The organism is Priestia sp. FSL P4-0332, from assembly GCF_038005845.1.
GTDB lineage: Bacteria > Bacillota > Bacilli > Bacillales > Bacillaceae_H > Priestia.
In genome coordinates, this window is the sequence record NZ_JBBOUA010000001.1 from 2094459 (window position 1) to 2151637 (window position 57179).

At 38.1% G+C, this 57179-nt stretch carries 61 protein-coding genes (2 of these 61 cut by a window edge); 40 read left to right on the forward strand and 21 right to left on the reverse strand.

The features are described 5' to 3' along the window. Positions 1-457: the end of a peptide MFS transporter gene (locus MKY06_RS10550; protein WP_013056759.1), read on the forward strand. Its footprint begins 1034 nt before the window's first position; only the last 457 of its 1491 coding nucleotides appear in the window; its start codon lies off the left edge, out of view; its stop codon occupies positions 455-457. Positions 458-484: 27 nt separating this feature from the next. Here MKY06_RS10550 and MKY06_RS10555 read toward each other — a convergent pair whose 3' ends face one another. Continuing rightward, positions 485-889: a hypothetical protein gene (locus tag MKY06_RS10555; RefSeq protein ID WP_013056760.1), complete on the reverse strand. Its 405-nt coding sequence runs from the start codon at positions 887-889 to the stop codon at positions 485-487. A 498-nt stretch (positions 890-1387) separates the two neighbouring features. Here MKY06_RS10555 and MKY06_RS10560 point away from each other — a divergent pair, with 498 nt between their 5' ends. Together MKY06_RS10560 and MKY06_RS10565 are read left to right on the forward strand one after the other, a co-directional pair. Further along, complete coding sequence (locus MKY06_RS10560) at positions 1388-3097, forward strand: NAD-dependent malic enzyme (protein WP_061859735.1); 1710 nt, start codon at positions 1388-1390, stop codon at positions 3095-3097. A gap of 143 nt (positions 3098-3240) precedes the next feature. Beyond that, a complete protein-coding gene (locus tag MKY06_RS10565; protein ID WP_340960666.1) occupies positions 3241-4584 on the forward strand; it encodes a 2-hydroxycarboxylate transporter family protein in 1344 nt (447 codons plus the stop codon). A gap of 48 nt (positions 4585-4632) precedes the next feature. Here the strand turns inward: MKY06_RS10565 and MKY06_RS10570 are convergent, their stop codons facing one another. Together MKY06_RS10570 and MKY06_RS10575 are read right to left on the reverse strand one after the other, a co-directional pair. Further along, the gene (locus MKY06_RS10570; protein WP_098287447.1) at positions 4633-5454 is read right to left on the reverse strand and encodes a Cof-type HAD-IIB family hydrolase; all 822 of its coding nucleotides are present in this window, start codon (positions 5452-5454) and stop codon (positions 4633-4635) included. Between the two features lie 478 nt (positions 5455-5932). After that, on the reverse strand, positions 5933-6958 hold the full coding sequence (locus tag MKY06_RS10575; protein ID WP_013056764.1) for an LLM class flavin-dependent oxidoreductase: 1026 nt from the start codon (positions 6956-6958) through the stop codon (positions 5933-5935). A 327-nt stretch (positions 6959-7285) separates the two neighbouring features. Here MKY06_RS10575 and MKY06_RS10580 point away from each other — a divergent pair, with 327 nt between their 5' ends. The 12 genes from MKY06_RS10580 to MKY06_RS10635 all read left to right on the forward strand — a co-directional run bounded on the left by MKY06_RS10580 (position 7286) and on the right by MKY06_RS10635 (position 16074). Further along, positions 7286-7816: a hypothetical protein gene (locus tag MKY06_RS10580; RefSeq protein ID WP_055991288.1), complete on the forward strand. Its 531-nt coding sequence runs from the start codon at positions 7286-7288 to the stop codon at positions 7814-7816. 10 nt (positions 7817-7826) lie between these two features. Next, positions 7827-8351 (forward strand): GNAT family N-acetyltransferase, encoded by a 525-nt coding sequence (locus MKY06_RS10585; protein ID WP_013056766.1) that lies wholly within the window; start codon positions 7827-7829, stop codon positions 8349-8351. Positions 8352-8377: 26 nt separating this feature from the next. Further along, complete coding sequence (locus tag MKY06_RS10590; RefSeq protein ID WP_013056767.1) at positions 8378-8644, forward strand: glutaredoxin family protein; 267 nt, start codon at positions 8378-8380, stop codon at positions 8642-8644. 69 nt (positions 8645-8713) lie between these two features. Further along, positions 8714-9535: an amino acid ABC transporter substrate-binding protein gene (locus MKY06_RS10595; protein ID WP_098287448.1), complete on the forward strand. Its 822-nt coding sequence runs from the start codon at positions 8714-8716 to the stop codon at positions 9533-9535. A gap of 74 nt (positions 9536-9609) precedes the next feature. Beyond that, positions 9610-10308: an amino acid ABC transporter permease gene (locus MKY06_RS10600; protein WP_013056769.1), complete on the forward strand. Its 699-nt coding sequence runs from the start codon at positions 9610-9612 to the stop codon at positions 10306-10308. 27 nt (positions 10309-10335) lie between these two features. Beyond that, entirely contained in the window at positions 10336-11046 is a 711-nt protein-coding gene (locus MKY06_RS10605) for an amino acid ABC transporter permease (protein ID WP_098287449.1), read from the forward strand. Then, on the forward strand, positions 11043-11816 hold the full coding sequence (locus tag MKY06_RS10610; protein WP_029321411.1) for an amino acid ABC transporter ATP-binding protein: 774 nt from the start codon (positions 11043-11045) through the stop codon (positions 11814-11816). The genes MKY06_RS10605 and MKY06_RS10610 overlap by 4 nt, the downstream gene beginning before the upstream one ends. A 165-nt stretch (positions 11817-11981) precedes the next feature. Next, a complete protein-coding gene (locus MKY06_RS10615; RefSeq protein ID WP_035439125.1) occupies positions 11982-12704 on the forward strand; it encodes a riboflavin kinase in 723 nt (240 codons plus the stop codon). Between the two features lies 1 nt (position 12705). Then, the gene (locus MKY06_RS10620) at positions 12706-14028 is read left to right on the forward strand and encodes an LLM class flavin-dependent oxidoreductase (RefSeq protein WP_013056773.1); all 1323 of its coding nucleotides are present in this window, start codon (positions 12706-12708) and stop codon (positions 14026-14028) included. A 135-nt stretch (positions 14029-14163) separates the two neighbouring features. Next, the gene (locus MKY06_RS10625; RefSeq protein WP_013056774.1) at positions 14164-14700 is read left to right on the forward strand and encodes a hypothetical protein; all 537 of its coding nucleotides are present in this window, start codon (positions 14164-14166) and stop codon (positions 14698-14700) included. A gap of 96 nt (positions 14701-14796) precedes the next feature. After that, positions 14797-15795 (forward strand): N-acetylmuramoyl-L-alanine amidase family protein, encoded by a 999-nt coding sequence (locus MKY06_RS10630; RefSeq protein WP_340960673.1) that lies wholly within the window; start codon positions 14797-14799, stop codon positions 15793-15795. A gap of 99 nt (positions 15796-15894) precedes the next feature. After that, positions 15895-16074, forward strand: coding sequence for a hypothetical protein (locus MKY06_RS10635; protein WP_025752091.1), 180 nt, complete (start codon positions 15895-15897; stop codon positions 16072-16074). 56 nt (positions 16075-16130) lie between these two features. Here the strand turns inward: MKY06_RS10635 and MKY06_RS10640 are convergent, their stop codons facing one another. Further along, the gene (locus MKY06_RS10640) at positions 16131-16511 is read right to left on the reverse strand and encodes a plasmid mobilization protein (RefSeq protein ID WP_013056777.1); all 381 of its coding nucleotides are present in this window, start codon (positions 16509-16511) and stop codon (positions 16131-16133) included. Positions 16512-16982: 471 nt separating this feature from the next. Between MKY06_RS10640 and MKY06_RS10645 the strand changes: the two genes are divergently transcribed. Beyond that, entirely contained in the window at positions 16983-18842 is a 1860-nt protein-coding gene (locus MKY06_RS10645) for an N-acetylmuramoyl-L-alanine amidase (RefSeq protein ID WP_098399420.1), read from the forward strand. Between the two features lie 155 nt (positions 18843-18997). Continuing rightward, positions 18998-19900: a GNAT family N-acetyltransferase gene (locus MKY06_RS10650; protein ID WP_098399419.1), complete on the forward strand. Its 903-nt coding sequence runs from the start codon at positions 18998-19000 to the stop codon at positions 19898-19900. 20 nt (positions 19901-19920) lie between these two features. Here MKY06_RS10650 and MKY06_RS10655 read toward each other — a convergent pair whose 3' ends face one another. Together MKY06_RS10655 and MKY06_RS10660 are read right to left on the reverse strand one after the other, a co-directional pair. Then, complete coding sequence (locus tag MKY06_RS10655; RefSeq protein WP_098287452.1) at positions 19921-20463, reverse strand: DUF4825 domain-containing protein; 543 nt, start codon at positions 20461-20463, stop codon at positions 19921-19923. Between the two features lie 83 nt (positions 20464-20546). Further along, positions 20547-21278, reverse strand: coding sequence for a ZIP family metal transporter (locus MKY06_RS10660; RefSeq protein WP_013056781.1), 732 nt, complete (start codon positions 21276-21278; stop codon positions 20547-20549). A 285-nt stretch (positions 21279-21563) separates the two neighbouring features. On the opposite strand from MKY06_RS10660, the gene MKY06_RS10665 reads away from it, so the two are divergent. Next, positions 21564-22775 (forward strand): cytochrome P450, encoded by a 1212-nt coding sequence (locus tag MKY06_RS10665; RefSeq protein ID WP_013056782.1) that lies wholly within the window; start codon positions 21564-21566, stop codon positions 22773-22775. Positions 22776-22804: 29 nt separating this feature from the next. Here MKY06_RS10665 and MKY06_RS10670 read toward each other — a convergent pair whose 3' ends face one another. Beyond that, positions 22805-23383, reverse strand: coding sequence for an LOG family protein (locus tag MKY06_RS10670; protein ID WP_029321425.1), 579 nt, complete (start codon positions 23381-23383; stop codon positions 22805-22807). A 309-nt stretch (positions 23384-23692) separates the two neighbouring features. Between MKY06_RS10670 and MKY06_RS10675 the strand changes: the two genes are divergently transcribed. From MKY06_RS10675 to MKY06_RS10685, 3 genes are all read left to right on the forward strand, one after another. After that, the gene (locus tag MKY06_RS10675; RefSeq protein ID WP_014460373.1) at positions 23693-25024 is read left to right on the forward strand and encodes an NAD-dependent malic enzyme; all 1332 of its coding nucleotides are present in this window, start codon (positions 23693-23695) and stop codon (positions 25022-25024) included. A gap of 142 nt (positions 25025-25166) precedes the next feature. Continuing rightward, positions 25167-25649 (forward strand): PH domain-containing protein, encoded by a 483-nt coding sequence (locus tag MKY06_RS10680; RefSeq protein ID WP_013056785.1) that lies wholly within the window; start codon positions 25167-25169, stop codon positions 25647-25649. Continuing rightward, positions 25642-27024, forward strand: coding sequence for a PH domain-containing protein (locus tag MKY06_RS10685; protein ID WP_223272349.1), 1383 nt, complete (start codon positions 25642-25644; stop codon positions 27022-27024). Before MKY06_RS10680 ends, MKY06_RS10685 begins: the two co-directional genes overlap by 8 nt. Before the next feature lie 35 nt (positions 27025-27059). Here the strand turns inward: MKY06_RS10685 and MKY06_RS10690 are convergent, their stop codons facing one another. Further along, positions 27060-28415, reverse strand: coding sequence for a D-serine ammonia-lyase (locus MKY06_RS10690; RefSeq protein WP_013056787.1), 1356 nt, complete (start codon positions 28413-28415; stop codon positions 27060-27062). Between the two features lie 163 nt (positions 28416-28578). On the opposite strand from MKY06_RS10690, the gene MKY06_RS10695 reads away from it, so the two are divergent. Then, entirely contained in the window at positions 28579-28788 is a 210-nt protein-coding gene (locus MKY06_RS10695; RefSeq protein WP_029321430.1) for a cysteine-rich CWC family protein, read from the forward strand. 1 nt (position 28789) lies between these two features. Further along, the gene (locus MKY06_RS10700) at positions 28790-29728 is read left to right on the forward strand and encodes a carbohydrate kinase family protein (RefSeq protein ID WP_098287454.1); all 939 of its coding nucleotides are present in this window, start codon (positions 28790-28792) and stop codon (positions 29726-29728) included. Positions 29729-29752: 24 nt separating this feature from the next. Here MKY06_RS10700 and cyoE read toward each other — a convergent pair whose 3' ends face one another. Continuing rightward, the gene (gene cyoE, locus MKY06_RS10705; RefSeq protein ID WP_013056789.1) at positions 29753-30670 is read right to left on the reverse strand and encodes a heme o synthase; all 918 of its coding nucleotides are present in this window, start codon (positions 30668-30670) and stop codon (positions 29753-29755) included. A 391-nt stretch (positions 30671-31061) separates the two neighbouring features. On the opposite strand from cyoE, the gene MKY06_RS10710 reads away from it, so the two are divergent. The 4 genes from MKY06_RS10710 to MKY06_RS10725 all read left to right on the forward strand — a co-directional run bounded on the left by MKY06_RS10710 (position 31062) and on the right by MKY06_RS10725 (position 33583). Further along, on the forward strand, positions 31062-31676 hold the full coding sequence (locus tag MKY06_RS10710) for a poly-gamma-glutamate hydrolase family protein (RefSeq protein WP_029321439.1): 615 nt from the start codon (positions 31062-31064) through the stop codon (positions 31674-31676). Between the two features lie 95 nt (positions 31677-31771). Beyond that, positions 31772-31948, forward strand: a complete 177-nt coding sequence (locus tag MKY06_RS10715) for a hypothetical protein (RefSeq protein ID WP_013056791.1) — start codon at positions 31772-31774, stop codon at positions 31946-31948. A 68-nt stretch (positions 31949-32016) separates the two neighbouring features. Continuing rightward, entirely contained in the window at positions 32017-32625 is a 609-nt protein-coding gene (locus MKY06_RS10720) for a methyltransferase (protein WP_098287455.1), read from the forward strand. 523 nt (positions 32626-33148) lie between these two features. Then, entirely contained in the window at positions 33149-33583 is a 435-nt protein-coding gene (locus MKY06_RS10725) for a MerR family transcriptional regulator (RefSeq protein WP_013056794.1), read from the forward strand. 60 nt (positions 33584-33643) lie between these two features. Here MKY06_RS10725 and MKY06_RS10730 read toward each other — a convergent pair whose 3' ends face one another. The 3 genes from MKY06_RS10730 to MKY06_RS10740 all read right to left on the reverse strand — a co-directional run bounded on the left by MKY06_RS10730 (position 33644) and on the right by MKY06_RS10740 (position 34583). Then, positions 33644-33856, reverse strand: coding sequence for a hypothetical protein (locus MKY06_RS10730; RefSeq protein ID WP_013056795.1), 213 nt, complete (start codon positions 33854-33856; stop codon positions 33644-33646). 130 nt (positions 33857-33986) lie between these two features. Beyond that, positions 33987-34133: a hypothetical protein gene (locus MKY06_RS10735; protein ID WP_013056796.1), complete on the reverse strand. Its 147-nt coding sequence runs from the start codon at positions 34131-34133 to the stop codon at positions 33987-33989. A gap of 141 nt (positions 34134-34274) precedes the next feature. After that, positions 34275-34583 (reverse strand): flagellar hook-associated protein FlgK, encoded by a 309-nt coding sequence (locus tag MKY06_RS10740; protein ID WP_013056797.1) that lies wholly within the window; start codon positions 34581-34583, stop codon positions 34275-34277. Positions 34584-34803: 220 nt separating this feature from the next. On the opposite strand from MKY06_RS10740, the gene MKY06_RS10745 reads away from it, so the two are divergent. After that, positions 34804-35163, forward strand: coding sequence for a hypothetical protein (locus MKY06_RS10745; protein WP_029321442.1), 360 nt, complete (start codon positions 34804-34806; stop codon positions 35161-35163). Between the two features lie 77 nt (positions 35164-35240). Continuing rightward, positions 35241-35420 carry an H-type small acid-soluble spore protein gene (locus MKY06_RS10750; RefSeq protein WP_013056799.1) on the forward strand — a complete coding sequence of 60 codons (180 nt, stop codon included), beginning with the start codon at positions 35241-35243 and terminating at the stop codon, positions 35418-35420. Positions 35421-35491: 71 nt separating this feature from the next. On the opposite strand, the gene MKY06_RS10755 is transcribed toward MKY06_RS10750, so the two are convergent. Both MKY06_RS10755 and MKY06_RS10760 read right to left on the reverse strand, forming a co-directional pair. After that, complete coding sequence (locus MKY06_RS10755; protein WP_098287456.1) at positions 35492-36562, reverse strand: DUF3900 domain-containing protein; 1071 nt, start codon at positions 36560-36562, stop codon at positions 35492-35494. A 160-nt stretch (positions 36563-36722) separates the two neighbouring features. Beyond that, on the reverse strand, positions 36723-37625 hold the full coding sequence (locus MKY06_RS10760; protein ID WP_013056801.1) for a LysR family transcriptional regulator: 903 nt from the start codon (positions 37623-37625) through the stop codon (positions 36723-36725). Positions 37626-37759: 134 nt separating this feature from the next. Between MKY06_RS10760 and gltB the strand changes: the two genes are divergently transcribed. Further along, a complete protein-coding gene (gene gltB / locus MKY06_RS10765) occupies positions 37760-42313 on the forward strand; it encodes a glutamate synthase large subunit (RefSeq protein WP_053487229.1) in 4554 nt (1517 codons plus the stop codon). A 16-nt stretch (positions 42314-42329) separates the two neighbouring features. Continuing rightward, positions 42330-43811, forward strand: a complete 1482-nt coding sequence (gltD, locus tag MKY06_RS10770; RefSeq protein ID WP_057273080.1) for a glutamate synthase small subunit — start codon at positions 42330-42332, stop codon at positions 43809-43811. A gap of 33 nt (positions 43812-43844) precedes the next feature. Here the strand turns inward: gltD and MKY06_RS10775 are convergent, their stop codons facing one another. Together MKY06_RS10775 and MKY06_RS10780 are read right to left on the reverse strand one after the other, a co-directional pair. Continuing rightward, entirely contained in the window at positions 43845-44324 is a 480-nt protein-coding gene (locus MKY06_RS10775; protein ID WP_064471612.1) for a hypothetical protein, read from the reverse strand. Between the two features lie 52 nt (positions 44325-44376). Beyond that, positions 44377-44847: a staygreen family protein gene (locus tag MKY06_RS10780; protein WP_029321454.1), complete on the reverse strand. Its 471-nt coding sequence runs from the start codon at positions 44845-44847 to the stop codon at positions 44377-44379. A gap of 201 nt (positions 44848-45048) precedes the next feature. On the opposite strand from MKY06_RS10780, the gene MKY06_RS10785 reads away from it, so the two are divergent. The 3 genes from MKY06_RS10785 to MKY06_RS10795 all read left to right on the forward strand — a co-directional run bounded on the left by MKY06_RS10785 (position 45049) and on the right by MKY06_RS10795 (position 48515). Then, entirely contained in the window at positions 45049-46449 is a 1401-nt protein-coding gene (locus MKY06_RS10785) for a tannase/feruloyl esterase family alpha/beta hydrolase (RefSeq protein ID WP_041816546.1), read from the forward strand. Between the two features lie 248 nt (positions 46450-46697). Further along, positions 46698-47552 carry a bifunctional methylenetetrahydrofolate dehydrogenase/methenyltetrahydrofolate cyclohydrolase FolD gene (gene folD, locus MKY06_RS10790; RefSeq protein WP_013056807.1) on the forward strand — a complete coding sequence of 285 codons (855 nt, stop codon included), beginning with the start codon at positions 46698-46700 and terminating at the stop codon, positions 47550-47552. Between the two features lie 363 nt (positions 47553-47915). After that, the gene (locus MKY06_RS10795; RefSeq protein WP_013056809.1) at positions 47916-48515 is read left to right on the forward strand and encodes a DUF3298 and DUF4163 domain-containing protein; all 600 of its coding nucleotides are present in this window, start codon (positions 47916-47918) and stop codon (positions 48513-48515) included. A 2-nt stretch (positions 48516-48517) separates the two neighbouring features. Here the strand turns inward: MKY06_RS10795 and MKY06_RS10800 are convergent, their stop codons facing one another. Next, positions 48518-48784 carry a hypothetical protein gene (locus tag MKY06_RS10800; RefSeq protein ID WP_029321458.1) on the reverse strand — a complete coding sequence of 89 codons (267 nt, stop codon included), beginning with the start codon at positions 48782-48784 and terminating at the stop codon, positions 48518-48520. Positions 48785-48956: 172 nt separating this feature from the next. Here MKY06_RS10800 and MKY06_RS10805 point away from each other — a divergent pair, with 172 nt between their 5' ends. Further along, positions 48957-50381 (forward strand): phospholipase D-like domain-containing protein, encoded by a 1425-nt coding sequence (locus MKY06_RS10805; protein WP_029321460.1) that lies wholly within the window; start codon positions 48957-48959, stop codon positions 50379-50381. A 114-nt stretch (positions 50382-50495) separates the two neighbouring features. Beyond that, complete coding sequence (locus MKY06_RS10810; protein ID WP_035439130.1) at positions 50496-51008, forward strand: GNAT family N-acetyltransferase; 513 nt, start codon at positions 50496-50498, stop codon at positions 51006-51008. A gap of 36 nt (positions 51009-51044) precedes the next feature. Here MKY06_RS10810 and MKY06_RS10815 read toward each other — a convergent pair whose 3' ends face one another. Together MKY06_RS10815 and MKY06_RS10820 are read right to left on the reverse strand one after the other, a co-directional pair. Next, on the reverse strand, positions 51045-51332 hold the full coding sequence (locus tag MKY06_RS10815) for a phospholipase (RefSeq protein ID WP_306430524.1): 288 nt from the start codon (positions 51330-51332) through the stop codon (positions 51045-51047). Between the two features lie 100 nt (positions 51333-51432). Next, the gene (locus tag MKY06_RS10820) at positions 51433-51864 is read right to left on the reverse strand and encodes a MarR family winged helix-turn-helix transcriptional regulator (RefSeq protein ID WP_029321464.1); all 432 of its coding nucleotides are present in this window, start codon (positions 51862-51864) and stop codon (positions 51433-51435) included. Positions 51865-52057: 193 nt separating this feature from the next. Between MKY06_RS10820 and MKY06_RS10825 the strand changes: the two genes are divergently transcribed. The 3 genes from MKY06_RS10825 to MKY06_RS10835 all read left to right on the forward strand — a co-directional run bounded on the left by MKY06_RS10825 (position 52058) and on the right by MKY06_RS10835 (position 54268). Next, positions 52058-52462: a CidA/LrgA family protein gene (locus MKY06_RS10825; protein WP_013056813.1), complete on the forward strand. Its 405-nt coding sequence runs from the start codon at positions 52058-52060 to the stop codon at positions 52460-52462. 29 nt (positions 52463-52491) lie between these two features. Further along, positions 52492-53124, forward strand: a complete 633-nt coding sequence (locus tag MKY06_RS10830; protein ID WP_236019619.1) for an LrgB family protein — start codon at positions 52492-52494, stop codon at positions 53122-53124. A 271-nt stretch (positions 53125-53395) separates the two neighbouring features. Then, positions 53396-54268 carry an STAS domain-containing protein gene (locus tag MKY06_RS10835; protein WP_013056815.1) on the forward strand — a complete coding sequence of 291 codons (873 nt, stop codon included), beginning with the start codon at positions 53396-53398 and terminating at the stop codon, positions 54266-54268. Between the two features lie 153 nt (positions 54269-54421). On the opposite strand, the gene MKY06_RS10840 is transcribed toward MKY06_RS10835, so the two are convergent. Continuing rightward, positions 54422-54898, reverse strand: coding sequence for a hypothetical protein (locus tag MKY06_RS10840; protein ID WP_029321467.1), 477 nt, complete (start codon positions 54896-54898; stop codon positions 54422-54424). 68 nt (positions 54899-54966) lie between these two features. After that, the gene (locus tag MKY06_RS10845; RefSeq protein WP_013056817.1) at positions 54967-55539 is read right to left on the reverse strand and encodes a GNAT family N-acetyltransferase; all 573 of its coding nucleotides are present in this window, start codon (positions 55537-55539) and stop codon (positions 54967-54969) included. Positions 55540-55778: 239 nt separating this feature from the next. Between MKY06_RS10845 and MKY06_RS10850 the strand changes: the two genes are divergently transcribed. Next, on the forward strand, positions 55779-57179 hold the 5' portion of the coding sequence (locus MKY06_RS10850) for a glycosyltransferase family 39 protein (RefSeq protein ID WP_029321471.1). It continues 873 nt past the right edge of the window; 1401 of the gene's 2274 nt are visible here — the first part of the coding sequence; its start codon is at positions 55779-55781; the stop codon falls past the right edge of the window.

Below are 57179 nucleotides of genomic sequence, written 5' to 3' on the forward strand. Positions count from 1 at the left end.
TATTATATTTGCGCCAGTTTTTGCAGCGGTTTGGGTAAAATTAGGAAACAGACAGCCTTCTACACCAAAGAAGTTTTCATTAGGACTTTTATTTGCAGGGCTTTCTTTCCTTGTCATGGTTATCCCGGCTAGCATTCATGGAAATGAAACGTTAGCGAGCCCGCTATGGCTAGTGCTAAGCTTCTTCTTAGTTGTAGTTGGAGAGCTTTGTTTATCACCAGTAGGGTTATCAACTACAACAAAACTAGCACCTGCAGCGTTTTCTGCTCAGACGATGAGTTTATGGTTCCTAACAAGCGCAGCGGCGCAGGCAATCAATGCTCAGCTTGTTCAATACTATGAAAACATTTCGCAAGTTGTTTATTTTGCTGCATTGGGCGGAGTTTCGGTCATTTTAGGTCTAATTGTGCTAATGATTTCTCCAAAAATTCAGCGTTTAATGAAAGGTGTTCAATAAGAAAAACCGTCCTTAAGGACGGTTTTTTTATGATTTATTTGAAAAAATATTCATGAAGGAGGCGTAGGTCTGATCGTCCTCACCCTCATAGAACGCAAGATTTAAAAGTCTGTTAAGTTCGTTTGTTGATTTTTCAGTTTCTGCAATAATTTGATGCATATGAGCAATCTTAGACATAGATCCGTTGCCATGAGCATTTTTGATTTGATTTAATGTTAAATGAAGCGATAAGACCTCTCGGCGAAGAGCTTGTCTTAATTCAGAGGAAGCAGGGATAAAAAAGCGTTTATAAAAATAACTCGCTTCTTCAAACACCAATTCTCCATTTTCTAGCTCTTTAGCCGCAATTTCTTTAATCTCTTGATCGTCTAATCGACTGGCCGCTTCTTCGATAAGAAATCCAAAAATAATAGCTGTATCTGGTTTTAACATACAATAACCTCCATTATTATAAAAAAGAACTATGTAGTTTATATGTATAGATAGAAAGGAAAAAATATTCATAGTAATTCACTAATCAGCATAGACAAAAAAATAAAAAATATTCTTTTATAGTTAAATTAAAATTATTTCAAAATAAATTTTTTATAATTAAACATTTTTTCCATATTAAAGGATTATTTTGACTTTTAAAAAGAGATGAATAGAATAAAGAGGGTTCTTAGTACCTATATAAAAAGAAAATTGATAAAAGATATTAAATTCAGAAATTTCCACCTCTTTATAACTAAAAAATTGCTCTACTAAAATAGTTGACAGCAGAAATAGATAGGCATAAAATATACTATTGTCAAATGAATTAGCAAGCTATTCATAAAAAGTTAACGGACATTTGAATAATATGAGTAATATCCATATAAGGTATTAATTACTTAAATCTAACCAACTTGTATGCTTGTCATACAAGTCTACAGAAAGGAAGATAGTCGTATGCGCAACGTATTTTTTGCAGATAATGAAACAATTGAAACGACTTTACGTGGGAAAGAAATTTTAGGAGCTCCAATGTTAAACAAAGGAGTAGCTTTTACAAAAGAAGAGCGTAAAACGTTAGGATTAGAAGGTTTACTTCCTCCAATGACTTTAACTTTAGATGAGCAGGCAAAACGTGCATATGAGCAATTTTTAGCTCAGGCAGATAACCTTGGCAAGAATGTGTATTTAAACGATTTACAGAACCGTAATGCTGTATTATTCTATCGTTTATTGCAAGATCACTTAAAAGAAATGCTTCCAGTTGTTTATACACCAACAGTTGGACAAGCAATCCAAGAATACAGCCATGAATATCGCCGTCCGGGTGGCGTATACTTGTCAATCGATAATGTAGAAGGCATTGAAGAAGCCCTTAAAAATATCGATGCAAATAGTGAAGACATTGATTTAATGGTTATTACAGATTCAGAAAGTATTTTAGGAATTGGTGACTGGGGCGTTGGCGGTATTAATATTGCTATCGGTAAATTAGCCGTATACACAGCTGCAGCAGGAATCGACCCAAGCAGAGTACTTCCAGTTGTTCTTGATGTAGGAACAAACAACGAAAAATTATTAAATGATCCTTTATATATCGGAAACCGTCATGAACGTATCCGCGGTGAGCGTTATGATCATTTCGTAGATCAATTCATTTCAAAATCTCTTGAAATATTCCCTAATGCACTGTTACACTGGGAAGATTTCGGTAATGTAAATGCTCGTAACATTATTAACAAGTACGGAAAAGAAATTCTAACGTTTAATGATGATATCCAAGGAACAGGTGCTGTAACGCTTGCCGCTATTTTCTCAGCAGTTCAAGTGTCTAAAATGCCACTTCGTGACCACCGCGTTTTAATCTTTGGACCGGGTACAGCAGGTATCGGTATTGCAGACCAAGTTCGTGACGCGATGGTATTAGACGGTATTACAGAAGAAGCAGCATACAAAAACTTCTGGGCAGTTGATTTCCGAGGCCTTTTAACAGATGACATGGACGACTTATTAGGTTTCCAAACGCCTTATGCACGAAAAGCAGAAGAAGTGAAGGACTGGAACCGTGAAGAAGACAAAATTTCTCTTTTAGAAGTTGTCAGACAAGTTAAGCCAACAATCTTAATTGGTACGTCTGGTGTAGCAGGCGCATTCTCAGAAGAAATCGTAAAAGAAATGGCGAAGCATGTAGAACGCCCAGCTATTTTACCAATGTCAAATCCAACTCCGCTTGCGGAAGCTACTCCTGAAAACTTATTAAATTGGACAGAAGGAAAAGCACTTGTAGCAACTGGTAGTCCATTTGAACCAGTTAAATACGATGGTGTAGAATATGAAATTGGTCAATCTAATAATGCTTTTGTTTTCCCAGGTCTTGGTCTTGGATCAATCGTGGTAAAAGCAGAAGTTATTACAGACAGCATGTTCGCAGCATGTGCACACGCTGTAGCTGAGATGGTAGACAGCAGCAAACCAGGTGCTTCATTACTACCGCGCGTAGAAGAATTACGTGAAGTATCATATAACGTTGCTTTAGCAGTTGCTAACGCAGCGATTAAAGATGGAGTTGCAAAAGAAGTTCCATCAGACGTTAAAGCAGCAGTGAAAGCAGCAATGTGGGAACCAACATACAAAGAAATTAAAGCTTTAGAAATAGTAAATGCTTAATTTTTAGATAGAAAAAGCACAGCTTCTCAAAAAAGAAGCTGTGCTTTTTTTAGTTACAAAAAGAATTCTTAAGTTACATAACGTATATAGTTTTTTTAAACTTGTGTATGATTCTCTATATTAGAACCACAGGGGGTTATGACATGAATACAGCACGTAAATTGGAAACGTTTACTCAAGATTCACAGCCTAAAAACAAAGGATTTTGGAAGCGCATCAACAATATTAAAGTAGGAGTTATTCCTCTGCCGCTATATGTGTTACTTGCCTTAATTGTATATGGCGCGGCCGTTTACAACGAGCTTCCTCCAGATATGATTGGCGGATTTGCAATTATTATGGTAATGGGAATGCTGCTTGGTGATTTAGGATTAAAAATTCCGATTTTAAAAGATATTGGCGGACCAGCTATTTTATCGCTGCTTGTACCTTCCGTATTAGTTTTTTATAATGTTTTAAATCCCGCATCTATGGAAGCGGTAACAACTTTGATGAAAACATCAAACTTTTTATACCTTTATATTTCTTGTTTAGTAGCCGGAAGTATCCTTGGTATGAACCGCAAAGTTTTAATTCAAGGGTTTACACGTATGTTTGTACCGCTTGTATTAGGTACGCTAGCCGCTGTAGCTGCAGGGGTAGCTGTTGGGACGTTATTTGGTTACGGAGCAAAACATACATTTTTCTACATTGTTGTACCAATCATTGGAGGAGGGATTGGTGAAGGTATTTTACCGCTTTCGCTTGCTTATTCTCAAATTTTAGGTAGTTCAGCAGAATCTTTTGTGTCGCAAATGATTCCAGCTGCTGTTATTGGAAACATCGTTGCGATTGTGTGTGCCGGCTTAATGAAACGTCTTGGAGAGAAAAAGCCAGAATTAACAGGTAACGGAGTTCTTGTAAAGACAAAAGGTGGAGATGGAATTTCAGAAGAAACAAACATCAATAAGCCAGTAGATTTTTCGTTAATGGGTGCAGGCCTTTTAATTGCATGTAGTTTCTTTATTTTCGGAGGCTTAGCACATAAGTTTTTAGGAATTCCAGGTCCAGTCTTAATGATCGTAGCGGCAACGCTAGTCAAATGTTTACAAGTAATGCCTGCTAAGATGGAGCAAGGTGCTTACCATATGTACAAATTCATTTCTACGAGCTTAACATGGCCGTTAATGGTGGGGCTAGGAATTTTGTATATTCCTCTTGAAGATGTAGTGAAAATTGTTACACCAGGCTATGTAGTTGTATGTGCTGAAGTTGTTATTGCTATGGTAGCAACGGGTTATTTTGTAGGTAAAATGATGAAAATGCATCCAGTGGATGCTGCCATTGTAACCGGCTGTCACAGCGGTTTAGGAGGTACGGGAGATGTAGCGATTTTATCAGCTTCCAACCGTATGTCACTTATGCCATTTGCTCAAGTAGCAACAAGACTTGGAGGCGCTTCTACTGTTATTTTAGCTACGCTTCTTATGAAACTTTTAGGAGTATAAAATCAGAACAAAAAAGCAGCTCGGTTCGTACGAGCTGCTTTTTTTGTCTTATGAAACGCTAACGGATTTTAAGATAAATTCTTCCACAACTTTTGCCACACCGTCGTTCATGTTTGTATCTGTTACGTGGTTGGCTTTTTCTTTAATATCTTCAGGAGCATTTCCCATTGCTACGCCAAGTCCAGCAAATTCAATCATGGCAAGATCATTATAACTGTCGCCAATGGCGATCACTTCATCGCGTGTAATGCCAAGCTGTTGAATTAATAAGTGGAGACTTGTCCCTTTTGTGACGCCTTCTTCTGTAAATTCAAGGAAGTATGGTTTAGAGCGCATTACGCTTAGCTCTCCTTGAAGCTGCTTTTGAAGTTTCTTTTCAACGTGAACCAGCATTTCCGGTTCTGCAAGCATAAGTACTTTTACAACAGGTTCTGTAACGGCATCAGTAAAAGATGAAACAACACGGATCGGCAGACCTGTAATGTCACTTTCAATATCCGTAAATTTATTTTCTACTTCTGTTATAATTTCATCTCCAACGTACGTATGAATTAAAACGCCTTCTTCGCGGCTAATATCGTTGAGACGTGCAACGGTTCTCGGAGATAATGTGCTGCTAAATAGCTCTTCATTTGTTAAGCAATTAATAATTTTTGCCCCGTTAAACGATAAAATAAAGCTTCCGTACTTTTCTAATTCTAGCTCTTTCGCAATGTGAACCATTCCGTAAGTTGGTCGTCCAGAAGCAAGTACAACTTTTACTCCTGATTCTTGCGCGTTCATTAATGCTTCTTTCGTGCGCGGAGAAATAGTGTGATCATCGCATAATAGTGTATCATCCAAATCTAAAACAATCATTTTGTAAGGCATATGTGTAAATTCCCTTCTTTTACTAGACTCATATCTTCATATGGTACTATAAAAAAACGTTCGATTCAATTTAATGATTTTTTGAAAAAAAGAAGCATGCGTATACTTTGTTTGAACTCCTCGTAAGTAGATGAAACAAAGAAATTGAGATATAACGAAATCACTCGGATCTATAGACGAACAAATGAGATAAATGATCTAGTATGGATGACTTGTTACACCGCTGTTGATTTCCGTGCAAGACTTCGCTTTCCGCGGGGGATGAGCCTCCTCGTCGCATACGCTCCTGCGGGGTCTCATCCCTTCGGCTTTTCCTGCAGGAGTCTCTGTCTTGTCCTCCAACCACCAGCTAGAAGCAACTAAACACATGAAAGCTACGTCCATTTTAATGATAAAAAAACACGAACTAATAATCGGAAATTTTGATTATTAGTTCGCGTTTTACTTCAACTAAAATTTATTTGTCCCAGCTTCTAGATTAGTAAGCAGCTAAAGTGTGATTAGTTTTCTGAGCATCTCCTTCACTGAAAGCTTCTTTTAAGAGCGTATAAGACCGCTTTTTTTGTTCAAAATCTTGAATAGCAGTAAGAATAATAAATTCATCAATAGAAAATGACTGCTTCAAAGCTTTAAGCTTTTGACGAACGGTTTCTTTTGTACCGTATATGACGTTGGCTTCTTTTTCTTCAATTTGATAGCTTTCTTTGGACTGCTGACCAAATTCTTCCGCTTTTTCTTTGGAGCCTAATGTAGCGGACTTACCATTTTGTAAGTATACTTTAAATATTTTTGTGCTGGATGCTAATGCTTTTGCTTCTTCTACGGTATCCGCTACGATGACGGAAAGGGCAACGACAAGCGAGCGTGCGCGAGATGAAACGTGCTGATTATAGACAGAAATCGCTTCTTCTAGCACTTTTTGATCACCATTAATGAATTGAGCAAATACATAAGGAAGGTTTAATGAACCCGCAAGCTCTGCGCTTGAAGCACTTGCTCCCAGTAAAAACATATCTGCTGCTTTTTCCGGCCTTGGATAGGCTTTTAAACCGTAAAGAGGGTGATCTTCCGGCAGCGTATCGTTTAGGTATTGTTTAAGTTCTATCAGTTTGTCTGTTAAGGACTTAGTGGGCTGAGAGTTTTGTTGTAAGGCTTGAGTAGAATGAGGTAGTCCTCCTGGTGCTCTACCGATTCCAAGATCGATGCGATTTGGAGATAATGAGGCTAAAACATTAAAATTTTCTGCTACTTTATAAGGGCTGTAATGCTGAAGCATAACGCCCCCTGAACCAATACGGATATGATGCGTTTTAGCGAGCAGGTGAGAAATTAACACTTCAGGTGATGATCCTACAACATGTTCAGAGTCGTGATGCTCGGCTACCCAAAAGCGATGGTAACCAAGTTCTTCTGCTAGCTGAGCTAATTGAATGGTATGCTGAAATGCATCTTCAGCACGCTCACCCTCATAACGTGGGCTTTGATCTAAAATACTTAATTTCACTGAAAACACTCCTTAAAGTTGATAAAAAAGGTAAGAATAATTGGGATTTATTTTAGCAAAGGATTTTCCAAATGAAAAGAGTTTTTTAAAAGAAAAATATTTTTAAAAAAATAAGTTGACTTTGCTATTTTGAGGCTATATAGTTGAATCATCAAACAGAAAAGCCGATAAAACAACTTGGATAAATAAGAATTAAGTGAGTATGTTTCAAAGACACTTCACTTCATTCTCCAGTTTTATCAAACAAACAGTTAAAGCTGATTGGTCTACCAAAGGCTCCTGAGTAAACTCCAGGAGCCTTTTTGCTATAAAAAGGAGGGGAAGAAAGTGAGCGATGTATGTATTTTATATAACGGAAGCTTTCATAATTATCAACAAATAGCTTCAGTAAAAGATGAGCTAGAAGCTTGCTTAACCTCAAAAGGAGTGCACGCAGAAGCTATTTTGTATCATGATGTACACGCTTTAACGGAGGAAGCTCAGAAAGAAGTAAAGGTATTCATTTCAAAAGTGAACCAAGCTAAAAGTATTGTCGTTCTGTTATCTGGAGTAAATGAAACATACGTACAGTCTTTTGAACAACTAACAAAAGTATTGCCGGAAGATTTATTGCATAAAAAAATACTTCTGCCGATTCTTGTTGGGGAAAATGTGAATTCTTTACTAAAAGCTAAATATGATTTAAAACTTTTAGCGTCTTTTTTAGGTAGACCTTATTGGCTCAGCAGTCTTTTTCTGCTGCATGAATACGTGTCTTTTGCAGGCATCAACAATATGAATGCTAAAAGTCGTTTAAAGGAAGCGGTGGATGAGCTGATTTATAAAGCAGGTCTATCTCTTCAATCATTTATAAAATGAGGTGGAGAAAATGAGTGAATTATTTCGATTAGCAACCGTAGAAGATGCTGAAGAACTGTTGAATTTAACACTTCGAGCATACGAGCCGATTCGAGAGCTAGGAATTAAGTTTCCAGCCGCAACGGCAACGATTGAACTTGTAAAAGAAAACATTCAAAACAGCCGTTGCTACGTGCTGGAAAGTGATAAAAAAATCGTAGCTACGATTACAGCAAGAACGTATAAAGAAATAACGAACTGGCCTTTCTTATGGTGGTTTGCGGTAGATCCTTTGGTTAAAAAGAAAGGAGTAGGTTCTAAACTCTTAACATGGGTTGAAGAAACAATTATTCGGGATCAATTGGGGGAACCTGCCGTTACATTGGCTACTTCTGATCGACATCCGTGGTTGATTCCTATGTATGAAAGGAAAGGGTACGAACGTTTTTTTGAAGTCGATCAAGGAGAAGAAGGAAAAGGCGTATTCTTAAGGAAAATCTTACATCCTGAAAGATACGAGTTAGAAAAACACAAAGAGTTGCAAAAAGCTAATTAATAATTAAAAAGAAAAGAGGAGACAAAATGTCAGTAAAGATTTTATTATGGAATCGAAAAGGTTGTCATCATTGCGAGGAACTAAAAGCATATTTTCATGAGAAAGGATATCAATATGAAAGTATCGATGTAGAAGGAAAAGATTATTTGCGGGATTTACTTGAATTTAAATACGGTATTCGCCATGTACCGGTCGTTGAAATTGGAGACGAGGGGCAGTTTAAAGGAGTAATTGAAAAAGATTATGAACAAATAGAAAAATTGATTGAAGACTATTCACCAATCGTTAAATAGCTGGAACATGTATTTTATTAATTCATTAAAACAATAAATTATTTTGAGACATAGTGAGGGACAAAACACATGAAAAAACTACAGCTGACAGCTATCTTTTTATCACTTCTTTTATTACTAGCCGCTTGCGGAACACCAAATAAAGAAACAGCGGCTAACGCAAGCAAAGACAAAGTACAAAAAATTATTGTAGGAACGGGTACGCAATTTCCGAACATTTGCTTTCTTGACGATAAAGGAAATCTAACAGGGTATGACGTAGAACTTGTTAAAGAAATAGACAAACGTCTTCCAAACTATAAGTTCGAATTTAAGACAATGGATTTTTCTAATTTACTTTTGAGCTTAGAATCGAACAAAATTGATTTAGTAGCCCATCAGATGGAAGTGAATGAAGAGAGAAAACAAAAGTTCCTTTTTAATAAAGAACCTTATAATATCTTTCCGCTACATGTAGTTGTAAACGAAAAAAATACGTCTATTAAATCAATTAAAGATTTGAACGGTAAAAAGGTAATTGTAGGAGCAACGAGTAATTCTGCTAACTTAATCGATAAGTATAACAAAGAACATGGAAATGAAATTAATATCGTCTATTCAGGCCAAGGATCTGATGATACAAAAACGCAGCTGAAAACAGGGCGTGCGGATGCCACGATTAGTACGCCGTTTGCAGTTGACTTTGTCAATAAACAAGCGGACGCAGAGCAAAAAGTTGTAGGGCCTGCTATTTCAAATTCAAAAGTATATTTTATGCTTCGCAAAAATGAAACAGGTTTACAAAAAGATGTTGATAAAGCGTTAAAAGAAATAAAAGAAGACGGAACATTGACAAAATTAAGTAAAAAATGGCTGGGAGAAGATTATACAAAAGCAGCTGGAAATAACTAAAGCACTTACTGTGACCCAAGCCTTGAACTTGGGTCCTTTCGCTACCTGTAGAGGGAAACAAAGGAGAGAAAAAGATGGGAAAAGCATTTGATATAGAGCTGATTTTCACCTCTATTCCTCAATTATTATCTTATTTGCATATTACAATTTGGATTTTGATTGCTTCACTTGTGATTGGCAGTACCTTGGGATTGTTTATTGCCCTGCCTCGTATTTATAAAGTACCGGTGTTAAGTCAAATAGCAGCAGTTTATATTTCTTTTATGAGGGGAACGCCTATTTTAATTCAATTATTTTTAGTTTTTTACGGGATACCTGCCCTTTTACAATTGATTCATATTGACGTTTCAAGAATGGCTCCGCTCGTATTTGTTATTATCACGTATTCACTGAGCACGGCGGCGTCTTTTTCTGAAATGATGCGCGGTGCCATTAATAGTGTAGATAAAGGGCAAACTGAAGCAGCTTATAGTATAGGAATGACCGGAAAACAAACGTTCACTCGAATTGTGCTGCCGCAAGCTCTCGTTGTAGCCTTTCCTAACTTTGGAAATCTTGTGATTGGGTCCTTAAAAGATACGTCTTTAGCCTTTACCATTGGTGTGATGGATATGATGGGAAGAGGAGATACCATTATCGCTGCAACGGCTCATGCAGTGGAGGTATATATCGCACTTGCCATTATTTATTATTTTGTGGCGATTATATTAGAGAAATTTTTTGTGAAATCAGAACAGAAGCTGCAAAAACATGATCAGCCTGTTCATGTATAAAACGAGCTTACTAAAAGAGGTGTAAACATGATTATTGACGTACCGTTTATATGGACAGCATTTGTAGAAATTTTAAAGGCATTACCTTTAACGCTCCTTATTACCATCGGTCCGTTACTAGGCGGGTTGCTTATTGGTATTGCTGTTGCGGCTGTGAGAATCAATTCAGTGAAATTAATAACGCCAATTGCCAACGTATACGTATCATTTTTCCGAGGAACGCCTGCTATTCTTCATATTATGGTTATTTACCTAGGGTTCCCGCTATTTATTAATAAACTATCGAGTTACTATGGATGGGGCTTCAATGCAAACAGCATTCCTATTGTCGTATTTGTATTAATCGCTTTGTCTTTTACAGCGGGAGCTTATATGTCAGAGATTATTCGCTCTGGTTTGTTAGCTGTAGAAAAAGGACAAATTGAGGCTGCGTATGCTATTGGGATGAATCGTTTTCAATCGATGAAACGAATTGTTTTTCCACAGGCGTTTGCTTTGTCTTTACCGAATTTATGTAATATCTTCATCGGCTTTTTGCATACGTCTTCTATCGCATTCATCGTATCGCAAAAAGAGCTAAACGGTGCTGCTAATATCGTAGCTTCGAATAATCTCAAGTTTTTAGAAGCCTATATTGCTGCTGCTCTTATTTATTGGATGCTGACGATGTTAATAGAAGGAATAACAGCGCTGCTTGAACGTAAATTAACTGTTTATAATCGAGGAGGGGTTGTATGATTACACTAACAAATATAAAAAAAACATTTGGTCATAATACAGTATTGGACGGTATTGATTTACTTGTTAAAAAAGGCGACGTTGTGACCATTTTAGGACCGAGTGGTTCTGGAAAGACTACGTTTTTACGCTGCATTAATTTCTTAGAAAAAGCAGATGAAGGAGAAGTTTCGATTGATCAATTTACGGTTCAGTGCCAAAAGCCAAATCGCAAAGACATTTTAACTCTTCGACAAAAAACAACGATGGTTTTTCAGCAATACAACTTGTTCAAACACAAAACCGTTATTGAAAATATTATGGAGGGGCTAGTTATTGTTCAAAAGCTGCCAAAGGAAGAAGCGAAACAACGCAGTTTAGACGTCCTTGAAAAAGTTGGGCTTGCTGAAAAAGCAAATGCTTATCCAAGTCAGTTATCAGGAGGTCAACAGCAGCGAGTGGGCATTGCTAGAGCGCTTGCTTTAAATCCTGAAGTCATTTTATTTGATGAGCCGACGTCTGCTTTGGACCCTGAACTGGTGGGTGAAGTACTGTCTGTTATTCGTAAAATTGCTGAAGAAGGAATTACGATGATCATTGTGACGCACGAAATGAGTTTTGCCCGTGAAGTTTCTAATCACGTGGTGTTTATGGACGGAGGAAAGATTGTCGAACAAGGTCATCCTGAAGACATATTTTTAAACCCAAAAGAAGATCGAACAAAGCAATTTTTCAAGCGTATTAACCCAACGCATTCTCCTTACTCTTATATTTATGAAAAAACAATCTAATATTTTAATTAAAAACCAACTTGACTCATAGGAATAATAAGTATATGATAAAATCATCAAATTAAACAAACCGACTAGATCACTAGAGGTTCTTTGCACAATGTGTGACATTGTGCAAAGAACCTTTTATTTTTTACTAGACTTAAGGGAAGAAGGGTGAACGTAGTGAATAGAGGAGCATTAAAAGCTAAAACAAGCAAAAAACTTATTATAAAAGGCCAGGTTGTACCTGGAAGGCAGCAAGGAAGATACTTAGGGTTTCCAACAGCTAATATAGATACTCAGCATGAGGAATTAAAAAATGGCGTGTATGGTGTCCTCGTTCATCTGCGGGGACTTGAACATATAGGAGTTATGAATGTAGGGGTTAAGCCGACATTTGGATCGGAACTATCTAAAACATTTGAGGTTCATATTTTGGATTTTAACGACGTTATTTATGGAGAGACAGTTCAATGCGACGTAATCTTTCGGGTGCGAGGAGAGAAAAAGTTCCCTTCTATTGAGTTTTTAAAGCATCAAATTAAAGCTGATACGCTACAAGCTAAGCAAAGATTTCAACATATGGGCTATGTATCTAGTGAAGCTACAGCTTCCAAGCTAGGGCAAGCGAGATATTTAAATCTGCCTGATCTCCAGTTTTTTAATTGGTGCCACAGTCAATTCAAAGTCAATAAAGGGATTTACAATACAATTGATCAATGGTTTTATGACGAAGGAATTGAAAATATTCACCCTAGAAGAGTTCACGTTATCGCTTTTTTACAATTTGCACAAGAAGGAAATGAAAGAAAGACAGAAAAAGAAGGAGTCCTTCGCTTTGGAGCAGGCGGTTTAACTAATCAATTACGAGAATTTATGAATGGATATGAAAAAGGAGAATGGTAATATGACACATCAAAGACAATTAAAGCTAGGGGCTATTATTCATGGAGTCGGAGGAAATATGGGGGCGTGGAGACACCCTGAAATTTTGTCAGATGCCAGCGTTAATTTCGATTTTTACAAGCAGCAGGCTCAAAAAGCGGAAGAAGGAAAATTTGATTTAGTGTTCATTGCCGATGGGTTATACATTAATGAAAAATCGCTTCCGCATTTTTTGAATCGTTTTGAACCTCTTACTATTCTATCAGCACTTGCTTCTGTCACTTCTCATATTGGTTTAGTCGGCACTCTATCGACTTCGTATAGCGAACCGTTTACGGTGGCTAGACAATTTGCTTCACTTGATCATATTAGCAGCGGCCGAGCGGGATGGAATGTTGTCACATCTCCATTAGAAGGATCTGCGCTTAACTATGGAAAAGAGCACCCCACTCATGACAAACGCTATAGAATAGCTGAAGAGTTTCTAGAAGTAACAAAGGGATTATGGGATTCTTGGGAAGATGATGCTTTTATTCGAAATAAAGAAACCGGACAATTTTTTGAGGAGAAAAAGCTGCACCGATTGCATCACAAAGGCGAATTTTTTTCTGTAGAAGGCCCGTTAAACATTGGCCGCTCAGTTCAGGGGCAGCCCGTAGTGTTTCAAGCAGGCTCTTCTGAAAGCGGCAAAGATCTAGCAGCGAAAACGGCTGACGCAGTGTTTACGGGACAAGACAATTTAGAAGAAGCAAAAGCTTTTTACCAAGACGTAAAATCAAGAGCCGCAGCGCAAGGGCGCAATGAAAACGAACTTTTAATTTTCCCGGGAATTGGTCCTATAATTGGTAGTACAAACGAAGAAGCCGAAAGAAAATATGAAGAACTTTCTCAATTGGTGACAATTGAACATGCGCTAAACTACTTAGGGCGCTTTTTCGATCATTTTGATTTTTCACAGTTTCCATTAGATGAGGCATTTCCTGACTTGGGAGATATAGGAAGTAATAGTTTCCGCAGTACAACAGACAAAATTAAAGAAAATGCTAAAAAATATAAGTGGACACTGCGAGAAGCAGCGCTGCGAATTGCTACACCTAAAACACAATTTATTGGGACGCCAGAGCATATCGCTAATTTGATGGAACAGTGGTTTGAAGAAAAAGGAGCTGACGGCTTTATTATTCATTCAAGCGTTCCCCATGGCTTAGATGACTTTGTTGAACACGTTGTACCGATACTGCAAGAAAGAGGCCTGTATCGTACAGAATACGAAGGGAGTACGTTAAGAAGTAACTTGCAGTTGAATGTTCCTAAGAATCGCTACACACAGGTGAAAGTTAATTGAAGTGGATTCAAAGAGACTCGAAGGAGTCTCTTTTTTAATATTTTTAATATTAAAAATATGGTAAAATTCTTTTTGTAGGTTATTCGTTTCAGTTCATAAGGCCTAAAGGGTTTTGAATACCCGGAAAGGAGTCAAATGGAAAAAAGACATAAAAGTAAGAAAAAGCGTATGATCATTTCGATATCTTTATCCGTTCTTTTAGTCGGGGGAGGAGCGACAGGATGGATATTGTACCAAAACGGAAAAATTCCTTTTTTATCACAGCAAAGTATAAAGGCAAGTGCCATTAAAGTGAATCAACAAAAAGTTGATAAGCTGGAAAGCAGTGATCAGCAGGCAAAAGATTTTATAGCTGAACATCATGACGTACTAAATGATTTGACGGGGTGGAGTGCCATTGAGCACCCAGACTGGCCTGCCGTACAAGAAGAAGCGACAGCCATTAAAAATACGATTGGCACGATTGAAGTAAAAGATTCTGTTTTAAAGAAAGACTTTCAGCATATGGAGAAGCTCGCTGGACAGCTAGAGCAGACGAAAGATCAAGCACTGTTAAAAGAACTTCATCGTTATTTTCATGACTTAGATGTTGTGATCAATGAAGACGATGGATCAAATACATATTTTGATGTTACCAGCTATGGTAAATCAGTTGTAAAGACTTCTAAATGAGCCATAGCAAAAAGCTTTATACATAAAAGTAGTTTTGTATAACAAACGTCTTCGCTTATTCATGCATATGCTACGGATAAGGAGGAGACAGGTTATATGAAAAAAATTTATTTAGATGCAGGTCACGGAGGGGCAGATCTAGGGGCTGTCGCCAGCGGGCTGTATGAAAAAGACTTAGTGTTAGCTGTTCAACAGTACATCATCTCTTTTCTTTCTACTCACTATCAAGGATTTTCTCTTTGTACAACGCGTACAACCGATGTGTTTTTGTCATTAAATGAACGGGTCAACAAAGCCAATGCGTGGGGTGCTGATGTATACTTATCTATTCATATAAATTCAGGCGGCGAAACGGGATATGAAGATTTTATTTATAGCAAAAATATAAATAACCAAACCATTGTGTTACGAAACGATATTCACGATCATGTGAAATTTGTTTTCACTAAATACAATCACTCTAACCGAGGCAGGAAATTGGCTAATCATAGTTTGTTAAGGCGTTCATATATGCCGTCTGTACTAACTAAAATTGGGTTTATTGATACAGAACATGATGCAAAGCTCTTAAAAAATCCTCAATTTCTAAAAGATATGGGGGTGGCATATGCAAAAGGGGTTGCACAGTTTTTAAACTTGGAGCCTAAATCTACAAATCCTTTGGGAGATTCTGACGAGGAAGGTTGTCCAAAGCCTACTTTTTTATATAAACCTTTATGGATTAAAACAACTGAGGATACGGAGACGTATAAGGATGCAAATATGTCAGAGAGAACAGGTTATTTAAAAAAGAATACCCTCTTTCAAGTTTATGGTGAAACGCGTGCAGCCTGGGTGATTGATGGACAACATTTTATTGAAAAAAAAGATACAATCATTGAAGGAGAAACCATCACAACTGCGGAATTAACAAAAGAGAATATGGAAACATTAAAAGTATTTGTGACGAAAGAAAAGTTAGAAACAGCGGTAACCTTTTCCAAAGAAGGAGCTGCAGTAGCCATCATTACACTTCGGGATAAAAAAATACTGAATGTAAAAGCATTTTTAGATAGAGAAAAATGGTGGTACAAAGCTGAACGGATAAAAAAATAGTGAAAAAACCTGCTTGTTTTTTGAAGCTTTCACCCTAGTAATTTTACTTATTTTTGATAGAATATAAAGAGCTGAATCGTAAAGATGCATAAAGGTGTGATGGAAATGGAAGAGCAACAAGAAGCGATTGATTTAACAAAAGTATATGTATATGAGGAGTTTCCGGATAAAGTTGCAGGCAGATGCGATAACTGTGGACATGTGAAATTTAAAAGCTTAGTAAAAGACTTTATTTTTATCCGTACATGCGCAAAGTGCGGGATGAAAAAAAGCATTTAAATCCCTACTTCTTTATAAAAAACGCTCTTTTCTGAAATGAAAAGAGCGTTTTTTCTCTATTTAACGTATAAATGATCGCTAAGCTGCTCTGAAATAGTCTCTACATCTTCTTGTACATGTTTTTGTTTTTTCATCATTTCTAATAGTATTTCTTCAAGATTCTGTGAATGGTTTTGCTTATCTTTTGGTTTATGTAAGTACTTTGCAATTTGATGCATATTATTGCTTAGCCGGCTTAGTTCAGACTCAATCTTTCGGAGGTTAACCAATAGTTCCACACCTGCTTCTTTGCCGATTAAAGGAGGCTTGACTTTTCCATCCATAATAAATTTTCGAATGAGAGACGTTCGTTTTAAATTATAGTGTTCAATAAGTTCCTCTAATTTTTCTTTTTCTTCTTCATTCAACTTAATTGCTGGAATGCTGTGTCCTCTCATAAGGTATCTCCTTTCAAGAGCAGTTCTTGCTGCGTTCAATCATATGTAAACATTCTCTTGTCTTTAATAATAGCAACCTTTTCCATGGTTAACTATGGTGAAAAGTTACTAAAATGTCGAACGTACAGTCTGTTAAAAACTGGTAAATTAAGAAATTTGGTTTAGTAATAGTTGAATTATAGAAGGAATGTCATTATCTACAATATTGCTGCTTTATTAAAAAGGCAGCAAAAGGGATGAATGGACCGCCTTTGTACTCAACCATTTTTGAGAGCGCAGCTTTAAAGAAGAGGGATGATTTTTATGATTTTTTCCTCGTACCACATCTTTCCTCCTAGTAACTCTGTCGAATCTTCTAGACTATTGTCTCAAGGGAATAGAAAGAAAGAAGACGAAATGGTTGAGAACGAGGTAAAGTCATATTATGTCTTTATTGACTTCATTTACATACTTTACGGGGGAGGAATACGTTTGAAACTAAAGAAACGATTAAAATTAAATAAGATAGGGGTAGCCATGCTTGCAGCCGGGGTTATGTGTACAGCTTATACGTCTATTCATACGCTACAAGCGCCTGTAGTCGCTTTGGCTGCAGAGGATCAGTCAGATTCTTTGGAGCTAGCATTTGCACAAGCATCTAAAGAATTTGGTGTGCCAGCTTCGCTTTTAAAAGCAATTTCCTACAACAAGTCGCGCTGGGAAAATCATAATGGAAAACCTAGTGCGGCCGGGGGATACGGTCTTATGCATTTAACAGACATCCCTTCTTTAGAAGATGGAAAAGGAAACGGAGCTGCATCTTCAAAACCAGCATATGACAAACAGCAAACGCTCTCCTTAGCTGCTAAGCTGCTTAACTCAGATAAAGAAAGATTAAAAAAAGATCCTGTGCAAAATATTCGCGGTGGCGCTGCTGTGCTAGCTTTTATCGCAAAAGACAAAAATGGAAACATACCGTCCACTGATCAGAAATGGTACGATGCAGTCGCCGCTTACAGTGCTTCTCAGGATAAAGAAAACGCTCAAGTATTTGCCGATGATGTATATGAAACATTGGAAAAAGGAGCAGAGCTTACAACTTCAGATGGACAGCATCTTAAAATTTCTCCTCAAAACATAGATATATCGATTCCTCGCTCTGAAAATTCCAATACGAATAAAGCAGATTGTCCCGCATCTTTAAAATGTGAATACATCCCTGCATTTTACGGGAAATTCAGCGAAAGTCCTTCAGATTACGGAAACTATGATATTGCGAATCGCCAAAAATCAGATGTTCGCTATATTGTTATTCATGATACAGAAGTAAGTTATGATGGAACGATTGATTTGTTTGCTAACCCAAATAGAGCAGCTGCAAACTATGTAATCCGTTCAAGTGATGGTCACATCGCACAGATGATTCATAACAAAGACGTAGCATGGCATGCAGGAAACTGGTATTTTAATACGCACAGTATTGGAATCGAGCATGAAGGGTTTGCGCTTGAAGGATCCACGTGGTTTACAGAAGAAATGTACCGTTCTTCGGCAAGACTCGTACGCCACCTTGCCAAAGAATATAATATTCCGTTAGACCGAGCTCACATTATTGGTCATGACGAGGTGCCAGGTTTGTCTCCTAAGGCTCAATCAGGTATGCATTCAGATCCCGGGCCGTTTTGGGATTGGGGACACTATATGGATTTGGTAGGAAGCCCGGTTGAGCGCCAGCACACAAACAAACTAGCCGTTACGATTAATCCAGTCTTTCAAAACAATCAGCCGGAGGTATCAGATGCACCAAAGCAGCCGGCCAACTTTGTGTATTTGCATCAAGCTCCCAGCAATGATTCACCGCTACTGAACGAGCCTGCAGCTTCAGGACCGGGAACGAAACAAACGTTAGACTGGGGAAGCAAAGCTGTAACTGGCCAAACGTATGCAGTAGCTGAGACAAAAGGAGAATGGACAGCGATTTGGTACGGAGGGCAAAAAGCGTGGTTTTATAATCCGCATAATAAAAATACAAGTAAAGGTACAGGCATATTATTAACGCCAAAACCAGGAAAAGAAAGCATTCAAGTATACGGAGGAGCTTTTCCGGAAGCTTCAGCCTATCCTTCTGGTATACCAGTTAAAGCTATGGTGCCACTTCAGTATAAAATTTCTCCAGAGCAGGTGTACGTGGCGGTAGAAAAAGTAAGGAGTGACTATTACTATGCACCCACTTTTACAACAAATCCAAACGATCACAAAATGATTGTTGGAAAAGACGAATATTATCAAATTTATTTTAATCACCGCTATGCGTTTGTGAAAGCGTTGGATGTAGAGGTTAAAAGACAATAGAATAGAGTGTTAAAAGAAAGGAAGAGACAGGGTGTTTAAACGGTATGTCTCTTTCTTTTCTTTTAAAAACCACAAAAATTCAGAATGTTATTGATGATGTTTTCTTATAATGATTTTCTAGCTTATTATCTTTTTACAAAAGGAAGGAATGTCCCGTGATTATAATTAAGCCTCTAAGTCAGTGTTCTTTTTCTGATGCATTACAAGTATTCAATAAAGGTTTTGAAGATTATTATCTTCCGATTGAGCTGTCACTAGATCAATTCACTTGTAGATTTGGTTTCGATCAGCTATCTGTCGACCATTCTTTTATGGCTTTTTATAATAATACACCAGCTGGAATTATGTTAAATGGAATAAAAAAGGTCAAGGGAAAAAAACATGCTTGGAATGGAGGTACAAGTGTAGCATTCCTTTACCGAAAAATGGGGATTGGTGAAGCCTTACTAAAAGCTACACTTGAGAAATATCAGCAGCAAGGAGTAGTGGAAGCCAGTCTGGAAGCATTTAAAGTGAATGAAAAAGCCATTCACCTTTATCAGAAATACGGATATGAGATTGTAGATAAGCTTTTATTTCTAAAGCATAGAGGTAGTTTTCACGCTTCTCTACTTAAAAAGAAGAATCAGCTTACGTATTCGTTAAAGCGAAGGCTTGCAAAAGATATTCGAAACCTACCCTTTTATACGTACGACGTTCCGTGGAAAAATCAATTTGACTGTATTCATGATGGAGAATCGTTTATTGCGTTGAATGAAAAAAACGAAGAAGTTGGCTATTTGTTATTTCAAAAGAATTTTTCTTCCATAGGCATCGTGAATTCCGTTACTTTTTATCAAGGAAGCGTTAAGGAACATATCTCAAATTCAGAGGACGTTCTGGGCTTTTTATTAGCAACCATTTTTAATATGTATGGACCAATTGCTTACAATACATATAATGTACCTGAAAAAAGAAATAGCTTACTCGTGAAAATGTTAAAATCATTTGGTTTTCAAGATTTATATACAGATGAAGGAATCAAACTTGAGCAGGTGTTTATGAAAAAACAACTTTAAAAAGCGGCCATGGGCCGCTTTTACTGCATTTCCGTAATTGGATGTGCATCATAAAATTCCTCGATTTTTTCTTGCTGTCCTTCGAATTTTTCTTTCCATACTTGTTTCACATCATTATAATTCCGAAGATCTATTCCGTAGAAGTCGGTTAACTCTTTTCGAGTAATGGTGATTGTCTGAGGAACAGTCGTATTAATAGTAAAGTGAACGCTGTCAGCATTTTGTACGGCAGAAAGTAAGATGGTTGCGTTATGTAAAAGTATGCGTTTAGTTTTCACAGACGTCCAGCTTTTTTCAAACGTATGCTGATTATTTATTGCAGCGTAATTAATTGCTAAGTAATAAGGTTTTTGCGTATCTTGAAAGGCTATACCTTTTAAATAAACGTGTCCTGGAAGCTTATTTGTAATTTGCTCTACTGAAGCCTCATGTTTTGAAGAAGTATGTTGAATAGAAGAAGCAGAGACTCTTTCGGCAGACAGATTATTATGAGGTGCATAAGCACACCCTGATAGGCAAGTGAGCACTGTGCAAAGTGTAAGAGAAGCATATATTTTTTTCATAATGGTAACTCCTTTTATTTATATCTACTTGTAAAGACGAAAGACCTATATATTTTGTTTCATACAAAATATAAGTTTATTCACTAAAAAGACAGATAATCCAAAATAATAGAAGTTAATAACCCTAATGAAGCAATAAAACCAATAACAGGGCCACCTTCTTCAAAAGCTTCCGGCAACATCGTAGAAGCAACCATTGACACAATTCCACCCCCGGCGAATGAGGCAATAAAACCCATCATGTTTGGGGTAGCATTTTGAAGAAATAGATATCCAATCCAAGAACAAAGAGCTGAGATAAAGAAGACAGAAAGCCATAATGAAAAAATTTTCTTTTGCTTATATTGGCTTTTTAGTAGTCCGCTTGTCCCGGATATTCCTTCGGGTATATTGCTGATAAAAATAGAAACAACAAGCAGCCAGCTAACGTGGTGCTGTTCAATCAAACTTGCGCCAATCATCAGTGACTCAGGTATAGCATCCATAATGGTACCAATAAAAATGGCTAGTCCCGAGCTAGCGGGGACAAGGTGGTCCGAACGTTTTCTTTTGTGAGCGCCTTTTTTAGCTAAGGAGATGTCAAGAAGAGTAAAAAGTGCTGCGCCTGTTAAAAAGCCTAAAGAAGAAGCAATGATTCCCGCTTCTTTTACCGAATCTTGAATGAGCTCGTAAGCAGCAGCTCCTAACAAAACGCCCGTGCCAAAAGCCATAATATAAGCAGTCAACTGTTTTTTTAAAGGTATAAAAATAGCTATAATAGCTCCAATTAATACAGCTGAGCCTGAGACACCACCCCACATAAGGGCATCTATCACATGAGATCCCTACTTTCTTACGTACTTACTTGTAGTGTAACCATCTCTATGATTATTATGAAACAAGATAAATGAACTAAAAAAATGGAAAAGAATCACTGATTTAGACCTTAAATAAAATAAGTCTTCTGTATAATTGACAAAATTTTCTGATTATGTCCGTTGAAAGTGAAAAAACCTTGTGATAGTCTGATCAAAAGATACAAAGATGGAAAAAAATTCTTTGATCTGTAGAAGATTAAAAAACTTAACGAGGTCACTTTTAAACGAAAGAAGGAATACGAGATGAATTCAAAAGCAGTAAAAAGAGAAAATCGCTATGCTAACTGGATTCCTATGCAAGAAATCAAATCAGTTGAACAGCAGCTTTACCCATTTGATATTTATAACAGTCTGCGTCAAGAGGCACCTATTCGTTACGATGAAAGCCGAAACTGCTGGGATGTATTTGATTATGAAACAGTAAAGTATATTTTAAAAAACCCGTCGCTTTTTTCATCCAAACGAGCAATGGAAGAACGCCAAGAAAGTATTTTAATGATGGACCCTCCAAAACATACAAAGTTACGAAACTTAGTAAACAAAGCTTTTACGCCAAGAGCTATTCAGCACTTGGAGGGTCATATTGAAGAGATTGCAGATTATTTATTAGATGAAGTAAGCAGCAAAAAAAAGTTTGACATAGTAGAAGACTTTGCTGGACCACTGCCGATTATTGTAATAGCAGAGCTGCTAGGAGTACCAATACAAGACCGAGCACTGTTTAAAAAATACTCCGATGACTTAGTGAGCGGTGCTGAAAATAATTCAGACGAAGCTTTTGCGAAAATGATGCAAAAGCGTAATGAAGGCGTGATTTTTTTACAAGGGTATTTTAAAGAAATTATCGCGGAGCGTCAGCAAAATAAACAAGAAGATCTCATTTCGCTTCTTTTAGAAGCAGAAATCGACGGCGAGCATTTAACAGAAGAGGAAGTGCTGGGGTTTTGTATTTTATTGCTAGTAGCAGGTAATGAGACAACAACAAACTTAATTACGAACGGAGTTCGGTATATGACAGAAGACGTAGACGTGCAGAATGAAGTTCGTCGAGACATATCGCTGGTTCCGAACCTGGTAGAAGAAACGCTTCGCTATTATCCTCCTATTCAAGCGATTGGACGCATAGCTGCTGAAGATGTAGAACTTGGAGAGTGTAAGATTAAAAAAGGACAGCAGGTAATTAGCTGGGCAGCGAGTGCAAATAGAGATTCAGCTAAGTTTGAACGTCCTGACACTTTTGTCGTGCATCGTAAAACAAATCCTCACGTGAGCTTTGGATTTGGCATCCATTTTTGCTTAGGAGCACCGCTAGCAAGAATGGAAGGGAAAATTGCTTTTACTAAGTTACTAGAAAAAGGAGAATTTTCGAAAGTTCAAAATCAGTCTTTAAAGCCAATAGGCAGCCCTTTTGTTTTTGGCGTAAAAAAATACGAGATTACTTTTAATAAAGCTTAAAAAGCGAGCGCAAATTATGCGCTTGCTTTTTAGCGTTCAGTGTTCCATTTTTGGTCCTCTGAAGGGGACGTGTACGTGTCCATTGAAGAGATAAGCTGCTCGGGAGTATCAGAAATGTTGATGAGACGAATAGCAGAATCCGTAGAAAACCCTTCATCTACGGCATGCTGAACCATTTGCATAAGCGGGTTGTAGTAGCCGTTCACATTTAATAACCCTACTGGTTTTTTATGTATACCAATTTGAGCCCAGCAAAGAGCCTCAAACAACTCTTCAAATGTCCCGAAACCTCCAGGAAGCGCAATATAACCATCAGCTAACTCGTGCATAGTTGCCTTTCGCTCATGCATGCTCTCTACTTCGATGAGTTCTGTCAGCGCGGTATGAACAATTTCACCGCTAAACAAACCGCGGGGCATAATGCCGATGACTTCGCCTCCATGCTGAAGCATTTCATTTGCGACTTCTCCCATCAGGCCCATTCGCGAGCCTCCGTAAATCAGCCGGTAGTTTTTTTGGGCCATGTAGCGTCCTAGCGAGACGGCGGCCTCTTTATATTCTGTTTTTATTCCAGCGCTTGATCCTGCAAACACACAAATTGATTTCAATTGATTCACTCCTTTGTTTCTTTTCTATATAAGTCTTTTCTGTTTGTGAAGAACAAATTCCTTCTTAATAATTTATGAATTTTCACAATGTCATCGCTTGATTATTCTAAAAACTTTGCTTATAATCAAAGCGAAACGTCTGTTTGAAAGCGTTATCTATTGCTTTTCTTTTAATGGAAAAGACAGTACGTATAGATCTACTTGTAAGATAAGTAGATAACATGAACTTATAGGAAATTTGACCATTTTAAACGTATCAATTAGTAAGCATACGTACTTGCAGGATTAAGACAAGGGGGATATGGGGATATGATGAACAATTTAATACGCACATTAATGGTACAAACACCGACCGTACCGGGAAACTTAGGAAGAGTAGCAACAGCTATTGGAAATGTTGGAGGAGATATTGGTGAAGTTGAAACCGTTAAAGTAGGACATAACTACACCATGAGAAGCATTACGGTTCAAGTAGAAAGTGAAGACCAGCTTGAGGAATTGCTTGAAGCGGTTCGCAGTTTAGAAGGCATTACTTTACATACAGTATCAGATGAAGTTCTTCATGCGCATGAAGGCGGCAAAATTCAAATGAAAAGCAAAATGAAAATTGAGTCAATTGCTGATTTAAGAAGAGTATATACCCCTGGTGTAGCAAACGTTTGCCGTGCTATTCAAGAACAGCCGGACAAAGCGAAGATTTATACGAGTATTGGAAACACGGTTGCGATTGTAACAGATGGTACCGCTATACTAGGATTAGGAAATATTGGTCCAGTTGCAGGAATGCCTGTTATGGAAGGAAAAGCTGCGTTATTTGATCAACTTGCCAATGTAAACGCTATCCCTATTTTGTTGAATGTAAATGAGCCGGAAGAAATCATTCAAACGGTTAAAAATATTTCACCGGGATTTGGCGGTATTTTACTAGAAGATATAGGGTCGCCTCACTGCTTTGAAATTGAAGAACGTTTAAAAGAAGAGCTCGATATTCCAGTTATGCATGATGATCAGCACGGAACAGCGGTGGTGACGCTAGCGGCAGCTATCTCAGCTTGTCGCAGCACAGGTGTGAATTTGAAAGAAGCAAAAGTAGGACAAATCGGCTTAGGAGCTGCCGGCATCGCTACTTGCAGAATGTTCATGGCTTACGGTGTTAAACAGGTGATAGGAGCTGATAAGTCTCCTGAAGCGAATGAGCGCTTAGTCAGCTACGGTGGAAAAGTAGCGGATTCATTAGAAGAGCTTATGGAGAACTGTGATATTGTTATTGCGACAACAGGTGTACCTGGCTTAATACAAAAAGAATGGATTCGAAAAGGGCAAATCATTCTAGCACTTTCTAATCCAAAGCCAGAAATTGAACCTGAAGATGCTCTTGAAGCAGGAGCTATTTACGCTACTGACGGAAGGTCAGTAAATAATGTACTTGGCTTCCCAGGTATTTTCAGAGGAGTGTTAAATGCGGGGGTGCGCGATATTACGCATACGATGCTTGTAGCTGCAGCTGAAGCCATTGCAAATTCAACGCGTCCAGGCGATTTAGTTCCTCATCCTCTTAATCTAGCTGTACATGAAGCAGTATCTGAAGCAGTTGAAAGAGCGGCTGTTGTACACGGAGAGAAAGACGGCGTTTATCGATAACAAACAAGGCTGCCTCGAAATAGGCAGCCTTGTTTGTTTTTTATCAAAAAATAATAAGAAAATAGCAAACTATGAAACTTTTTTCCTTTTTTAACGTAATATAGTAATAGAAATAGTAAAAAAGGTAGAGAAAGGAGTTTTTATGGAGTTTGAACATTTAAAGGGCAAATTGCCCCTCGAGGCTAAAAAAGCGATGCGCTGGCAATCCATTTTTACGCATAGCCTGTGGCTTCTTGCAACAGCGGGTTATTTTCTACTCGTTCATTTTTTTGATTGGTGGTCAATTATTGGATGGATATCAGCTGGACTATTAGTCGTGAGCTTTATCATATATACAATTATAGCTCCAAATGTATATATGAATGTATATTCATATGAAGTCACAGATACTCAAATTGATGTACAAAGAGGGCTGTTTATCTGGTATCATACGAAAATTCCGCTTGTGAAAGTGCAGCACGTTGAAACGTTGACAGGGCCGATTTTTCGAAAATTTGACTTGGCATCTGTTAAAATCATCACAGCAGCTGGAAGCGTCGAAATTCCTGCACTTGTACAAAGAGATGCTGAAGCACTGCGAGAGTATATTGCTAGACTAGCAGAGGTAGATGATGAAGATGAGTAAGCGGCTGCATCCGCTATATATTGCAATAGCATTTATTGAACATATAAAAAATAATATCCTGCCTTTTGTGTTTGTATTTATTGTCAATCGGCACCTGTTGTTTACATATTGGTGGGCAACGCTATTAGCGGGAGGCGTAGTCGCTTTATTTGCTTTTTTTACTTGGAAGGAATTTCGTTATGAAGTAACGGAAACGGAAGTGCGTCTGTATAAAGGGATTTTTAAAAAAGAAAAAAGATTTATTCAACGAAATCGCATTCAATCGATTCAGTTAGATCAGCCTTTTGTTTTTAGAATTCTTCGCTTAGCCCGGCTTCGTATTGACACGGCCAGCAGCGGTACAGATGCTGAAATTGATTTATCTGGTATTTCACTAAAAGAAGCGCACCATCTTAAAGATACGTTAAAGCTGTCAGGGAGTCAGCCGGAAATAAGGGAAAAAAGTCCTGAACGTACGATGAAAGTGTCGGTGAAACAGCTGGCGTTAGCTGCTGCGTTTTCCGGGAATTTTGGCTATATATTTGCTGCTCTTGGTTTTCTCTATCAGTATATTGATACGTATATCAACCGCTGGGTGAAGACAGCTTACGAAGAAGTGATTCATCAATCGATGCTTGGTTTATTTGTATTAGTGGCTGTAATTGTGGTGCTTGCTTATTTGCTGTCTATCGTTTTATATGTGATACGATTTGGCGGTTTTACCGTAGAACGCTACGATCATTATCTACATATTAAATACGGACTGTTAAATAAGAAATCCCTTACGATTCCTTTTCATAAAATACAGGCTGTTACGATAGAGGAAGGATTGGTTCGACGCTTATTTGGATGGTCTTCCGTTTCGTTAAACGTCGTAACCTCTGATTTAAAAGAAAAGGTCTATTTGCACCCGTTTATCCAGCAAAAAAAGATTGCAGCGTTAATGAACGTATATGTGCCGCACTATGAATATATAAAGTGTCCAAGAAATACAGCAATTCAATATGCGTGGTATCCATTACTAGTACCGGTCTTGTTATTTGCGGCGGCAGGGATTGGCATCAGCTTTTGGAAATCCATGTTTGTGTGGATTATTGCTGTGCTCTGCCTTGTATACGTACTTATTCACTGGGGGGGCTATCGTCAAGGCGGCTTAATGATGAACGATGTATTTGTCAGTATTCGATCGCAGTTTTTAACACGAAAAACAACGATTATTAGAAGAAAGAAAATAGAAGAAATTGAGGTGTTTGCAGGCACCTTTTTATGGAAAAAAGGATACAGGAAAATAAAAATTGCAACTATGGGTACAAGCGGCAGCTATAAGTCGGGATATTTTCCATTTGAGATTTGGCATCCTATCTTTCTGCAAGCTACTTCGTCTAAAAAGGCATGAAGAACATCATTGTTCTCCATGCCTTTTGACGTTATCTATTCATTAAATTTTTTCCCTTGCTCGTAATAGCTATTCATCACCTCAACTGGCACCATACTGCCTCCAGTTGACCATACAAGGTGAGTAGCTTTTGACATATCGTTTTCTAGTCCTTGCGCTTGTATATAGGAAGACCCGCTTTCCATCAGGTGGAGAGGTCCTTGTAGACCAGCCGCTGCTGAAGGTTCTATATACATATTTTCACGATTGGCTAGCTCATAAATAAATCGGAAAAGCTGATCATCTTCTACGGTATAAATTCCGCTAATAAGCGATTTTATCGTTTCGCCTACAAAGCTAGATGGCCTTCCTACAGCTAGTCCATCGGCAGCTGTTGCGTTATCAAGTCCAATATCCGTAACGGAAATGCCATCATGCAACTCGGTCATTAATCCAAGCAGCATGCAAGGAGAGTGAGTAGGTTCAGCAAAAAAGCAGTGAACGTGATCACCGTATATTGCTTTTAATCCAAACGTAATACCGCCAGGACCTCCGCCTACTCCGCAAGGTAAATAGACAAATAAAGGGTGTTCGGCGTCTACTTGAATCCGCAGCTCGGCTAGCTGCTTTTTCAAACGTAAAGCAGCGACGGAATAACCAAGAAATAAATCTCTAGACTGCTCATCGTCAATAAAATGACAGGCGGGGTCTGCTTCGGCTTGCTTTCGTCCTTCTTCCACGGCTTTTCCGTAGTCAGACTGATATTCAATAACGGTTACACCTTTAGAACGAAGTAGATCTTTTTTCCATTTTTTAGCGTCCGCTGACATATGGACGGTGACGTTAAAGCCGAGAGTAGCGCTCATAATACCAATGCTTAAACCTAAATTACCGGTAGATCCTACTGCAATAGAATAAGAAGAAAATAACTTTTTACATCGTTCTTCAGCTAGAAGAGCGTAGCTGTCTTCCTCGGTAAGCAGTCCTTCTTTGATAGCAAGACTTTCAGCAAATTTTAATACTTCATAAATGCCGCCTCTTGCTTTAATAGAACCTGATATGGGAAGATCATGATCGCATTTCATCAGTAATTTTCCTTGCAGCATGTTATTCATTTGTTGATTTAAATAGTCTTTCATGTATGCAATTTCTTGAAGAGGTGATTCAATGATTCCTTTTGATGCTTTCAGCTCCGGAAAAGCGATTTGAAGAAAAGAAGAAAAGCGAGAAAGACGTTCTTTTGCATCTTTTATATCTTTGGTATGTAAAGAAAGTGAAGAAAGTTCTCCTTGAGCAGGTTTTATATAAGGATTTATCCAAAGTATTTCCTGTTTATTGATTAAAGGTGTTAATAAAGGATATTCATGCATCCATGTAGCAAGGGGCTTTTGGTGAAATAAATGTGTCGTCATAAAGGCTCCTTTCGCAATATGTTATTTCCTTTATATGTATAGTATCAAGAATAGAAGAAGTTGAAAACGAAAATATCAAAAAGCAGAAAGCACATTTTAACCCCCTCTTGTATACTAATAAAGATAATCTATACAATTACATAGAAAAAAAGGAGAGGAATTCATGCCATTTTCAGGCGATGATAGCAGATGTCCTATCTGCGGAGAAAAAAATAACTGTGCTTCTGTACAAGGCAGAGAAATAGAAAAGTGTTGGTGTATGCAGAAAGTTTTTACTCCTGGTCTGTTTAAACAAATTCCTTTAGAAAGCAGAGGAAAAGCGTGTGTATGTGTCAAATGCGTTGGGAGACAGAAGAAAGAAGGTGAGGATTAACTTGAAAAAAGGAATTATTTCATACGGTGAGGCATTTATTGATTATATTGCTAAAAACGAATTTAACACTAGCTTTGACCATTTTTTGGGAGGCACAACCGTTAATGTAGCAGTTGGAGTTCAGAAGTTAGGAGCAAAAGCATATTATATCTGCAAGTTAGGCAGTGATGAAACAAGTGATTTTGTAAGAAAGAACCTTTTAATTGAAGGAGTGAATCAAAGCGGCTGTGTAATATCGGAGACTAAAAAAGTTTGTGAAGTGTATGTACATAAAAGTAAAGAAGGAGATCGTTACTTTCATTCCTACATAGATTCTACACCTCATGAGCAAGTGTATAAACATGAGCTGCAGGAAGCTTTATTTGAGCAGGCAGCGATTTTTTATTTTGGATCAGGTACGTTGTTTCATCCGATTTCTCAGGAAACTACAAAAGAAGCTGTGAGGCTCGCAAAAAAACATCGTATGCTTGTAGCGTTTGATCCAAATATTCGAATGAAAAGATGGGAAAGTGAAGCAGCATGTAGAAATATCGTGACACCGTTTTTGTCCGAAACAGACATTTTGAAAATCTCTCAAGATGAGCTCCTATTTTTGATGAATTCAGCAGACCTGACAGAAAGCCTAGAAAAACTGAGAGCATATCATATTCCGTACGTATGGGTCACTCAGGGAGAAAATGGCGCAGCAGCCGTTACTGCAAATCAAACGCTTCATGTGAGTGCAAAAGAAGTGCAGGCGATAGACACGACGGGAGCGGGTGATGCATTTATGGCAGGAATTTTATGGTGCGTTCACGAAAAAGGATTACCTGAAAGTGAGGAGTCACAGAAGCAGTACACAACCTTTGCTAACGCGTTAGGTGGAGCAGTTTCGGCAAGGTATGGAGGAATAATTTCGCTTAAAGCAAAAGATGTATCTAGTATAAAAGCAGGTAGCTGATAGCTACCTGCTTTTGAAAGTTTATTATTTAAAAAATGACAGTATAATCATAAGGGCAAAAATAATCGTAAGATGGTTCAATGAGAACACAAACATTAAAGTAGCCCATTTTGTATCTTCTAATTTTTTAAATCCAACAATTCCAAGAAGCATCCACACTAATGTTAAACCGAACATTGTAAATGCGATAATTTTACTAAACGACAAAAATAAGAAAGATGCCGCTAGTAAAATAACTAGGTATACAAGCGTTTGGACTTTGGAACGACGGATACCTTTTACTACAGGAAGCATTGGTACACCTGCGGCTTTATATTCCTCAAGTCTTCTAATCGCAATAGCGTAGAAGTGAGGAGGCTGCCATAAAAACATAAATACAAACAATCCAATTGCTACCGGATGAAATAAGTCTGGTGAAATAGCGGCCCAGCCAATGATTGGAGGCATAGCTCCAGAAATACTTCCGACTTCGGTATTATAAATGGTTGTACGTTTTGTAAGCATAGTGTAAGGCACTACATAAAAGAAAAATCCTAAAATACCCATAATGGCGGCCATGTTAGAAACTAAAAATAAAATACCTACACCGATAACAAATAAAGCCAGTCCTAACCATAGAGCAAATTTAGGGTTGACCGCTCCTGTTACCGTCGGTCTGTCTTTCGTACGTTTCATGATCGCATCAATATCACGGTCATAGAAGTTATTAACTGCCCCAGCTCCTCCTACGACAAAGGATGTCCCAATTAAAGCCAAAATAATGATAGGAATTTGTGTCACAAAGCTTAAGTCATTAACAGCAATTGCGAGACAAAGCCCAGCAACCATTCCTAGTGAGTTCGATTTAATAATCCCAGTTTTTATAATAGCACTGATTACTTCCCGGGAAAAATACTGATTGATAGGAAGTGATTCCTTTGTGATAACTTCGGTATTTTTCACAGCAATTCTCCTTTTTGAGCTTATTCTTGCATGAATAAACCTAATCTTTATTAATCAACTAAACTATTTTAACAAAAAAATATCGTAATTACATCAAGGTTGCTCGTAAAATTTGTTAACATTCCTTGAACTTTTTAAAAAAACAAAGAAAAATGTCGAATTACCAATTAAAAATAAGTACATCCTTTATTATAAGATAAAAATGGAATGCTTAAAAATGAAAATTTTGACTATCTGGTGAACTTTTAACGAGCAAGAAACTCGAACTTAATCGTACCATATTTATTGGTAATTGCAATCACATAGTATGTGATGAAAGAAAAGATGTGGTACATTAAAGAAAGAACTAATAAGTTTATTTACTATGTCTTATTCACAAGGAGGATATATGATGCCAGATAAATATGCTAGCTTCTCTGAACTTGCCTCTTATGAAGTATACAACCAAGACTACAAAATTCAATTTGAAATCAGACCTTCTAACATTATTATGCTTGCGATACACGGCGGAGGTATCGAAACTGGAACATCCGAACTTGCTGTTGGGCTAGCAGGAAACGAATACTCGTACTATATATTTGAAGGGTTAAAGAAAGCAGGAAATGCCGATCTTCATATCACATCCACTCATTTTGATGAACCTCATGCGCTAACTATTATATCGAAAGAAGACTATGTAGTATCTTTTCATGGATACAATGATAAAAGTGAAAAACACACTAAAATCGGCGGTGCTGACAAAGCGTTAAGGTCCAAAGTACATGAAGCGCTTGTTTCCAAAGGTTTTAGTACAGAAATTTTATCAGATCAAGACCCTTTTTCCGGTACAAGCCCTAGAAATATAACCAATAAAACAGCTAGGCGGATGGGTGTGCAAATTGAGATAAGTAAAGCGCAAAGAGAAGCTTTTTTTGCAACTAATACGAGAAATGAACGTAAAAATTCGAAAACCCAGGAATTTTTTGAGTATATATCAGCTATTAGAAGTGCATTTCCTCTTAGATAAATCAGATACGTTTAGTATTTATTAAACAGGTTAGATTTATTACGGACATGTTTGTGGTATACATATAGTAACTACATATACTGGAGGAGATAATCATGAAAACATTTGACCAAGAAGATACCCTAGAACGTCTTAAAGCCTCTTATCGATATTTAAAAAGCGTAGACGTACGGGGAATCAGCACATTAGATGATCAAAAACGAGCGGAAGCTGTGCAGTTAATCGAAGAGATTGGTCTTAAAATATCAGAAATGCGTGTGAAAGTAGAGTGAGAAAAAAGAGAAAGAAGGACATCTGTCCTTCTTTCTCTTTTTCAACAACTATAAACAGGAGATTGGCTATGAATGAGCAATATTATGACGCTTTATTAAATATAAAAACAACGGGAGAACAAAAGGGATTTAATGATTCATTTCATTACCACCGTTATGAACCCACGCCTTATAGTGCATTAGAAACACTTTTCACTCAGTATGAGCTAACAAGCAGCGATAGAATTGTCGACTTCGGGTGTGGAAAAGGAAGGCTGAATTTTTATGTGAACTACCTGTGCAATGCCACCGCTGTAGGGGTAGAAATGAATGAACACTTTTATGAGCAGGCCATAGATAACCAGAGGCGCTATTTAAAAAAAGCCAAGGGTCGCAAACATCATATTCATTTTCAGTGTTGTTTAGCCCAGGAATATAAGATTCATCCACTAGACAACTGCTTTTATTTTTTTAATCCTTTTTCAGTTCAAATTTTTATCCAAGTAGTGAACAATATTTTGCTTTCGTGGGAAGAGAATAAGCGCGAGATTGATTTGATTTTATATTATGGTTCGGAGGATTATCTTCATCATCTCGAAAAACACCCTTCTTTCATTTTAAAAGAAGAGGTAATGCTGCCAGAGTTGGATCGTAAAAACCCATATGAACGGTTTTTGATTTATAAAGTAGCTTATTAAGACGACGTATTTACTGTTTGATAAAGCTGTATCGTGCCGGTTCTATTTAACAAGTCAGCAGGAGGTGGAAAAATATCTGCTGCTTTTATTTATAACTTTTTAGAAATTAAAGCATAACACTTTATTATGTAAGCGCTTTCTGTTATAATGAAATTAGGTTGGATAGCATGCGTGGCTATCGGTGTACTCAGCGCAGGCGGGGCTAGTACAGAAAGAGAAGGCTACATACAAGTTAATAAACATTTAGTGGATAGAAATAAGAACTCTCAAAAACAAATTTATTAATTTGTATGCTAAATCGTAAATTAACAAAAACGGCACTTATGAGAAGGTTTCAGAGAAAAGAACCCAGCATATATTGTATAAGCAATTTTTTTACTCTAAAAAAGGGTAAAGAAATTGCTTATTTATTTTTAAATAAGTGTACAGCTGTTCAGATTTGTTTTGAGATATCTAGCGTTAGTGTATAATAGTAACAAGTATGAAAAGTTGACATTGTGAATTGATTAAAGGGGATTTAAAAATGAGTGAACTAAAAATAGATGATGTAGCGAAGCAAAGCGGTTTAACAAAACGTACAATTCGTTATTATGAACAAATTGGACTGATGCCAGCACCTCCAAGAAGTGAAGGAGGATTTCGTCTGTACACCGAAGAACATGTAGAATTTTTAAAGAAAATTACGAATGCCAAAGAAGTCATGGGTTTTTCGCTTCAAGAATTACAGGAATTTCTTGCTTTAAGTGATACTCTTGAAATACAAAAGATGGATTATAGGCAAGTGAAAGGAACAAGTCAACAAAAAGAAAAGTTAGAGCAAGTGTTACATACGGTAGAAGAGCAGCTCAAGCTGATTGAACAGAAAAAGAAAAATATCTTAAAAGTAGAGTCTGATCTTCTGTCACTGAGAGATCGTGCTAAGACTGCAATTGTAAAATTTGAGCAGGAAGAATCATAAAAAGCAGGCGCATTCACCAGAAGAGTGCGTCTGCTTTTACGGTTTTTATAGGGCATTCATTTATGATTGTGAAGTGTTTTCTTCTAGCTGTACTCCTAAAAGAAGTAGAATAGCCTGTATCCCATCGGCTTTTCCACTGTGAAAGCTTCTTGTTTCAGCATCCAAAGCTTCATTTACAGATTCCATCATATTTGATTCGTACAAGTCTAAAATCAATTGTTTTCCTTCGGGACTCAAATGCAGCTGCCCGCGTTCCTTCATTTTAAACTTCAACTTCTTCAACTCCCTTTCCCATAATACTATTAGTATACAAAATTAATAACATTTACGTAAACGTTAATTTTTGTATGTGGACAGAAGGAACGTATTGAGTATAGGTACTAAGTGAGGTGAGAGATACTTATTATCCTTTGCTTGTTTTAATGTTTGTCAGCTTATATCCGCAGGCTGAGCATGTATAGATAACGTTTTGATTGGACTGAGCAGTTAAAACGGTAGCAAGCTCTTTTTGAGAATGACAGTTAGGACAAATAACAACAGGGGATTTCATGTGATTTTCTCCTTTTCTTTTTTATAGTCAAATTTTATTTTATGTAAAGTTTAATCAAATATCCTTTGTGCTATCAAAAACGACGGAAGACATGTAAAAAAGCATTCTCGCTCAAAAGAAACGGGAATGCTTAAGGTGAGTTTAAAATCCGTCCTGGCTTGCTGTAAATGGAATGTTAAGTCTTCTTTCTACATTGCGTAAGCGCTGATTTAATCTGTTTATACGATCAGTATGTCGCTCCACAACTCGATTTAAACGAGTAATTTCTCTGACTTGCTCCTCATTTTGTCTCTCAAGGGCACGAATTCTTCGTTCAAATCCTCCAAGATTTTGAAGCTGCTGTCTTTCATCGTATTCTTCATGCTGTGGTACGTAAGGGGGATAGTATTGTTGAACTGAGTAATCAACTTGCTGAGGAATGTATCCAGGGTTGAAATAATAAGGGTTCATTAGGGCATCGCTCCTTTTAAATAGTAATTTCAAATCAAACACGATATAACGTATGCGAAGATAAGAAAAATGCTATAGGCACATACCTAAAGACATTCTGTATTTAGAAAAGGAAAGTATTTTTAAAAGTCAAAAGGAGATAGCCGCTCCTTTCTTGAATATGCAAAATAGAAAAGCTTCTTTTTTAGACACTTTATTTAAGAAAGAGGGAAAGTGACTAATGGCTCAAGGAAAACAAAAACCAGCACCTAAAATAGAAGAATCAAAAGCTCCGCCTGCAAAGAAACAAAAGTCGAAGAGCCGAAGCGCTAAAAAAGCGCAGCCTCCTACATCGCCCTGGGTAAAAGTTGCTTCCATTTTATCTAACATTGATTTCATTCGTTTGTTTCGAGTGCTGTTTCTTGCTTTAGTGGTTGCTTTTATTGTGTATCAATATATTTTACTTACAAAGGGAATCTTCATCAAAACATATGCGGCCCTTTGGCATCATCACAAAATGCTCTTGCTGGCTGGAGCTGCATTCATTACCTATACTTCTTTCATTTTTTACCTTGGTTACCGCACCGCTAAAAAACGGTAGAACTGCTCTAGGGGGCGAATAGCATCTATTCTTTGAGCAAACCTTATATGTATATCAGCATAGAGGGGGGAAGAAACGTGGACAAGCAGCGAGCAAAACAAATTGCTGATTCACCCGTTATGGCTAACGTTACGTATAACGATACGGCCGTTTATATTCAACATGTAAGCGAAGAAAATGATACGGTAAGAATTTATCCGCTAGGTCAGCCAGAAAATGAACAAAATGTTTCCGTGAGCCAATTAGTAGAGAATTAAGGTGGATAAATAGAGCTGGTTTTTCAGTTAAATAAAAGCCAGAGAGCTATGTTTTACTCTCTGGCTTTTATTTATTCTTCCCATTTCTTACTGCTGATCTTTTCAATAATTCCATGCAAATCATCGGGCTTATGAAACTCAATCGGGGAAGCGCCATTTTCAAACAGAATCGATTCCGCTTCAATTAAAGCCACGTAGCGTCCGTTCACTTTCGCTAAGTGAATATTTTCCCCGAAATCAGCTAACAGCCCTTTAATCTCTGTTTCGCCAAGCTTCATTTTTAGCTCGGCATCAGGCGTATGCTCGACGATATGAGCAGCAGCTTCCATAACTTGATGCGTATCCAAACGTTCTTGAAGCTCACGCTTTTCACTTGTTGCCCACAGTTCCATGTCCGATTCAAACTGTTCAAGTTCTACGCTTTCTGCTTCAAACGTTTCGCTGACGTGTTCACGCACCATATCCATCACTTGTGTTTTCATAATCTCAGGCATCGGCTCGTTGTAGTCAATGAATTTTAAGAAGTCTTCAAAATAACGGGCGTGAGATGCTTGGTGGATGACAAGTTCACTTTCTTCGACCATTCCTTCTTCAGGCATGTAGGGGTATTGAATAGATTTCATGTTTTTAGTAGTAATTGCCATTTCTACGTGACGAATAAGGGTTGATTCATCTGAAATTGAAGCCACTTTTGGTTCGAAGTCACATTTTAAAATAAACACAAAAGCATGATCAAAATATTTTCTTGGAACAGCGGATACAACTAAAAATGCTCCTCCTCGAACGGCTGCAGTATCAAGGTATGCATTGATAAACTGTTCGCTATTTTCTTCAAATTCTTCTTTGGTTGTGGCAAAACGAGTGCGGTGAAATAAATTATAATTAGGGTTTGAGTCGAGAGCGTGTCCTGGTTCAACTATAAAATACCCGAGCTTTGTAGGCACTTGTTCTGCTTTGGGGTGTCGTTCTACTTTACGCTTTACAATTTTTTTAAATTCACCGTCTAAAAAATCTTTAATCGAACTTTCTTCATATTCTTCCGTATCAAGCGTTTGAAAATGCTTATATTGTTTAGAGGCCTGTTCTTCTTTTCCTTCTACTTGTATTACGTAAAATGATAAAAAATTAATTTTAAAATCCATAGCAGTCACCTTGTTTCTTTTTAGTCAGTTACTTCAGTATAAGAAAGAGTCCGGTAAGCGTCAATGCCTGTTAGCTTTAGGGGAAGAAGATCTATTTATACAATTGATCTGCTGAGGAATAGTGTATAAAGCAAAGAATAAGAGAGGCAGGAGGCCTCTCTTATTTATACTGCTCCAACCGTTCAAAAAAGGTTTTGACAAACTTATAAAAAATTTTATCAGAAGGTGCTAAATCACGATTTCGAGGAATAATCATCCCGACTGTACGCTGAAGCTGCGGCGTATGAATAGGAAGTTTAGTCGTAAAACGAGGAGTCGTTTCAGACACTGTGCTTTCAGGAAGAAGCGTGACGCCGATTCCTGCGGATACAAGACCTTTAATCGCATCTAAATCTTCTCCTTCAGATGAAATATTGGGCATGAATCCTGCTTGTTTGCAAGCGTCAAAGGCCATTTTATGTAAAATGAATCCTTTTGGAAATAGCACAAAATCTTCATTTCTTAAATCCCGCAGCCGAATGTTATCCCGTTCAGCGAGCGGATGATGAGAAGGAACAAGGGCTAAAAGATTTTCAGTGAATAAAATATGCCCTTCTATACTCTGGTCCTCTACAGGTACAGGGCCTAAAAAAGCGATATTAATATCTCTTTTTTTAACCGATTCAATTAAAAATTTATACGAACCTTGTCTAAGATGAAAAGCAACATTTGGGTGTTCTTCTTTAAAGGCTGATATAATAGTAGGAAGAAGGTGACTGGCAAGGCTTGTTGGAAATCCGATTTTAATCGTTCCTCTTTCAGGATCCAGGTATTCATCAATTTGTTCTTTCGCATAGTCAATAGCTTTCATAGCCGTCTCCGTATGCTCAAGAAAGACTTTTCCTATTGCTGTTAACTTGACATTTCTTCCTTCGCGTTTGAATAAACTAACACCTAGCTCAGACTCCAGGTTCGCGATTTGACGGCTGATCGCTGATTGAGCTACATGCAGATATTCTGCCGCCTCAGATACGTGTTCTCTTTTTGCAACTTCCATAAAATAGCGTAATTGACGCAGTTCCATAGGCATCCTCCATCTATATATATCAAAATTAGATTAGTTTTATCTAAATTATATATTGTTTATATTGATTTGAAAACTTACAATGTAAACAGGTGATCTTAAAAAGATAAAGAAAACGAACGGGGGAGAAGAAGATGACATACAATCAAATGCCAAAAGCTCAAGGTCTCTACCGTCCTGAATTTGAGCACGATGCATGTGGAATCGGACTATACGCTCAATTGAAAGGCGTAGCGTCACATGATATCGTTAAAAAAGGACTAAATATGCTTTGCCAGCTTGACCATCGAGGCGGACAGGGAAGCGATCCGCTAACAGGAGATGGAGCTGGATTAATGGTACAAATTCCACACGCGTTCTTTAAAAAGACATGCGCTGAATTGAACTTGCCAGAAAAAGGTCGTTATGGAGTTGGAATGATCTTTTTCTCAAATAATGAAGACGAGCGTCGAGAAATCGAAGCTTATATTAATAAATTAATTGAAGAAGAGGGACAAACGTTACTAGGTTGGAGAACTGTACCTGTAAATGTCGGAAAAATCGGAAAAGTCGCAAAAGAAAGCTGTCCGTACGTACGACAAGTATTTATTGGGGCAAATGACAGTATTCAAGATGACTTAGCGTTTGAACGCAAGCTATATGTTATTCGTAAGCAAGCGGAAAATTGGGCGCAGGCGCGTCAAAACCGTTTTTATTTTACGAGTCTTTCAAGTAGAACAATTGTGTACAAAGGGTTATTAACGCCTGAGCAAGTTGATGCTTTTTATCTTGACCTACAAGATGAAGACTTTACTTCAGCGTTTGCTTTAGTGCATTCTCGCTTTAGCACAAACACGTTCCCAAGCTGGGAAAGAGCACATCCAAACCGTTATTTAATTCATAACGGTGAAATCAATACGCTTCGCGGTAATCAAAACTGGATGAGAGCACGTGAACAGCAGTTTGTTTCGGACGCATTCGGTAAGGATTTGCCGAAGGTTCTTCCAATTTTAGATGCTGAAGGAAGCGACTCATCCATGTTAGATAATGCGCTAGAGTTTTTTGTATTGGCCGGCCGCAAGCCAGCGCATGCAGCGATGATGCTTATTCCAGAGCCTTGGTCTGAGAATCCGCACATGTCAAAAGAAAAACGTGCTTTCTATGAGTATCATAGCGCATTAATGGAGCCATGGGATGGTCCGACTGCTATTTCGTTTACGGATGGAAAGCAAATCGGTGCTATTCTAGACCGTAACGGTTTACGTCCAGCTCGCTATTATGTTACAAAAGATGATTACATCATACTTTCATCAGAAGTAGGCGTCATTGATGTTGAAGATGAAAATGTATTATATAAAGATCGTTTAAGCCCAGGTAAAATGCTTCTAATCGATTTAGAGGAGGGCCGAATTATTTCAGACGAAGAAATTAAATCTGAAATGGCACAGGCTGAGCCTTATCAAGAGTGGTTAGATGAACAGCTGGTAACGTTGCCAGAAGTGCAAGAAGAAAAATCTGAATACTTCGATGATTTGGTCATTCGCCAGAAGTCATTTGGCTACACGTATGAAGATATTCATAAATATTTAGTTCCAGTTATTACAGAAGGAAAAGATCCGCTTGGTTCAATGGGGAACGATACTCCATTAGCCGTGTTGTCTGATCGTCCTCAATCGCTGTTCAATTACTTTAAGCAGCTATTTGCTCAAGTAACGAATCCACCGATTGATGCTATTCGTGAACAGTTGGTTACATCGACAATGACATTGCTTGGTGCAGAAGGGAATCTACTGCATCCAACCAAAGAAAACATTCATCGAATTCAGCTTGAGACGCCGGTTTTAACAAACGATCAAACTGATCAGCTGAAGTCTGCCATTCATCCAGATTTCAAAAGTGCCGTTATATCTGCTGTATTTACAAATGATTTAAAAGCAGATCTTGATCGCGTATTTGCTGAAGCTGAAGCGGCAATTAACGCAGGTGCTAGCATTCTTGTTCTGACAGACCGTGAAGCGGGAGCTCAATCCGTAGCTATTCCAGCTTTATTAGCGGTCAGCGGGCTGCACCAGCACCTAGTGCGAAAAGGAAACCGTACAAAGGCGAGCATTGTAGTGGAAACGGGAGAAGCGCGTGAAGTGCATCATTTTGCAGCGCTGATTGGTTACGGCGCAGACGCAATTAATCCATATCTTACTTTTGCAACATATCAAAATGAAATTAACGCAGGTACGTTGAACGTATCGTATGATTATGCTGTTGAGAAATATGTAAAAGCCGTTACTGAAGGTGTCGTAAAAGTAATGTCTAAAATGGGTATTTCAACGGTGCAAAGTTATCGGGGCGCACAAATTTTTGAAGCAGTTGGAATCAGTGCAGAGGTTATCGAGCAATATTTTACAGGTACTGCCTCGCAGCTTGGCGGTATCGGTTTAGATGTTATTGCAAAAGAAGCAAAAACGCGTCATGACAATGCTTATGTTGAAACAATTGAGCAAACGTTAGAATCAGGAAGTGACTTCCAGTGGAGACACACGGGCGAGCATCATGCGTTTAATCCAAAAACAATTCACACGCTGCAGTGGGCTTGCCGTAAGGGAGATTACAGCTTATTTAAAAAATTCTCTGAATCGGCTAATGAAGAACGCATCGGTTTCTTGCGCAATCTGTTCTCGTTTAATGGATCGCGTTCATCTATCTCCATTGATGAAGTAGAATCAGTTGATTCGATTGTAAAACGTTTTAAATCAGGTGCTATGTCGTTTGGATCTTTAAGTCAAGAAGCTCATGAAACATTAGCAATTGCGATGAACCGTTTAGGGGCACGCAGCAACAGTGGAGAAGGTGGCGAGCATCCTAGCCGCTACACTCTGGATGAGAATGGAGATAATCGCCGCAGTGCGATTAAACAAATCGCTTCTGGGCGTTTTGGGGTGAAAAGTCACTACCTTGTGAATGCGGATGAGCTTCAAATTAAAATGGCACAAGGTGCAAAACCTGGAGAAGGCGGTCAGCTTCCAGGAAACAAAGTATATCCATGGGTGGCAGATGTGCGTGGATCAACGCCAGGAGTAGGCTTAATTTCACCTCCTCCACACCACGATATTTATTCGATTGAAGATTTAGCGCAGCTTATTCATGACTTGAAAAATATAAACCGTGATGCACGAATCAGCGTCAAGCTCGTTTCAAAAGCAGGTGTAGGAACGATTGCTGCCGGAGTAGCAAAAGGAGTAGCGGATGTTATTGTCATTAGCGGTTACGACGGAGGTACGGGAGCATCTCCAAAAACAAGTATTAAACATACTGGACTACCGTGGGAACTTGGCTTATCAGAAGCTCATCAAACGCTTATGTTAAACGGTCTTCGTGAAAAAGTAGTGCTTGAAACAGACGGGAAATTAATGACGGGTAAAGATGTAGTCATGGCAGCACTTCTAGGAGCAGAAGAGTTTGGTTTTGCTACGGCGCCTTTAATTGTTTTAGGCTGTATCATGATGCGTGCGTGTCACTTAGATACATGCCCAGTTGGAGTGGCAACGCAAAATCCAGAGCTTCGTAAAAAGTTCCTGGGAGAAGCGGACCACATCGTTAACTATATGAAATTTGTTGCACAAGAAGTGCGCGAAATTATGGCTGAACTTGGATTTAAAACAGTGGATGAAATGGTTGGACGTACAGACGTATTAAGCGTTAGCGAACGTGCAAAAAATCACTGGAAGGCTCAGCACTTAGACTTAACAACTCTTTTATATCAAGCTGAAGGTGTACGTACCTTTAAAACACCTCAAAATCATAAAATTGACGAATCTCTTGATATGCAAAAGATTTTGCCTGCGGTACAGCAAGCAATCGAGCATAAGTATCAAGTCGAGTTAGAACTTCCAATTTCTAATATTAACCGTGTAGCTGGAACAATTGTGGGAAGTGAAGTTACAAAACGTTACGGTGAGAAAGGTTTGCCAGAAGATACGATTACTCTTCGATTCACTGGCTCTGCAGGACAAAGTTTTGGTGCGTTTGTTCCAAAAGGAATGTCTATGTATCTAACTGGAGATGCAAATGATTATATCGGAAAAGGTTTATCAGGAGGTAAAATCATTGTTGCTCCACCTAAGGAAACAACAGCTGTGTCAGGTGAGAATGTTATCGTCGGGAACGTTGCATTTTACGGTGCAACAAGCGGTGAAGCCTATGTTAGCGGGCTAGCAGGGGAACGTTTTGCAGTTCGTAACAGCGGTGTGAACGTAGTGGTTGAAGGAATTGGCGATCATGGCTGTGAATATATGACTGGCGGACGTGTTGTCGTATTAGGCGATGTAGGTAAAAACTTTGGTGCAGGAATGTCAGGCGGTATTGCTTACGTATTTGCTGATGATCAAGAAGCATTCAAAAACCTTTGTAATAAAGACATGATTGGGTTTGAGGGCTTAAAAGGCGAAGAAGCAGAAGAAGTAAAAGAGATGGTTTCAAATCATCTGAAATATACGAACAGTCATAAAGCAGCATTTGTCTTGGAAAATTGGGAACAATCACTTTCAAAATTTGTAAAAGTGATTCCGAATGATTATAAACGCATGATGAATCGCATTGAAGAGCAAAAAGCAGCTGGACTAACGGAAGAAGAAGCAGCTATGAGTGCGTTTGAGGAAAATGCAAAACAAGAAAAGAAAGCATCGGCAAAACAACAAGAAGCGGTAGCTCAGTAAGAAAGGGGAGAGTACGATGGGAAAACCAACAGGATTTATGGAAATCAAACGTGAAAAAGGGAAGGAACGTGACCCGTTAAAACGTTTAGGTGATTGGAAAGAGTATGCTGCTCCTTTATCTGATGAAGCGCTAAGCCGTCAAGGGGCACGATGTATGGATTGTGGCACACCTTTTTGTCACATGGGAATGGATATTAATGCTTTTACTTCTGGATGTCCAATCTATAACTTAATTCCAGAGTGGAATGATTTAGTTTATAAAGGACGCTGGAAAGAAGCTTTAGAGCGTTTAATGAAAACGAACAACTTCCCGGAGTTTACAGGACGAGTTTGTCCTGCTCCGTGTGAAGGTTCCTGTACGCTTGCTATTTCAGATCCAGCGGTTTCGATTAAGAATATCGAACGCGCTATTATTGATAAAGGCTTTGAGAATGGGTGGATTACTCCGCGTATTCCGGAGAAGAGAACAGGCAAAAAAATTGCTGTTATTGGCTCTGGGCCAGCAGGCTTAGCAAGCGCAGATCAGCTGAACCAAGCGGGTCATTCAGTAACGGTATATGAAAGAGCAGATCGTGCTGGCGGTTTATTAACATATGGAATCCCAAATATGAAGCTAGATAAAGAAGTAGTGGAAAGGCGTGTTCGCTTATTGACGCAAGAAGGTATTGATTTTATAACGAATACGGAAGTTGGAAAAGACATTACTGCTGAAGAGTTAAAAGAACAATATGATGCTGTAATTTTGTGTACAGGAGCTCAGAAGCAAAGAGATCTAGTATTAGAAGGTCGTGAAGCAAAAGGAGTTCACTTTGCAATGGACTACTTAACAACTTCAACAAAAAGCCTTTTAGACTCTAACTTCAAAGATGGTCAATTTATTGATGCTGAAGGAAAAGACGTTATTGTTATTGGAGGCGGAGACACGGGAGCTGACTGTGTAGCTACTGCTCTTCGTCAAAAATGCCGCAGCGTTGTTCAGTTTGGTAAACATCCTCAGCTTCCTGCTGAGCGTACGGCAGATAATATGTGGCCTGAATATCCACATGTATTTAATCTTGAATATGCTTATGAAGAAGCACAGGCGAAATTTGGGGACGATCCACGTGAATACTCAATTCAAACGAAAAAAATCGTGGCAGATGAGCAAGGCAATCTAAAGGAACTTCATACAGTTCAAATGGAAAAAGTAAAAGGGGAAAATGGACAGTACATCTTTACCGAAATTCCAGGAACAGAAAAAGTATGGCCAGCTCAGCTTGTCTTTATTGCGATTGGGTTTGAAGGTCCAGAGCATCCGGTTCTATCAGCGTTTGGTGTTGAAACGAAAAATCGTCGCGTAGATGCAGCGTATGGAAATTACAAAACAAATGTTGAAGGTGTTTTTGCTGCTGGTGACGCTCGTCGTGGGCAAAGTTTAATCGTATGGGCTATTCATGAAGGTCGTGAAGTAGCTAAACAAGTTGATAGCCATCTAATGGGAGCAACTGTATTACCATAACAAAAAACCGTCACAATTGTGGCGGTTTTTTGTTTATCTAGGATTTGGTACTTCATTTCCTCTACGTAAATTTTCAAATGAAACGGTTAAAATCGTGTTGGTAATTCGAACTTGTGAAGCGGGGGAAACGCTGTATAAGTTAAAAAGTTCAAATATCCAGGGGTCACGTTTTTTCAGCTGTCGCGCGGCTTTTTCGACGCGTTCGTTAATAGATCCGCTGTAACTGTTATAGTTATCATCAACAAATCTTACAATGGAACGAAATAAGTATTCTGTTAGTTTGCTATCCATCCCGCCTCGTTGAGCATCTCTGTAGATAGACTGATACTGGCGTTTTAAAATTTTCATCACTCTGTCTACATCGCGTGTAGATCTAACTTCCTCTTCCTCATGCAGGATATAAGAAAATAAGTCTTCATTGTATCTATAAGGTTCTAAATAATTTTCATTCGTAGTAGGAACCACTGGATGGTAATAGCGCGGCATATAGGGGTAAACCCATTGACTGTACATGAAACATTCACACCTTCCTCGTTCATTTCCCATTAGTTTATGCACTAGCGTGCTAGCTGCTGCATGTTTGTTTTAAATAAAATTTAGGAGTTTGATAATAGGACCACCCTCTAAATTCTTGATAAGTCGATACAAAATAAATGTAAATCGGCGTATTTAGTAAGTCTGGATAATGTTGAAAAAACGCTTGGTCTCCGTAAAACATTGCTTCTAAAGCAAGGGGGAGTTCACGACGGAAAATCTGATAACGAAGCTGTGCTTGCTCGCGGCTGAACTCGCCTCCGCTAACAAAAACTTCGCCTTGAATAACTGCCTGTCGATCTGTTACGTGAAGAGCAGCCAGTACTTCATCACGCATATTTTCATCTATCTCCTTGTTGTTATATGAGCATCCGATGCTTAAAAAAAACTGACCGGTTGTATCAGAATGAGTAAGAGTATATTTTCTTCCGGAAACCGGATAGGAGGAAGTAGCAGGGGGAATAAGAGTCGTAGAAAGTTTTGAAGAATTAAACGAACTCATAGTCATTGACACTCCTTTTTTTGAATAAATTTCAATATTATACGGCGCTATGGGCTCAGTTGTGATAAATGTCTACTTTCTTTCTGTAATAAAGGCGTTTTGGTGTACTTTTTGAGAAATGGATGGTAATATTTAACTAAAATTATGCGTGTACAGTCCCCAAGAGTGTCTTCAAAAGCAAATGTGAATGGAGGTTATCACTTGAATATCACAACGTTTGACGGTAGGTATGGAAACTGGCTAACGACTAAAAACCCTCTTCAATTTCAAGCAGCGACTGCCTATGGGAACATTGGGCTGGCTCCTATCTATTGGGGAACAAAAGAAGAAAAAAATGGATGGTATTACATGTATCAGCCTGAAGAAATAACGGGTGTTCAAGTAGAAGGTGAAGTTGATGGTGGTAAGTTTCTCATTCGAATTCCTGATGACTGGAATGGAAAGTTAGTTATGTCAGGAGTTCCAGCTACCAGGGATGAGAAATCAACGGATTTACTGTTCAGCGACTATGTGTTGGCAAAAGGGTTTGCGTTTGCTGCTTCTGATAAAGGAACTCAGGGAGAAGAAGTGCGAGATGATCCATTTGCTAAAGCAAAGAACGCTCTAGTCAAAGAAGAAGACTCCATTAGAAAATGGCATATTCAATACCGAGAAGTGACAAAAATAGCTCAGAGATTTTTGTTTGAAAATTATCGTCACAAACTTCAAAAAGAAGTGACAGAATATTTTGATATAAAAACGTATGCGTTAGGTATTTCTAACGGGGGTTATGTTGTTCGTTATGCTTTAGAAAACGATGGAAAAAATGGAGAGCCTCAGCTTTTTAATGGGGGTGTTGAATGGGAAGGGGTTATGTGGCGAGCTGATCACGATAACTTAATTACTTCCTTAACACCTGTTGTAAATCATGCCGAAGAAGCACTGTACACGGTAGGTGAATCGCAAAAAGAAGCTTTGCACCGTTTGTATCAGGCAGGGTTGCCAAAAGGATCTGAGTTTTTATGGCCATATCATGACCAGTATTATTGGTTTTTAACGCTTAATATATATAGAGATGAGTTTGACAGTCAAGCACCTGGAAGCATTCCATGGCAAAAATACTTGACGCTTTTTGAAAATGGAGTTAGAGATCGTTCGTTAGATTCTATTTTTGAAAAGTATGATTATCAAGAAAGACCCCAAGATGTAAAGCGAAGAGTTCGTGAAATTGAAAATACAGGTGATATTTCCGTTCCGTTGATAAGCATTACAGGGTCGTTAGATGCTCTTATTTTTCCGGATATTCATGCTTATCCTTATGAACAACTGGTAAAAGATTCTGGTAAGCAGCACCTTCATCGTCACTATGTAGTTGAAAATGGAAACCACATTGATAGCTTAGTATGGAATCATCAAATTGACCCAGATCGAAAGCTTCAGCCTCTCCTGCCTTATGTGTATCAAGGATTTGAATTGCTATGTGATTGGGTGGAGAATTTTGAAGAACCTCCGAAAAATAAGAAAATAAGTGCGCCTCTCAAGGAAATGCATGTAAAGGATCTAAAAACAGAGGAAGACGTGCTGCCGTTGACTACAAAGAAAAGCATATCAACAGAAAAATAAATCGCCGAAAACCGTGCCGAAGGTGCGGTTTTTAATTTGGAAAAGCAACGTTTGAATAAAAACAGCTTTGGTGAATACAAAATATTATAGTACGATAAGAATGGAATATACGTTATTTGTTATTTATTTTCATCTATTTAAAATAAAAATAATAAAAACATTGAACAAAACCGAACTTTTGTGTTAGATTAATAACTATAATTCGTACATTTATTAAATGGCTACAGTTGAAAGGAGCAAAAAACATCATGACAGCGAAAGTAATTAAAGGAAAAGAAGTAGCGCAAGAACTGCGCGCCGCATTAAAAGAAGAGGTAGCTCAATTAAAAACAAAAGGTATCGTTCCTGGTTTAACCGTGATTTTAGTAGGAGAAAATCCTGCTTCGCAATCATATGTAAGAGCGAAAGCAAAGGCTTGTGAAGAAATCGGTGTTGCATCTGAAATTATCAAACGTGACGTAACGATTACTGAAGAAGAGCTTTTAAACGAAATCCATCACTTGAATGGAAATCCATCTGTTCATGGTATTCTTATTCAACTTCCATTACCAAAACATATTGATGAAAAGGCAGTATTAAATGCTGTATCTCCTAAAAAAGATGTAGATGGCTTCCACCCAGTAAGCGTAGGGAATATGGTTATTGGCGATGAGTGCTATTTACCATGTACACCACATGGTATCGTTGAGTTAATTAAACGTTCAGGTGAAGAAATTTCAGGTAAACATGCGGTAGTAATTGGACGAAGCAATATTGTTGGTAAACCAGTATCCATGCTGTTACTTCAAGAAAGTGCAACGGTAACAATTGCTCACTCTCGCACAAAAGATTTATCTGCTTTAACAAAACAAGCTGATATTCTTGTGTCAGCTGTAGGACAACCTAGACTTATCAAAGCAGATGATATTAAGCCGGGTGCCATTGTAATTGATGTAGGTAACACAATGGAAAATGGTAAACTCGTTGGTGATGTTGATTACGAAGCGGCTTTAGAAGTTGCAGGTTATATTACACCAGTACCAGGCGGAGTTGGTCCGATGACCATCACAATGTTATTAAAAAATACGGTAGACGCTGCTAAAACAATTAACAACGTAAAATAATAAGAAGTTAAAAAGAGGCTGAGACAAAGGTATTTTCGTTGAAGGAAGATCCGAACGAGTTTGATTCTTGATGGAGAATCAAACTCGTTCGGATCTTTTCATTGATAGAGTCAACATAGGTTTCATGTATGGAGGTGCTTCTAGCTGTTGATTGGAGGGCAAGGCGAAGATTTCCGCGGAAAGCGAAATCTTGCACGGAAATTAATAGCGGTATCAAAAGCGATCCATACTAGAGCATTTATCCAGTTTGTTCGTCTTTAGGTTGGAGTGATTTCGTTATGTCTGAATCTTTTTTTGCTTTAGTAATGGAATGAATGCTAAAAGAATAGAATGTAACAACCTGTATACAAAGAGGAGGAAGCGATGGTTACGTTACCTGCAACCGTATATTCTCAACAAATGGTGAAGAAAAAGTTAAACGTTTATTATCCAGTTGTACATTTGACTAATCAAGCTGTTCAGCACAGCATGAACAGTAAAATTTTGCAGCGCACGAATGAATTAATTCGTCAGCAGGGATATGGAGAAAATCCGGATACAGAAGAAACGGGTTACTATGAGTTGAAAACAAACGAGCGAAATGTGCTCAGCTTAACACTTGTCAATTTTGCTTATTCCGGGGGAGCGCACGGATTGACCGTGGTCGTTCCGTTAACGTTTAATGTGCTGACTGGAAAAACGTATCAACTCAAAGATCTATTTAAAAAAGACAGTAATTACGTGAGCATTCTTTCTAAAATAGTAGGAGAGCAAATAAAAGAGCGCGATATTATGGTTCTTGGAGAATATAAAGGAATTAAACCAGATCAAGATTTTTATATCGCCGATAAATCACTTGTGCTCTTTTATCAGCTGTATGACCTGGCTCCTTACGTATATGGAATTCCTCACTTTCCCATTTCTATCTATACTATTCAAGATATTATTGAAGATGAAAGTCCACTTGGACAAATGTTTGGATAAAGTTATAAAAAATTGCGGTGCGGTCGTACGTATCTTTTTAATTCGGCCGCTAACTGCTGACGAAGCGAGCGAACGCTAATTGCTTCAGCAATATCTTTTGCTACTGGAAATACCCCGACTTTAGTGATATGAACACGAAGATAACCCTCATACAAGCATCCTCGGTCCGCATGCTTGATTTTGGTGCGTACAACAGCTTCTATTTTATCGTTTTCATTGTGCAAAGGGTAAGAATCTGTAATATGAAAACGAAAAGAATATTCCTCCATCACCATCATCCTTTTTTCTATGATATGTACTAGCATACTATACAAATAGTGAATCAGAAAAAATAAATGTGTCAAAAAGACAAAGCGCAAAACAATCAAGGAAGCAGTTTCTTGCATGTAATGATCATTATTTGTGAACGATAACAGAAAAAGACAAAAAGCTGGAGTTGCGATGATAAAAATAGCATTCAAAGGATTACTTATTATTTTATCTTTATATATTCTGTATGTGGTTATAGCGGCGGTGGTTCTCTTTTATGTACCTTTAAAAACAGGAGAGGAAACGACCTCAATTAAACCGGATAGCTTTTTTGGTCACAGTGAGTCTACGGACCGGGTGAGACTTCTCGAAGATGGATATGAGGCAGGAAGAGTTCGTATTCAAATGATTCAAGAAGCTGAGAAATCGATTGATATTGCATATTACTCAATAGGAAAAGGAGAGTCAACTGATTTAATTATGGCCGCTCTTTTTAAAGCAGCTGATCGAGGCGTCTATACTCGCGTTCTTTTAGATGGGATAGCTAACGGCTTACGAGGGAATCGAAGAGGCGTGCTCTACGCATTAGCTTCACATCCTAATATTGAAGTGAAGTATTATGAACCGTTTCAATTGTTTAAACCTTGGGCGTGGCAAAATCGTATGCATGACAAAATAATGATTGTAGACGGACAGCTAGGCATAATAGGGGGACGGAATATAGGGGACAAGTATTTGGCCAACAAGCCTCCTCCAGACTTCGTCTATGATCGTGATGTCTTTATTACAAACAGCAAACATAAACAAGATAGCGTCATCGTTCAAATGCAGAATTATATAAATGAATTATGGGCTCATCCTTACACTAAAAAAGCTTTTTATCATCTCACACAGTACCAGGTCGATCAGGGAAAGAGGATGAAAGCTTTGCTGCTGCAGCAATACGGTAAAGCTAAGCAAGTAGGAGAAACGTTTGCAACTCCTAAGATTAATTGGAATGCTTCCACCGTTTCTACAAAGTGTGTTTCTTTTATTCATAATCCAATTGAACGATTTAATAAAAGACCTTTTATGTGGAAAACGCTTATTAATCTGGCAGAAGGAGCTAACCGGTCTGTTCTTATTCAAAGCCCTTATGTTGTGCCAACTAATGCGATGAGCAAGTATACAGCCATAAAAAAGAAGCGAGACGTTCAATGGACGCTACTCACAAACTCAGTTACATCTACGCCCAATGTGTTAGCTTTTTCTGGGTATATAAGTATGCGGGATACGATTATGAAGACAGGTGTAAAGCTTTACGAATACCAAGGACCTTATTCGATCCATGCAAAATCCGTAATTTATGATCAAAGACTCAGTGCCGTAGGCTCTTTTAATTTAGATTCCCGTTCTACATTTTTGAATAATGAATCAATGGTCATTATCGATAGTCAAAAATTTGCAAAAGAATTAACGATGGCGATGGAAAACAAAATAGATAAAAGTATCCTTGTTGCCAACCATAAGCGATGGATTAAATCTCCCGACGTCCAAAGGAAAGAAGAACCTGTCATGAAGCGAACCTTCCTGTACGCCCTTGCAAAAGTAACAAGGTTTTTTAAGGAATTTATTTAAACAGTGGACAGTTTACACATCACGTAAATTATCCTCTTTTATTTATTGGGAAAAATCGGTAGTATAAACATAATAAATAAAAAGGGAGGAAGGTACGTGGAAGCCGCCGTTTTAATGAAACCAGACGCAGCTTATAAAAAGGCTTATATGAGCTTTTATCATGAATGGAAAGCAAGCGGAGAAAAAATGATTCCGTGGGTAATTGCTAAAGACCCTACTCACTTTGAAGAAATGATTCAAGAGTTAATAAATGCAGAAAAAGGTATTGGATTAAAAAAAGGATATGTACCCGATTCTACCTATTGGCTAATGCATAACGAAAGAGTAATAGGCGTAGTTAATATCCGTCATGCACTAAGTGAATTGCTTCGAAATAGCGGAGGGCATATAGGTTATGGTATTCGGCCAAGCGAAAGAAAAAAAGGGTATGCAAAGCTGCTATTAAAGTTATCTCTTCAAGAGATCAGAAAGCTAGGAGTTCAACGGGCATTAGTAGTGTGCGATGATTGGAACATCGCTTCTCGTCAAACTATTTTGGCAAACGGTGGTATACAAGACGAGGATTATATAGAAGAAAACGGAGCTGTTGTTCAGCGCTTTTGGATTTATACGGATAAAATAGTATAAAAAAGAGGTGGATTTTTAAATTCACCTCTTTTATGCTTAGTCATATTGTTTTAAAGCTAATTTCAGTCGCATATAGGTATACATAGCGTATGCCTGTCTTCCTTTCAAGCTGTATGGATTTGCTTTGGAGCAAAGACAGTTAAGAAATTGCTCATCACATGAGCGGCATGAACCGTAATCTTCATAGCATAAATCGTGGTATTTACAGCAGCAGTCTACATCATTTACTGGGCATCCTGGACCACTGCATCCGGGGCCGCACCATTTATAGCCGGGGAAAAGGCAGGGCGTGGCTTTCCTTTTGTTCGGAACAGACATAATCATACATCCTTTTCAATAGTCTCTTTACAGTAAATGCAAGAAACGGAAAAGAGACAGGGACAAACACCTTGCAGCAGCAGCCTAATTTTTTAGGGCTTTCTATTTAATCGATAAATGCGTCATTCATCCGCATTAATAGTTTGCCAAACAGCTCTTTTTCTTCACTGGACCATTTCTTCAACATACTATGATAGCGTTCAAGGCGCATTTGTTTATCACTTTGCAGCATTCGTTTTCCGCGTGCTGTGATATCAAATAGACTGACGCGTCCATCCGAAGGATCAGAGGAGCGGGAAATCAGCTGTTTATTTTCTAAAGCAGCAGCTTGTCTAGAAAGAGTTGAAATGTCGAGTTTAAATGCTTCAGCTAGTTCTTTTACACGAGCTGGTCCAAATTCATCTAACTGGCGTAATAATAAATACGCTGATCTTTCTAGGTTTCCTATTTTATTTTCGGAATTATCAAGATAGACGGCTCGTCTAATAAAGGTAGTAAGTTCATATTCAATCAATTCAATTGAATTCTTTTCTTGCATCATAATCGCTCCTTACAAAATCATTCATTGACAAAGAAATATATACTTGTATAATACAAATGTATATATATAGTTGTATAGTACAAGTAAAAGTAGGTAAAGTAAAGTATGTTTATATAGTAAAATGTTAGACAACATGACAAAAGAAAGAGAGGAGGACAGCTGTTCTTTATCTGTAGGACAGTGACCTATAATGAAAGTGATACGAATTATTCTACAAATTGCGATTCTTTATGCTTTTTCTATGATTGGCGAAGCTGTTCACCATATGCTGCACCTGCCTATTCCAGGAAGTATTATAGGCTTAATCTTAATGCTTATTTGCTTAATGTGCAAAATTGTTCCCATCAAAGTGATTGAAGACGGAGCGAGTTTCTTGTTATCTTTTTTACCGCTATTATTTATACCAGCTATGGCGGGTGTGATGAATTATCCTTCGCTTCTTTCAAGCAGCGGAGCGGTTTTGTTTTTAATTATTGTACTTAGTACGATTGTTACGATGGCCGCCGCAGGGATTGCCAGCCAACTTTTAGAAAAGAAAGCGAACAAACGAAAGGAGAAACAACAGTGCAAGAATTCTTTATCGCGGTCTTTATAATCGTAGCTACAGTTGCTTTGTACCTAGTCATGGCAAAAGTATATGTACGGTTCTCCTATCCAATTCTTATTCCAGTTTTAACTACAACCATATTCGTTATTCTTCTTTTGCTTACTTTTCATGTTTCCTATGATGAGTATATGATTGGAGGCAAATGGATTAATTCACTTCTAGGACCAGCCGTTGTCGCATTAGCGTATCCACTCTATAAACAGCGTGAGATGCTGGTGAAATACAGCGTTCCTATTATTGGAGGGGTATTTGTAGGGTTATTTGCAGGTATGATTAGCGGACTTGTGTTCGCTGAAGTATTCGGCATTGATCGAAGTCTGATTTTATCCATTATTCCTAAGTCCATTACTACTCCGGTTGCGATTCAAATTGCTACGGGATTAGGGGGCGTTCCATCCATGACCGTAGTATTTGTTATGATTGCAGGTTTTTCGGGAGTAATCCTTGGACCTTTACTTTTAAAGTGGATTCGTATTAAGAGTTCTTTAGGAAAAGGCATTGCCCTAGGCAGCGCTTCTCATGCCTTAGGAACTTCTAAAGCATTTGAATACGGTGAATTAACGGTATCGATGAGTTCAGTATCAATGACTTTAAGCGCTGTACTAGGCTCGGTTTTTGGGCCTATTGTTGTCTGGTTATTCCAAGTGTAAGGTGAGGTAAAAGAAAGTGAATATAAAAAAACAATCTTGTTCCAATTGGAACAGGATTGTTTTTTTATACGAAAGCATAAGTTTTATCCGCAGCAAATTTTAAGTTGTATGCCTCTTTTTCTGGTACTATAATAAGAAGAAAGAAAATTCATAAAATAACCGCTTTTTTGTTATTTTTAGGAAGGCTAGTCAATTGTCGGATGGGTAAGAAGGCTTAGTCAAGGTTATATACGCAGTAAAAATAGCAAAAAAGAGGAGCTGAGCGTATTTTATGAAAGAGGAGCTCGTGTATATAGGAAAAAAGATTATTGAACATAAATACAACTTGTCAGAAAAATTAGCAGAACGTTTAGATGCTACACATCCTTTAAGTACAGAGGAATTAAAAGAAAAGAAAATTTTGAAGTGGCGAGTGTCCATTATGGAGTATTTTGGAAGAGTACTATTTGAAGAGCAAGAGGCTGTACTTAAACTTGTTAAAGAGTGGGCGCTTGCTACTGGTAAATATGCGGTAGAAAAAAATATTCCTTTAGAAAAAGCGCTAGGTACCTTGCCAATCTATCGCAGTGTTATTTGGGATGTATTTACAAGAGAACTAGAGGAGCATCAGTTTGCCGCAATTACTATGCTGCACGTCAGTGAGCGAATCGATCCGCTTTTAGATACGGTAACATGTATTTTTGGTCAAATTTACGATGAGCATAATCGATATATGATGAATTTAGCTTATACGTCATTAGAAGAACTTTCAGTTCCGCTTGTACCCGTTACCAAAGGCATCGCTATTATGCCGATTATTGGGGAAATTGATACTCATCGCTCGCAGGTTATTATGGAGACCTGCTTGAAAAAAGGGACAAGTCTTCAATTAGCTTATCTTATTTTGGATATTTCAGGTGTTGTAATTATCGATACAATGGTCGCAGACAATCTTTTCAAAATTCATCAAGCTCTTAAATTGGTAGGAGTGGAAGCTATTATAACGGGAATACGACCGGAAATTGCCCAAACGGTAGTGAAATTAGGAATTAATTTTAATCAAATTAAAACAGAAGCTAATTTAGAAGCAGCGCTTTTAAAAATTGGATTTAGACGTTCTGAAGAACATAGACCCACGCACCTGTCATCACGTCGCATAAAATGACAGACTATGAACATGCAGGGACACCAGAATTAGAAATGCATTTTATACACGTAACTATTCCAATTCTTTTAAAACTCGCTGTGAAATACGAATTTCAGTGGATAGGAAGTAAGTGTATAGTAAAAAAGCGGATGTTAATCAACATCCGCTTTTTTACTTAATAAATGCGATATGCCATGGTAGCACAAAAGCATAAACGAGTAAGTATACCACTATTGAATAGATAAAAAACCAGCCGTTTAAATGCATATAGCCACTTTTAATCATTCCGTATTCTATGAGTAGTGAACCAGCGCAAAAGAGAAGTGATAAAACCCATTTATTTTTAGCTGTTAAGTAAGTCAAAAATAAAACGGAAAGGGAAGGTGGAATAAATGTATAGCTTAGAATATCTCCAAGTCCTGTAACTTTTGGATCTCCCAAATCAATCACGTTAAAAACACGTGTGATGATAACATCACAAAGCCATCCAACAAATCCAACTACGCTAAACGTGATATAAAAATCTCGCCAAGTTAGCTTTCGTTTAAATAAAACAAAGGCAAGAATAAATAAACATAAACTAGCGGTAATCGGAAACCACAAACCATGTGCAGATAAGTCTAAATGCTGAATTGCTTGCTCCAACATTGTTCACCTCAAAAGGAAGAGTTAGTGTTGAAGTTAGCCTATGTTATGGAAAGTATTTTATGCATTTTCTACGCGTTGCGTGTATATTCTTCTCGCAAGATTGAATATAACTTTAAGTCTTGATGAGCTCCCTTAATAAACATGGCTTTTCGAATCGTTCCTTCATAAGACATACCGATTTTTTTCATCACTTTCTCAGATGCAGCGTTTTCAATAAAGCACCTCGCCTGAATGCGGACTAAATCCATTTCTTCAAATCCAAACGCAATTACTTTTTCAGCTGCTTCCGTAACAAATCCCTTATTCCAATATGCTTCAGAAATCGCATAGCCAATTTCCGCAATGCGATGGGTAGGGTTCCAAGTGACAAAGTCAATGGTGCCAATACATTTTTTCAAGGCTTTGATTTCCATAGCCCAAGGAGAAATGGATTGGTTGCTGTACTGTTTTAAAACGAAGGAAACAAACTCTTTTGTATCTTGAAGCTTTCGGTGCTTTTCCCAATTTACATATCTGCTTACCTTTTCATTTGAGGCATATTCAAACATGTCACGCACATCTTTTTTGGTAACTTTCCGCAAGCGGAGTCTTTCTGTTTCTAGTGTGGGTAAATTTCCGTATATATCTTTTACTTGAATCATAAAGTTGTCTCCTTTCTCAGCAAGAAGTGGATGAAGTGTTGATAATAATGTTTCATAGAAGCTGCAGCATTCCAAGAATACGCTTTCTATTTCATGTGCTTGATTCTTTAATTGTAAAATATTTCATTAGTGAGCGTAAGAGGTCAAATGGATTTTTAAAAAATAAAAATTATTTTTGCTGTTCATAATCAGTTCACAGATGCTTGTTAGACTAAAGTCAGAAATTACGAAGGAGTGAAATGAAACACATGAACAGTGAAGTGAAAGAAGAACGAACTTCAAATAAAAAAAGAATAGACTTATTTTTAGTTCCAATCGTTTTAATTGCAGCGTTTTTGAACTTATTTAAAATTTGGACAGATGAATACGCCAACGCTTATTACACGGCAGCTGTCAAAAGTATGCTTCAAAGTTTTCATAATTTCTTTTACGCATCTTTTGATCCAGGAGGCTACGTAACGATTGATAAGCCGCCGGTTGTGTTTTGGATTCAGACAATTAGCGCCAAAATATTTGGATTTCACGGGTGGAGCGTCATTTTACCGCAAGCCTTAGCGGGCATCGGTTCAGTCCTTTTACTATACGTACTCATAAAACGTACGTTTGGCGTATGGGCTGGGAGGTTTGCTGCTCTTGCCATGGCCCTGACGCCAATCGTACCGGCGGTAAGCCGAACAAATAATATCGATAGTATGCTTGTATTTACATTATTATTAGCAACATGGATGTTGTTTCGTGCTGTGCGTACGGTTAAATTTGGCTGGGTGTTAGCGGCTTTTGCGATGATTGGTGTTGCATTTAACATGAAAATGCTTCAAGCATACATGGTTTTACCAGCATTTTATGTTTTCTATGTAGTGGCAACCAAAATCACGTGGAAAAAGAAAATTGCTTTCTTAACAACAGCAACTGCACTGATGCTTGCCGTTTCTGTCTCATGGGCAGTTGTAGTAGATTCAACTTCTGCTGATAAGCGACCTTATATGGGAAGCAGTCAAACAAATTCAGTTCTAGAGCTTGCTTTTGGATATAACGGTATCAATCGTTTAACTGGAAATACAAGCGTGACGGGAAGCAGTCATAAACAGCCTGCTCAAACTGAGCAGCAAACAGCAAGCAGTGAAACAAAACAAAATAGTAATTCAAGTGCTGATTCTTCACAAAGCTCAAATCAAAGAAAGAGCAGCTTTTCTCAAAAGATGCAGGCTCCAGGCGGAGGGAATCAAAACGGAATGTTTAACACGGGGAATCCTGGTCCCTTCCGACTATTCCAAAAAGGTTTATCAGATCAAATCAGCTGGTTATTACCATTTGTAATCTTTTCAATCGTGGGTTTATTTGCCGGAGTAAAATTTAAAGGGCCTTACACGGCAAAACAAAAAGAAAGTTTATTTTGGTTAGCGTGGCTGCTACCAGTAGCGGTCTTCTTTAGTATCGCAGGATTTTTCCATCAGTATTATTTAATTATGCTGGCACCTCCAATCGCTGCATTTGCCGGAGCGGGAGCAGTAGCTTTATGGAGCATGTACAAACAGCATAATGACTGGAAATCATGGCTGCTACCAGGTGGTATTTTAACGACAGCAGCACTTCAAGTATATATTATGTCTCCTTATGTCAGCTCAATCGGCGTAGCGCCA

Bases quoted from the DNA above. Each gene is read 5' to 3' on its own strand.
- MKY06_RS10555 (WP_013056760.1), bottom strand. From the start codon at position 889: ATGTTAAAACCAGATACAGCTATTATTTTTGGATTTCTTATCGAAGAA.
- MKY06_RS10560 (WP_061859735.1), top strand. From the start codon at position 1,388: ATGCGCAACGTATTTTTTGCAGATAATGAAACAATTGAAACGACTTTA.
- MKY06_RS10565 (WP_340960666.1), top strand. From the start codon at position 3,241: ATGAATACAGCACGTAAATTGGAAACGTTTACTCAAGATTCACAGCCT.
- MKY06_RS10570 (WP_098287447.1), bottom strand. From the start codon at position 5,454: ATGCCTTACAAAATGATTGTTTTAGATTTGGATGATACACTATTATGC.
- MKY06_RS10585 (WP_013056766.1), top strand. From the start codon at position 7,827: ATGAGTGAATTATTTCGATTAGCAACCGTAGAAGATGCTGAAGAACTG.
- MKY06_RS10590 (WP_013056767.1), top strand. From the start codon at position 8,378: ATGTCAGTAAAGATTTTATTATGGAATCGAAAAGGTTGTCATCATTGC.
- MKY06_RS10595 (WP_098287448.1), top strand. From the start codon at position 8,714: ATGAAAAAACTACAGCTGACAGCTATCTTTTTATCACTTCTTTTATTA.
- MKY06_RS10600 (WP_013056769.1), top strand. From the start codon at position 9,610: ATGGGAAAAGCATTTGATATAGAGCTGATTTTCACCTCTATTCCTCAA.
- MKY06_RS10605 (WP_098287449.1), top strand. From the start codon at position 10,336: ATGATTATTGACGTACCGTTTATATGGACAGCATTTGTAGAAATTTTA.
- MKY06_RS10610 (WP_029321411.1), top strand. From the start codon at position 11,043: ATGATTACACTAACAAATATAAAAAAAACATTTGGTCATAATACAGTA.
- MKY06_RS10620 (WP_013056773.1), top strand. From the start codon at position 12,706: ATGACACATCAAAGACAATTAAAGCTAGGGGCTATTATTCATGGAGTC.
- MKY06_RS10625 (WP_013056774.1), top strand. From the start codon at position 14,164: ATGGAAAAAAGACATAAAAGTAAGAAAAAGCGTATGATCATTTCGATA.
- MKY06_RS10630 (WP_340960673.1), top strand. From the start codon at position 14,797: ATGAAAAAAATTTATTTAGATGCAGGTCACGGAGGGGCAGATCTAGGG.
- MKY06_RS10635 (WP_025752091.1), top strand. From the start codon at position 15,895: ATGGAAATGGAAGAGCAACAAGAAGCGATTGATTTAACAAAAGTATAT.
- MKY06_RS10640 (WP_013056777.1), bottom strand. From the start codon at position 16,511: ATGAGAGGACACAGCATTCCAGCAATTAAGTTGAATGAAGAAGAAAAA.
- MKY06_RS10655 (WP_098287452.1), bottom strand. From the start codon at position 20,463: ATGAAAAAAATATATGCTTCTCTTACACTTTGCACAGTGCTCACTTGC.
- MKY06_RS10665 (WP_013056782.1), top strand. From the start codon at position 21,564: ATGAATTCAAAAGCAGTAAAAAGAGAAAATCGCTATGCTAACTGGATT.
- MKY06_RS10675 (WP_014460373.1), top strand. From the start codon at position 23,693: ATGATGAACAATTTAATACGCACATTAATGGTACAAACACCGACCGTA.
- MKY06_RS10680 (WP_013056785.1), top strand. From the start codon at position 25,167: ATGGAGTTTGAACATTTAAAGGGCAAATTGCCCCTCGAGGCTAAAAAA.
- MKY06_RS10685 (WP_223272349.1), top strand. From the start codon at position 25,642: ATGAGTAAGCGGCTGCATCCGCTATATATTGCAATAGCATTTATTGAA.
- MKY06_RS10690 (WP_013056787.1), bottom strand. From the start codon at position 28,415: ATGACGACACATTTATTTCACCAAAAGCCCCTTGCTACATGGATGCAT.
- MKY06_RS10695 (WP_029321430.1), top strand. From the start codon at position 28,579: ATGCCATTTTCAGGCGATGATAGCAGATGTCCTATCTGCGGAGAAAAA.
- MKY06_RS10710 (WP_029321439.1), top strand. From the start codon at position 31,062: ATGCCAGATAAATATGCTAGCTTCTCTGAACTTGCCTCTTATGAAGTA.
- MKY06_RS10715 (WP_013056791.1), top strand. From the start codon at position 31,772: ATGAAAACATTTGACCAAGAAGATACCCTAGAACGTCTTAAAGCCTCT.
- MKY06_RS10720 (WP_098287455.1), top strand. From the start codon at position 32,017: ATGAATGAGCAATATTATGACGCTTTATTAAATATAAAAACAACGGGA.
- MKY06_RS10725 (WP_013056794.1), top strand. From the start codon at position 33,149: ATGAGTGAACTAAAAATAGATGATGTAGCGAAGCAAAGCGGTTTAACA.
- MKY06_RS10735 (WP_013056796.1), bottom strand. From the start codon at position 34,133: ATGAAATCCCCTGTTGTTATTTGTCCTAACTGTCATTCTCAAAAAGAG.
- MKY06_RS10740 (WP_013056797.1), bottom strand. From the start codon at position 34,583: ATGAACCCTTATTATTTCAACCCTGGATACATTCCTCAGCAAGTTGAT.
- MKY06_RS10745 (WP_029321442.1), top strand. From the start codon at position 34,804: ATGGCTCAAGGAAAACAAAAACCAGCACCTAAAATAGAAGAATCAAAA.
- MKY06_RS10755 (WP_098287456.1), bottom strand. From the start codon at position 36,562: ATGGATTTTAAAATTAATTTTTTATCATTTTACGTAATACAAGTAGAA.
- MKY06_RS10760 (WP_013056801.1), bottom strand. From the start codon at position 37,625: ATGGAACTGCGTCAATTACGCTATTTTATGGAAGTTGCAAAAAGAGAA.
- gltB (WP_053487229.1), top strand. From the start codon at position 37,760: ATGACATACAATCAAATGCCAAAAGCTCAAGGTCTCTACCGTCCTGAA.
- gltD (WP_057273080.1), top strand. From the start codon at position 42,330: ATGGGAAAACCAACAGGATTTATGGAAATCAAACGTGAAAAAGGGAAG.
- MKY06_RS10775 (WP_064471612.1), bottom strand. From the start codon at position 44,324: ATGTACAGTCAATGGGTTTACCCCTATATGCCGCGCTATTACCATCCA.
- MKY06_RS10780 (WP_029321454.1), bottom strand. From the start codon at position 44,847: ATGAGTTCGTTTAATTCTTCAAAACTTTCTACGACTCTTATTCCCCCT.
- folD (WP_013056807.1), top strand. From the start codon at position 46,698: ATGACAGCGAAAGTAATTAAAGGAAAAGAAGTAGCGCAAGAACTGCGC.
- MKY06_RS10795 (WP_013056809.1), top strand. From the start codon at position 47,916: ATGGTTACGTTACCTGCAACCGTATATTCTCAACAAATGGTGAAGAAA.
- MKY06_RS10800 (WP_029321458.1), bottom strand. From the start codon at position 48,784: ATGGAGGAATATTCTTTTCGTTTTCATATTACAGATTCTTACCCTTTG.
- MKY06_RS10805 (WP_029321460.1), top strand. From the start codon at position 48,957: ATGATAAAAATAGCATTCAAAGGATTACTTATTATTTTATCTTTATAT.
- MKY06_RS10810 (WP_035439130.1), top strand. From the start codon at position 50,496: ATGAAACCAGACGCAGCTTATAAAAAGGCTTATATGAGCTTTTATCAT.
- MKY06_RS10815 (WP_306430524.1), bottom strand. From the start codon at position 51,332: ATGATTATGTCTGTTCCGAACAAAAGGAAAGCCACGCCCTGCCTTTTC.
- MKY06_RS10820 (WP_029321464.1), bottom strand. From the start codon at position 51,864: ATGCAAGAAAAGAATTCAATTGAATTGATTGAATATGAACTTACTACC.
- MKY06_RS10825 (WP_013056813.1), top strand. From the start codon at position 52,058: ATGAAAGTGATACGAATTATTCTACAAATTGCGATTCTTTATGCTTTT.
- MKY06_RS10830 (WP_236019619.1), top strand. From the start codon at position 52,492: ATGGCAAAAGTATATGTACGGTTCTCCTATCCAATTCTTATTCCAGTT.
- MKY06_RS10835 (WP_013056815.1), top strand. From the start codon at position 53,396: ATGAAAGAGGAGCTCGTGTATATAGGAAAAAAGATTATTGAACATAAA.
- MKY06_RS10840 (WP_029321467.1), bottom strand. From the start codon at position 54,898: ATGTTGGAGCAAGCAATTCAGCATTTAGACTTATCTGCACATGGTTTG.
- MKY06_RS10845 (WP_013056817.1), bottom strand. From the start codon at position 55,539: ATGATTCAAGTAAAAGATATATACGGAAATTTACCCACACTAGAAACA.